Source organism: Streptomyces sp. NBC_00287, assembly GCF_036173105.1.
Classification (GTDB): Bacteria; Actinomycetota; Actinomycetes; order Streptomycetales; family Streptomycetaceae; genus Streptomyces.
In genome coordinates, this window is record NZ_CP108053.1 from 6,433,225 (window position 1) to 6,490,895 (window position 57,671).

A 57,671-nucleotide genomic window follows, 5' to 3' on the forward strand; every position below is an offset into this window, starting at 1 on the left:
CAGGAAATCGCACACGAAGGGCGGCATCCCCGGCAGGCCCGCGGCGCCGTCCTTGCCCGCCGGTACGTCCATGGGGTGCGTGCTGATGACCGCGGACCGCTCGTTCAGCTCCTGGAGCAGCCGGTCGTGCGACGGGTCGCCGAGGAAGACGCCGTCCATGCTCGTGCGCGTGCTCACCCCGATGGCACCGAGCTCGTCGAGGCCGTATTGGACGCTCCACGAGGACAGCTCCAGGTCGTCGAGGAAGACGGGCGTGAAGAACGCGAACCGCGCGGGGTGGGCCTCCACCACGTCGGCCGCCGCCCGCAGGGCGACCCGCGCGCTCTCCTGACGCTCGGCGCGCTCTCGGAGCCGGCCCAGCATCGCGACCGTCATGACGGAGGTGCCGATGCCCGTCTTGTCCATGATCTCCAGCGCCGCCGTCAGGTCCCAGCGGGTCCACCAGGGCAGCTTCTCGCGGTTGACGACACCTCGTTCCTCCGCCCAGTCCAGCCAGGCCGGGGCGGTGAAGTGGTGATGGACGTCGATGCGTCCGGTAAGGGTCATAGGGGCGTCCTCGTCGTTCGGATGGGGGGTGGGACAGCGGCGTTCAGTCGCGGCAGAGCACGCTCTTCAGCACGTTCGTCAGGACGCGGTCGGCGTCCGGCATCGCGGCGTCCGCCCGCCAGGCGACGAAACCGTCCGGGCGTACGAGCACGGCACCGTCCTCGGCGGTGCCGTGCAACTCCGCCCAGTCGGCGTCCCGTTCGGGGGCGAGGTCGTGGTCGGGCCCCGTACCGACGAGGTACGCCTCGACGGGGGCGCCCAGATTCATGGACGCCTTCTCCACCGCGGTCCGCCACTTCTGCCCCCCGGGCCCGGCGAGCAGCACGAAGGAACGCTCGTACAGGTCGAGCGTGGAGATCCTGGTGTCGTCCCGCACGACCCACATATGGGGTGCCCGGCTCCCCGGCTCGCCGCCCAGGTGGAAGGTGTCGGGGACGACCGGCCGCTCCGGCGGGGCGCCCACCACGGCGTTGGAGGCGTACCGATAGCACAGGGCGACGGTCATCAGGTCCGCCGGGTCGTTGTTGCGTCCGGCCGCGGAGCTGAACCCCGGGTGCTGTTCGTCGGCCGCCTGCACGCACGCGCGCGTGCCGGTGGCGAGGGCGACGGGCCGGCGTTCCAGCTCGTAGCTGTCGAGCAGCGACGGGCAGGCCCAGCCGCGCAGCACCGCCGCCAGCTTCCAGGCGAGGTTGTGGGCGTCCTGGATGCCGGTGTTGGAGCCGAACGCCCCGGTGGGCGGCATCTCGTGGGCCGAGTCGCCGGCCAGGAAGACCCGGCCCGCGCCGTAGCTGTTGGCGACCCGCTTCGAGGCGTGCCAGGGCGCCTTGCCGGTGATCTCAACGTCGATCTCGGGCACGCCGACGGCGGCGCGGATGTGCGTGGCCAGCCGCTGGTCGGTGAAGTCCGCCAACTCCTCACGCCGGTCGGGGTACCAGGGAACGTGGATCACCCAGCGCTCCTTGTTGTCCACCGGCAGCAGGGCGCCTTCGCCCTCGGGGTCGGTGACGTAGCAGACGACGAATCGTTCCTCTCCGACGTGGTTCTGCAGGGTCTTGCTGCGGAACGTGACGCTGACGTTGTGGAACAGCTCGCCGGGCCCCGACTGACCGATCCCCAGGTGGTTGCGGATGGGACTGCGGGGCCCGTCGGCGGCGACCAGGAAGCCGGCGTTCACGGTGTGGGTCTCGCCGGTGTCCCGGTTCCTGACCCGGGCCGTCACGCCGTCCGCGTGCTCCGTGAAGGAGAGCAGCTCCGAGCTGAAGCGGATGTCGGCGCCCTGCTCGCGGGCGTACTCCAGCAGCACCGGCTCGAGGTCGTTCTGGCTGCACAGGCACCAGTCCGAGGAACTCACCCGGGAGATGTCCATGCCGCCGGAGATGTCCCCGATGATCCAGCGGCGCTGCTGTCCGGTGAGGGTGTCCACCTGGAGAATGCCGCCGTTCCCGGCGAGCACGCTGGCCGCGTCACGGATGCGTGACTCCAGCCCGGCGGTCCGGTAGATCTCCATGGTGCGCACGTTGTTGCCGCGGCCGCGCGGGTGCGTCGATGTCGCGGCATGCCGCTCCACGAGCATGTGCTCGATTCCCAGGCGCCCCAGGAAAACCGAAGTGGAAAGACCCACCAGGGATCCGCCGACGATGAGAACTGGTACAGATTCCGCTTCGTGTCCGCTCACGTCGTCGATGTTTACCAAGTCCGACTGCCACACACACGTCGTACGGCGAGCTGACCCATATGGCGCAGCGCCGTTTGCGACGCGGTACCGCCCGGGAAACGGTGGCTCGTACCACGGAAATTCACGCCGACCCTGGGACCAGTCATGACGCAAGCGTTCGCATCCGAGGAATCCGAGGCACTGTCGCCCGAAGAAGCCGCGGCCGCGGCCTCGTCGTGCAGCCGGGAGTTCCGCGCCAACCCGCACCCCGTCTACGCCGCGCTCCGGGAGAAGGCGCCCGTGTGCCCGCTCTCGCCGCCGCACGGCGTCGAGACGTACCTGATCACGCGTTATGACGACGCCCGCGCGGCCCTGGCCGACCCCCGGCTGAGCAAGGACATGTACGGGGCCATCGACGCCTACCACCGCATCTTCGGTGACTCGTCGATCGCGCTGGACGACAACATGCTCTTCTCGGACCCGCCGAAGCACACCAGGCTCCGCCGGATCGTCGGCAGCACCTTCACTCCGAAAAGGGTGGAATCGCAGCGCTCGCGCGTCCAGCAGATCACCGAGGAACTCCTCGACCAGTGCCCGACGTCCGGGCCGGTGAATCTGCTCCCGGAATTCTGTTTCCCGCTGCCGCTCCACGTCATCTGTGAACTCCTGGGCGTCCCGGAGAACGAGCGCAAGCAGGCCCAGGATTGGTCCGCCACGGTCGCCCAGACCGGTTTCGGACCGGAGGCGAGAAAGAAACTGGAGATCGCCGAGGGCAATCTGCGCGACTATCTGGTCGACCTGTGCGCGCGAAAGCGCAGGGAGCCGGACTCGGGTCTGCTCAGCGCCCTCGTCACGGCCAAGGACGAGGAGGGCGCGCTCACCGACGGCGAACTCGTCTCGACCGCGTGGGTGCTGCTGTTCGCGGGCCACAAGTCGACGGCGTACCAGATCGGGAACGCGGTCTATCACCTGCTCAGCCGGCCGGAGCAGAAGGCGCTGGCCCTGCGGGACGCGAGCTCCATGTCCGCGGCCATCGAGGAGATCTTCCGGTTCGAGAGCTCCGTGGAGAACTCCACGTTCCGCTACGCCAAGGAAGACATCGTGCTGCGGGACACACTCATCCCCAAGGGCGCGCTCGTCCAGATCTCGATCACCGGCGCCAACCGCGACCCGGAGATGTTCGCCGAGCCGGGCGAGCTCGACGTCCAGCGCCCGAACGTCCAGGCCACGCATCTCGCCTTCGGCTCTGGACCGCACTACTGCGTCGGCGCCCCGCTGGCCCGCATGGAGATGCAGATCGCCCTGGGCACGCTCTTCGGACGCTTCCCCCGCATGGCACTCGCCGAGGCCCCCGAGGACGCGCGCTGGATGACCGTACCGTTCCCCGCCTTCCGAGGACTGGCCGAGCTTCCCGTCGTCCTCGACCCGTCGTGACCGCCCCCGCCGCCGCCCCGGCGCGGGTGCGGGTGATCCGGCTGCTGCGGGTGCGCGAGGGGATGGACGAGGAGTTCGTACGATCGTACGGAGACGTCCGCGCCGAAGCGGAGCTGTTCCCCGGGCACCTCGGCGAACAGCTGTGCTGCTCCCTGGACGACCCCGCCCAGTGGCTGCTCACCAGCGAGTGGGCCGACGCCGAGGCCATCCGGCGCTGGCGCACCGACTCCGCACACCGGGTCCTGGTCGAGCCGATGAACGCCTGTCTGCACGACGATCGGTGGACAGGGGTCTTCCACATCAGGGAGTCGACGGAGCGCGATTAGCGCGAGTGGACCGATGGGCGAGATGGGGCTGACCAGCATGTGACCGGCCGGTAAGGTCGGCTCCGTGCCGAAGCCGCTCAGTCTTCCCTTCGACCCCATCGCCCGCGCCGACGAACTCTGGAAGCAGCGCTGGGGAAACGTGCCGTCCATGGCCGCGATCACCTCGATCATGCGCGCCCAGCAGATCCTGCTCGCCGAGGTCGACGCGGTGGTCAAGCCGTACGGGCTGACCTTCGCGCGCTACGAGGCACTGGTGCTGCTCAACTTCTCCAAGGCCGGCGAGCTGCCGATGTCCAAGATCGGCGAGCGGCTGATGGTCCACCCCACGTCGGTGACGAACACCGTCGACCGGCTGGTCAGATCGGGCCTGGTGGACAAGCGGCCCAACCCCAACGACGGGCGCGGCACGCTCGCCTCCATCACCGACAAGGGGCGCGATGTGGTCGAGGCGGCCACCCGTGACCTGATGGCGATGGACTTCGGGCTAGGGGTCTACGACGCGGAGGAGTGCGCGGAGATCTTCGCGATGCTGCGGCCGCTGCGCATTGCAGCGCATGACTTCGAGGAGCAGTAGGGGCCGGTGGGGGTGGCGAAAGATCGCCCGGAACGTGCCGTTACGCTCGACGGCATGAAATCCAGCGTGCTGACCCGCTACCGCGTCATGGCGTACGTGACCGCCGTCATGCTGCTCGTGCTGTGTACCTGCATGGTGTTCAAGTACGGGTTCGACATGGGTGAGGATGTGACCCTCGCGGTCTCCCAGGTCCACGGCGTGCTCTACATCATCTACCTGGTCTTCGCCTTCGATCTGGGTTCCAAGGCGAGGTGGCCGTTCGGCAAGCTGCTGTGGGTGCTGCTGTCGGGGACGATCCCGTTCGCCGCGTTCTTCGTCGAGCGCAGGATTGCCCGCGAGACGCTGCCTTTGGTCAACGGCGTTCCGGGCGCTCCCGTCAAGGCGTAATCGCACACCGTCGTGAGTGACTGCTCACGGCGGTTTCCCATCGACATTTACTAGGACGTCCTAGTAAATTGAAGGTATGGACGCTGACGCCATCGAGGAGGGCCGCCGTCGCTGGCAGGCCCGGTACGACGCCGCGCGCAAGCGCGATGCTGACTTCACCACGCTCTCCGGGGACCCCGTGGAGCCGGTGTACGGCCCCCGCCCCGGGGACACCTATGACGGCTTCGAGCGGATCGGCTGGCCCGGGGAGTACCCCTACACGCGCGGGCTGTACCCGACCGGCTACCGCGGGCGTACCTGGACCATCCGCCAGTTCGCCGGGTTCGGCAATGCCGAGCAGACCAACGAGCGCTACAAGATGATCCTGGCCAACGGTGGCGGGGGCCTGTCCGTGGCCTTCGACATGCCGACGCTGATGGGCCGCGACTCCGACGACCCGCGCTCGCTCGGCGAGGTCGGCCACTGCGGGGTGGCGATCGACTCTGCGGCCGACATGGAGGTCCTGTTCAAGGGCATCCCGCTGGGCGATGTCACGACGTCGATGACGATCAGCGGTCCGGCCGTGCCGGTCTTCTGTATGTACCTGGTGGCGGCCGAGCGGCAGGGCGTGGACCCGTCCGTCCTCAACGGCACGCTCCAGACGGACATCTTCAAGGAGTACATCGCCCAGAAGGAGTGGCTCTTCCAGCCCGAGCCGCACCTTCGCCTCATCGGCGACCTCATGGAGTACTGCGCGGCCGGCATCCCCGCCTACAAGCCGCTGTCGGTCTCCGGCTACCACATCCGCGAGGCCGGGTCGACGGCCGCGCAGGAGCTGGCGTACACGCTGGCGGACGGCTTCGGATACGTAGAGCTGGGCCTGTCCCGTGGCCTGGACGTGGACGTCTTCGCCCCCGGCCTGTCGTTCTTCTTCGACGCGCACGTCGACTTCTTCGAGGAGATCGCCAAGTTCCGTGCGGCGCGGCGCATTTGGGCCCGGTGGATGCGGGACGTGTACGGCGCGAAGTCGGAGAAGGCGCAGTGGCTGCGCTTCCACACGCAGACGGCGGGTGTCTCGCTGACGGCGCAGCAGCCGTACAACAACGTGGTGCGTACGGCGGTGGAGGCGCTGGCGGCGGTGCTGGGCGGCACGAACTCGCTGCACACGAACGCGCTGGACGAGACGCTGGCGTTGCCGAGTGAGCAGGCGGCGGAGATCGCTCTGCGGACGCAGCAGGTGCTGATGGAGGAGACCGGCGTCGGCAACGTCGCGGATCCGCTGGGCGGTTCGTGGTACGTCGAGCAGTTGACGGACCGGATCGAGGCGGACGCGGAGAAGATCTTCGAGCAGATCAAGGAGCGGGGCCTGCGGGCGCACCCGGACGGGCGGCACCCGATCGGTCCGATCACCTCCGGCATCCTGCGGGGGATCGAGGACGGCTGGTTCACGGGCGAGATCGCCGAGTCCGCGTTCCAGTACCAGCGGGCGTTGGAGAAGGGCGACAAGCGGGTCGTCGGTGTGAACGTCCACCACGGGTCCGTCACCGGGGATCTGGAGATCCTGCGGGTGAGTCATGAGGTGGAGCGGGAGCAGGTGCGGGTGCTGGGCGGGCGTAAGTCGGCCCGGGACGAGGGCGCGGTGCGCTCGGCGCTTGACGCGATGCTTGCCGCTGCGCGGGACGGGTCCAACATGATCGAGCCGATGCTGGACGCGGTGCGGGCGGAGGCGACGCTGGGGGAGATCTGCGGGGTGCTGCGGGAGGAGTGGGGCGTCTATACCGAGCCTGCGGGGTTCTGAGCTGTGCATCGCTCACCCGCGCTGGCGGGGTGCCGCTCTCTTTGGCAGCGGGTGCCGCCCCAGCGGCACGACTGCCTGCAGCTAGGCGGGTATTACAGGCCCAGCGGCTGCTGCGGCTTTGGTGGCGGGCGGGGGCCGGTCCCACCTAGGGGCGCGGGGAACTGCGCGACCAGCCCCCACTCGCCCGCAGCCCGCGCCCCGTCCCAACTCGCCCGCAGCCCGCGACCCGCGCTCACCCCGCAGACGCTGTCGCCGCCAACCCGGCCACCAGCACCCTCGTAAAGCTGCGTACCCACTCCTCATCCGCCGGTTCCGCGCTCACCAGGCAGCGGTGGACCACCGCGCCCGCGACCACGTCGAAGATGAGGTCGACCGTGCGGGACGCTTCCACGGGGTCTGACTCCGGAGGGAGTTCGCCGCGGGCCTGGGCTCGGGATCTGCCCTCCAGGACCAGGCGTTTCTGGCGGTCGACGATGGAGGCGCGGATGCGCTCGCGCAGGGCATCGTCGCGGGTGGACTCCGCCACCACCGCCATCAGGCCGCTCTTCGCCTCCGGGCGGGCCAGGATCGCCGCGAACTGGAGGACCACGCCCTCGATGTCCGCGCCCAGCGTGCCGCGGTCCGGGAGTTCCAACTCGTCGAAGAGTTCCGCCACCGCGTCGACGACCAGCTCGTTCTTGCCCGACCACCGGCGGTACAGCGTCGTCTTCGCGACCCCGGCCCGAACCGCCACGTCGGACAGCGTGAGCCCGGACCAGCCCAGCTCCACCAGCGCCTCCCGCGTCGCCGCGAGGATCGCGGCGTCCGCCGCTGCGCTGCGGGGGCGCCCAGTGGCGCGTGGGGCGGGAGTGCTGCTCTGCATCCCCAGACCATAACCACCGGCGGTTCCCGTTGACGCCGTGAGGGAGATCACCGGGGCGGGGTGTTCCGAAGGCACTCGGTGCCATTACGCTACGACTCGTAGCGAAACCACTGGCGTGGGGTGGGGACCCCCGGCAACCGAAAGCACGACCGGCTTTCTCATCGCTTTTCACTCGCGCGCGAAGACGGGGGAGGATAGACGCATGCAGCCACGGAACATGTCCATGAGCGGAGTCGTCGACCTCGCCGCGGTGAAGGCGGCCCAGGAGGCCAAGGCGAAGGCGGAGCAGGCGCGCGCCGAAGCGGCCCGGCAGGGCGGCGGGGGAGGAGCCGTCTCGCCCGCCGATCTCGTCATCGATGTCGATGAAGCCGGTTTTGAGCGGGATGTACTTCAGCGGTCCACCGAGGTCCCGGTCGTCATCGACTTCTGGGCCGAGTGGTGCGAGCCCTGCAAGCAGCTGAGCCCGGTCCTTGAGCGGCTCGCCGTCGAGTACAACGGCCGCTTCGTCCTCGCCAAGATCGACGTCGACGCCAACCAGATGCTGATGCAGCAGTTCGGGGTGCAAGGCATCCCGGCCGTCTTCGCGGTCGTCGCCGGCCAGGCGCTCCCGCTCTTCCAGGGTGCCGCCGGTGAGGCGCAGATCCGGCAGACCCTCGACCAGCTGGTGACCGTGGCCGAGCAGCGCTTCGGGCTCACCGGTCTTGCGGTCGACCCGGAGGCCGAGCCCGGCGGCGAGCCCCAGGCGGCGCCCGCGGCGCCGGCCGGTCCTTATGACGCGCTGCTGGAGGCCGCCGTACAGGCCCTCGACGCGGGCGATTTGGGCGGGGCGGTCCAGGCGTACAAGAACGTGCTGAGCGACGACCCCGGCAACACCGAGGCCAAACTCGGGCTCGCGCAGGCCGAGTTGCTGCAGCGGGTGCAGAGCGCCGATCCGCAGCAGGTGCGCAAGGACGCCGCCGACAAGCCGGCCGACGCACAGGCCCAGATCGCCGCCGCTGACCTGGACTTGGTGGGCGGTCATGTGGAGGACGCCTTCGGGCGGCTCATCGACACGGTGCAGCGCACCGCGGGCGACGAGCGGGAGGCCGTACGACTGCGGCTGCTCGAACTGTTCGAGGTGGTCGGGGCCGATGACCCGAGAGTGACGGCGGCGCGCAGGGCTCTTGCGCGCGCTCTCTTCTGATCGGGTCGGCAGCCCCGTTCTGACCAGTCACTAAACGCGAGGGCATGTGTTGCCCGAGTGAAAGAACTGCCGACGGAGTGTCATTGCGGCCGCGCTTTACCAAATCTTGGTAATCGCGGCCGCTGTTACTGGCAGTAAGTCGAGGGCGTTGTTCTGTCGGTTTCTGTCCGGCGATTCCTGGATATGTCCGCCCCCCTCACGCCACCCTGCGTCGCCGTCCGAGACCGACGGGTCGTTGTTCGGTTATCCGGCCGTTACTAGCGAGTAACGAACCCCCTTGTGCGGGCGGCGAGAATGCACCACGATCGGCGACGCTCGGTCCATTCCCGTACTACCCGACAGCCGGTCGGGGCCACGGGATTCAAGGGTCCCCACCGAGCAGAGCCGGCGGCAGTGGCGCCGGCTCTTGGGCAGGGGGGTCTTCGCCAACAGGCGAAGCCTGTCCAGCAAGGTTGTGCGTGATGCGTGTCAGGCGCGACCAGTGGTTGTCGCTCGGGGGTGATCGCCGGTGATTCGGGCGCGGTTCGCGCCGCCGAGCGCGGGCGCTCTCCTTCCCGAGGACGTAGCACTTCTCCCATCCCTGCCCGGCTGAGCCGTCGACTTCGACGGGAGCAGTCAGGGCCAGGAGATGTACGTCCGAGAAGGAGGAAATATGGAGTCCCAGGTGCGTGGCGGGACCAGATGGAAGCGGTTCGCCGTCGTGATGGTGCCCAGTGTGGCCGCCACGGCAGCGATAGGTGTCGCCCTCGCGCAGGGCGCTCTCGCCGCGTCGTTCAGCGTGTCGGGCCAGTCGTTCAAGGTGACGACCGAGCAGCTCGACGGTACGGGCTTCAGCCAGTACGGCGCCCTTGACGAGGGCTACACGCTCAGCGGCAAGAAGACGGTTCACCCCGTCGCGGTCTCGGCCTTCAAGTCCGCGACCATCAAGAACATGTGTCAGTCGGTTGTCACCCCTGACATCCCGCTGCTTGGCAGCGTCAGCCTGATCCTGCGGGCCGGCGAGGACCCGGACAAGCCGGTCAAGGCCGAGAACCTGTACATCGACGTCGCCGAGCTCGAGGCCGATGCCACGTTCAAGGGCATCGACATCGGTGTGGCCGCCAAGGACGCCACCAAGGGTCCGGGCATGAAGGGCGGCAAGGAGCAGGCCAACCCGTTCGGGTTCGCTCAGCAGGCCGACTCGGTCGTGCTGAAGGACGTGAAGCAGACGGCGTGGGCGACCACCGCCGGAACCTTCAAGCTCAGCGGTCTGAAGATGTCGCTGTCGACGGGTGTCAAGGAGTGCTACTAAGCACTCACTGACGGGCGGGGGAGCCGGTGGCGCCCCCGCCCGTCCACACTCCGGCCGTGTCTTCACACGTCCGGCCCCAGCTTCACAACTCACCACCACAGCAACGCCGTAGCAGGGAGCTGTTTTCCATGAGCGCCGAGACTCCTGCCGTACCCGGCCGCGACGAGCACTACCTCCGGGTCTTCAGGCGGCACTTCCGCACCTGGCGGGGCGAGAGGCCGTTCTGGGCCGGTCTGTTCGTGATCCTCGGCGGACTCCCCATCGCCTACTTCCCGTACGCGAATCTTCAGATCGGTCACCTGACGCTGGCGATGGCCACCACCGCGGGTGCCGGGTCACTGATCATCGGCGTGCTGCTCGTCGTCCTCGGCATCAGCCTCTGGTTCCAGAAGCACGTCCGTACCTTCGCGGGTGTCGCGGCGATTCTGCTGGCGCTGGTGTCCATCCCCGTGTCGAACCTCGGCGGCTTCCTGATCGGCTTCCTGTTCGCCCTTGTCGGCGGCGCGATGGCCGTGTCGTGGGCGCCGGGTGCGCCGCCGGAGGCGCAGCCGGCCAAGGAGGCCACGAGTAAGCAGGGTGACGCTCCAGAGGGCGCGGTCCCGGCACCGCCGGTCACCACGTTCGAGAAGAGTGATGCCTCCGAGGGCGGGATCCCCGCTCCGCGGGACGCGGTGGACGAGCCGAACGATCTGTCAGGAACGAGCCCGGCGAACGGGGCGAACGGGAGGCACAGTGCCGGCTGACGAGGTGACCCACGGGACTGACGTGGAAGCGTCCCGTGCGAGAACCGGGCCGCGGCACGCGGCTCCCAAGAAGCCGCTGTTCACCAGGTTCCACATGCCGGCCGGCAAGGCGATAGCCCTGGCGGCGATGCCGACCGCCGTCCTCATGGGGATGGGGTTCACGCCGACGCTCGCCAACGCGGAGGACCAGCCGGCCTCCAGGAGCCTGACGGCCGACGAGTACAAGGACTGTGTGGCCGCCCTGGAGGGCGAGTCCGCGTCCCCCTCGCCGTCCGTGAGCGAGAGTGCGAGCGAGTCCCCCGCCGAGGACGACACGGCGGAGCCGACACCCACCCCGTCGGCCTCCACGGGCGATGACTCTTCGTCGGATTCAGGTTCCGACGACGAGACCGAGCCCTCGCCGTCCCCGTCCGAGAGCAAGACCACCGAGCCGCAGTCCGGCGCCGGCGACACCGCCACGGCGTCCCCCTCGCCTTCGCCCTCCGAGTCGGACGGCAATGTGCTGGAGGACATCGGCGACGCCATCGAGGGCATCTTCACCGGCGGCCAGGACGAAACGGCGAGCGCGAGCCCGTCGCCGTCGGCCACCCCGTCGGCCTCCGAGTCGCCGAGTGCCGAAGAGTCCGACCCGGTGCAGGAGACCACTGACGAGGTCACCGACACGGTCGAGGACGCGGTCAAGGACACCACCGACACGGCGTCCCAGGCGGCCGAGGACACCGGCAAGGCGGTCGAGGAAGCGGCCGAGGGGGTCACCGCGACCCCGAGCCCGTCGGCGAGCGAAACCACCGACGCCGAGGACTGCCCGGTCGCCACGGACGACAAGGGCGGTGTCGACAACTCCGTCCCGCTGCCCGACGACCCGTGGCAGCTGGACGCCAGCTCGCTGCTGCTCAAGGGCGCCGACTACCAGGGCATCGTCAAGGTGAAGACCGCCAACGGCTCCACCAAGGACGTCCTGAAGTACGTCATCTCCGACGGCACCGACATCGGCGATCTGCACCAGACGGTGCAGGACCCGCAGTCGGGCAAGACGTACCACGTGCAGGCGGCCGAGGGTTCGACGTCGACGATCCGCGACGGCAAGACGATCATGTACACCGAGTCCATCTCCGGCAATCTGCTGGGGCTGATACCGGTGACGTTCAGCCCGGAGAACCCGCCGCCGCTGAACATCCCGCTGATCTACTTCACCAAGGTGAAGGTCGTGCAGGCCGGTCAGTTCGGCGGAACGCTGCACGTGCCCGGGCTGCATCAGTTCACCACCGGCTGAGCGCCCCCACAGGCCCGTTCGGGAGCCGCACAACGCCTGAGGGCGCCCCCTGATCCAGGGGGCGCCCTCAGCGCCGTACAAGACCCTTTGCGGGTACGTCAGTTGGCTTCCGCTCCGCCCAGGTGGTGGACGCGGACCATGTTGGTGGTGCCGGGGACGCCGGGGGGTGAGCCGGCCGTGATGATGAGGACGTCGCCCTCGTTGAAGCGGCCGAGCTTCAGCACTTCGCCGTCGACCAGGTCGACCATCTCGTCGGTGCTGTTCACGAACGGGACGACGTGCGACTCCACGCCCCAGCTGAGGGTGAGCTGGTTGCGGGTGGACTCGTCGGTGGTGAAGGCCAGGATCGGCTGGGCGGCGCGGTAGCGGCACAGCCGGCGGGCGGTGTCACCGGACTTGGTGAAGGCGACCAGGCCCTTGCCGCCGAGGAAGTCGGCGATCTCGCAGGCGGCGCGGGCGACCGAACCGCCCTGCGTGCGCGGCTTCTTGCCGGGGACCAGCGGCTGCAGGCCCTTGGCGAGCAGCTCCTGCTCGGCCGCCTGGACGATCTTCGACATCGTCTTGACGGTCTCGATCGGGTAGGCGCCCACGCTCGACTCGGCGGAGAGCATGACCGCGTCGGCGCCGTCCAGGATCGCGTTGGCCACGTCGGAGGCCTCGGCGCGGGTCGGACGGGAGTTGGTGATCATCGACTCCATCATCTGGGTCGCCACGATCACCGGCTTGGCGTTGCGGCGGCACAGCTCGATGAGCCGCTTCTGCACCATGGGGACCTTCTCGAGCGGGTACTCGACGGCCAGGTCACCACGGGCGACCATGACCGCGTCGAACGCCGCGACGACGTCCTCCATGTTCGCCACCGCCTGCGGCTTCTCCACCTTGGCGATGACCGGGACGCGGCGGCCGACCTCGTCCATGACCTTGTGCACGTCCTGGATGTCGCCCGCGTCCCGCACGAAGGACAGCGCGACCATGTCGCAGCCCATGCGCAGCGCGAACCGCAGGTCCTCGACGTCCTTCTCGGACAGCGCCGGGACGTTCACGGCCGCGCCCGGCAGGTTGATGCCCTTGTGGTCGGAGACGACACCGCCCTCGATGACGATCGTCTTGACCCGGGAGCCCTCGACATCCAGGACCTTCAGCTCGACGTTGCCGTCGTTGATGAGGATCTGGTCGCCGCGCGAGACATCGCCCGGCAGGCCCTTGTAAGTGGTTCCGCAGATGTGCTTGTCACCCGGGACGTCCTCGGTGGTGATGACGAACTCGTCACCGCGCTCCAGCTCCACCGGGCCCTCGGCGAAGGTCTCCAGACGGATCTTGGGGCCCTGAAGGTCGGCGAGGACGCCGATCGCACGGCCGGTCTCCTGGGCGGCGGCCCGGACGCGGTCGTAACGCCCCTGGTGCTCTTCGTGAGTGCCGTGGCTGAAGTTGAAGCGGGCCACGTTCATGCCGGCCTCGATCAGCGACACGAGCTGTTCGTGGGAGTCGACCGCGGGGCCGAGAGTACAGACGATTTTCGAACGGCGCATGGGGGCGATCCTATCGGTTTGTTTCGCTGCGGAATATTCCGTCTGGCGGAAAATACAAAGGGGCGGGATGCCGCTCAGGTGAGATTCCGGGAGCCATTTACAAGCGCGTACGTCTGAGTCGCAATCTCCAGTTCCTCGTCGGTCGGCACCACGGCCACGGCCACCCGTGCGGACTCCGGCGAGATCAGCCGCGGCGCATCGCTCCGTACGGCGTTCAGCTCGCCGTCCACCACCAGCCCGAGCTCCTCCAGGCCGGCGACCGCAGCTTCTCGCACGGGACTCGCGTTTTCCCCGACTCCCGCTGTGAAGGCGACCGCGTCCACCCGTCCGAGTACGGCGTAATAGGCGCCGATGTACTTCTTGAGGCGGTGAATGTAGATGTCGAAGGCGAGTTGCGCCTCTTGATCACCCTCGTCGATCCTGCGCCGGATCTCGCGCATGTCGTTGTCACCGCACAGGCCGATCAGACCGCTCTTCTTGTTGAGAAGAGTGTCGATCTCATCAGTGGACATTCCGGCAACACGCATCAAATGGAAGATGACGGCCGGGTCCATGTCTCCCGAGCGCGTACCCATCACCAGCCCCTCCAAGGGCGTGAGCCCCATGGAGGTGTCCACGCACAGCCCGCCCCTGACCGCGGAGGCGGACGCTCCGTTGCCGAGGTGCAGCACGATCACGTTCACCTCTTCCGGCGACTTGCCCAGCAGCTTCGCGGTCGCCCGGGAGACGTACGCGTGCGAGGTGCCGTGGAAGCCGTAGCGCCGGATGCGGTGCTCGTCGGCGGTCTTGACGTCGATCGCGTAGCGGGCCGCCGACTCCGGCATCGTCGTGTGGAACGCGGTGTCGAACACGGCGACCTGCGGCAGATCCGGCCGCAGCGCCTGGGCCGTACGGATGCCGGTGAGGTTGGCCGGGTTGTGCAGCGGGGCGACCGGGATCAGCCGCTCGATCTCGGCGAGCACCGCGTCGTCGATGACGGTCGGCTCGGTGAAGCTCTGCCCGCCGTGCACCACCCGGTGCCCGATCGCGGCCAGCTCGGGAGAGTCGAGCCCCAGACCGTCCTTGGCGAGTTCCTCCGATACGGCCTTCAGGGCGGCCTCATGATCGGCGATGGGCCCGGTCCACTCCCGGGACTCGGCGCCCATCGGGGTGTGCTTGAGCCGGGAGGTGTCCTCGCCGATGCGCTCGACGAGGCCCAACGCGAGCCGGCTGCCGTCACTCATGTCGAGCAGCTGGTACTTCACCGACGAGGAGCCGGAGTTCAGGACGAGGACGCGGGTGCCACGGGACGAGCTCACTGCTGGGACGCCTTCTCGAGGGGGGACTGGGCCTGGATCGCCGTGATGGCGACGGTGTTGACGATGTCCTGCACGAGTGCGCCGCGGGACAGGTCGTTGACGGGCTTGCGCAGACCCTGCAGGACCGGGCCGACGGCGATGGCGCCGGCCGAGCGCTGCACGGCCTTGTAGGTGTTGTTGCCTGTATTGAGGTCCGGAAAGATCAGAACCGTTGCCTGGCCCGCGACTTCGGATTCCGGCAGCTTGGTCGCGGCGACCGACGGCTCGACGGCGGCGTCGTACTGGATCGGACCCTCGATCCTCAGATCGGGCCTGCGCAGCCGCACCAGCTCCGTCGCCTCGCGCACCTTGTCGACGTCGGCGCCCGAACCGGACGTACCGGTGGAGTACGACAGCATCGCGATCCGCGGCTCCACACCGAACTGCTCGGCGGTGGCCGCCGACTGGATGGCGATGTCGGCCAGCTGCTCGGCGTTCGGGTCGGGGTTGACCGCGCAGTCGCCGTAGACGAGGACCTTGTCGGCGAGGCACATGAAGAACACCGACGACACGATCGAGGCGTCCGGCTTGGTCTTGATGATCTCGAAGCCGGGCCGGATGGTGGCCGCCGTGGAGTGCACCGAACCGGACACCATGCCGTCGGCGAGGCCCTCCTGGACCATCAGGGTGCCGAAGTAGTTCACGTCCGAGACGACGTCGTAGGCCAGCTCCACGGTCACGCCCTTGTGGGCGCGCAGGGCGGCGTACTTCTCGGCGAAGGCGTCGCGCAGCTCGGAGGTGGCCGGGTCGATCAGCTGGGATTCGCCCAGGTCGATGCCGAGGTCGGCGGCCTTCTTGCGGATCTGGTCGACCGGGCCGAGGAGGGTGAGGTCGCAGACGCCACGGCGCAGCAGTACCTCGGCGGCGTGCAGGACGCGGGGCTCGGTGCCCTCCGGGAGGACGACCCGGCGCATGTCCGAGCGGGCCTGTTCGAGGAGCTTGTGCTCGAACATCATCGGTGTGACCCGGTCACTGCTGGGGGCGCTCACGCGCTTGAGCAGGTCGCCGGTGTCGGCGTACCGCTCGAAGAGCCCGAGGGCGGTCTCCGCCTTGCGCGGGGTGGCCGCGTTGAGCTTGCCCTCCAGGGAGAAGAGTTGCTCGGCGGTCGGGAAGCTGTTGCCGGGCACCGAGATGACCGGGGTGCCCGGGGCGAGACGGGCGGCGAGGGTGAGGACGTCGTCGCTGGGGACCTCGTTGAGGGTGAGCAGCACACCGGCGATCGGCGGGGTGCCGGCGCTGTGCGCGGCTAGCGAACCGACGACCAGATCGGCCCGGTCGCCCGGGGTCACGACCAGGCAGCCCGGGGTCAGGGCGCCCAGGAAGTTCGGCAGCATGGCACCGCCGAAGACGAAGCCGAGCGCGTCCCGGGCGAGCCCCGAGTCGTCGCCGAGGAGCGTCTTCGCGCCGAGGGTGTGGGCGATCTGCGCGACCGTGGGCGCGGACAGGGCGGGCTCGTCGGGCAGGACGTAACAGGGGACGGGCAGCCGGTTGGCGAGCCGCTCGGCGATCTCGTCGCGGTCGCCCCGCGCGACCCGGTTGGTCACCATGGCGAGGACGTCGCAGCCGAGGCCGTCGTAGGCGCGGTAGGCGTTGCGGGTCTCGGCGAGCACCGACTCGGCGGTCTGCTTGCGGCCGCCGACGACGGGTATGACGGAGGCTCCGAACTCATTGGCGAGCCGGGCGTTCAGGGAGAGCTCGTCCGGGAACTGGGTGTCGGCGTAGTCGGTGCCCAGGACGAGAACGACGTCGTAGTCCCGGGCGACCAGGTGGAAACGGTCGACGAGGGTGGAGACCAGTTCGTCGGCGCCCCGCTCGGCCTGGAGCGTGGACGCCTCGTGGTAGTCCATGCCGTACACGGTCGCCGGGTCCTGTGCCAGCCGGTAGCGGGCGCGCAACAGCTCGAAGAGCCGGTCGGGCCCGTCATGGACGAGGGGCCGGAAGACACCCACCCGGTCGACCTGCCGGGTCAGGAGTTCCATGACCCCCAGTTCGACGACCTGGCGTCCGTCGCCGCGGTCGATACCGGTCACGTACACGCTGCGCGTCACGCGTGGTCTCCCCTTCGTCTGTATGTGCGTATGTGCAAAGGTCGGCTGGTCAATGTCATAAAAATCGCCCACCGAGGTGAGCAGAACCCTCTTGACAATACCTCTGTCGCTAGATAAGGCGCCCGTCCGCTTCGGGGAAACGACATCGTCCTCGGGGACGTGAAACAATCGGACTGGCTCAGTGGTGTCAACAGCGAGCAGGAGACACAGCACGATGCGTATCGGAGTTCTCACCGCAGGCGGCGACTGCCCCGGCCTGAACGCCGTGATCCGGTCGGTCGTGCACCGCGCCGTCACCCAGTACGGCGACGAGGTCATCGGCTTTGAAGACGGCTACGCCGGTCTGCTCGACGGCCACTACCGCACCCTCGACCTCGACGCGGTGAGCGGCATCCTGGCCCGCGGCGGCACCATCCTCGGCTCCTCCCGCCTTCAGCGCGACCGGCTGCGCGAGGCCTGCGACAACGCACCCGACATCGCCCGCGAGTTCGGCATCGACGCGCTGATCCCGATCGGCGGCGAAGGCACGCTGACGGCCGCCCGCATGCTGTACGACGCGGGCCTGTCCGTGGTGGGCGTCCCCAAGACGATCGACAACGACATCTCCTCGACCGACCGCACCTTCGGCTTCGACACGGCGGTCGGCGTCGCGACGGAGGCGATGGACCGCCTGAAGACGACGGCCGAGTCCCACCAGCGCGTGATGGTGGTCGAGGTCATGGGCCGCCACGCGGGCTGGATCGCGCTCGAATCCGGCATGGCGGCCGGCGCCCACGGCATCTGCCTGCCCGAGCGCCCCTTCGACCCGGCCGACCTGGTGAAGATGGTCGAGGAGCGCTTCGCGCGCGGCAAGAAGTTCGCCGTCATCTGCGTGGCCGAGGGCGCCCACCCCGCCGAGGGCTCCATGGACTACGGCAAGGGCGCGATCGACCAGTTCGGCCACGAGCGCTTCCAGGGCATCGGTACGGCACTGGCGTTCGAGCTGGAGCGCCGGCTCGGCAAGGAGGCCAAGCCGGTCATCCTCGGCCACGTCCAGCGCGGTGGCGTACCGACGGCGTACGACCGTGTCCTCGCCACCCGCTTCGGCTGGCACGCCGTGGAGGCGGCGCACCGGGGTGAGTTCGGCCGGATGACGGCGCTGCGCGGGACGGACATCGTGACGGTGCCGCTGGCGGAGGCCGTGACCGAGCTGAAGACGGTGCCGAAGGACCGGATGGACGAGGCGGAGTCGGTCTTCTAGATCCTGGTCCAGGAGGCCTCTGGCTCACCGGCCGGGGTCGCTGATCCTGGTCCAGAAGTGGTCCACGATCCGATCCATGAACTCCCGCCCGGACGCGCTGGACCCACCGTGCTCGGCGCCGCCCCAGCTCAGGGTGGCGACCATCTGTCCCTGATACTCCCGGTGCAGCTCCTGGAGGGCGTCCTCCAGGAGCCGCCGGTCGAGGGGGACGAGCTTCCCGACCGGGCGGACGTACGCCTGCCAGCGTGTGGTCACCGCGCTGCGCAGCAGATCGCCGAGTTTGGTGTCGCGCCCCGTGACGGTGACGAAGTCGGCCAGGGAGAGCCCGAGAAGGTCGGCGAGGGCGGAGGACTGCCGCTCGGTGCCACGCCAGTCGTCGCTCTCCTCCATCCGGAGATAGGCGTGCAGATCGTGTCCGACGGCACGGGCGACGTCCTCCGGGGCGAGCCCCCGGGTCATACGGTGCTCACGCAGGCTCCGCGGGCGGCCGAGCAGCTCACCGGGGGAGCACCACAACACGCCCGCGAGAGCGGTGAGTTCGGGGTTGGAGGGGGAGGCGACCCCGCGTTCCCAGGCGACCACGAGGTCCGGGGTGACGTACGGGAGACCGTACGAGACACGCATTCCGTAGGCGACATGCTCGGGGCCCATGTTCAGGGCGGCGCGGAGTCTGCGGGCGGCGGGGGCGTTGAAGGGCGGGCTCGGTGGGACGGGGGGCTGGTTCGGTTGAGCTGGGGGTCGGCGCACGGTGGCAAAGCTATGGGTGGCGGGGAGCGGTGACTACGGTCTGTTCGGCCAGGATTACGGATTGTAGGAACGTACGGTTCCGGCCGCGGGGGGCGGGTGGCTGAAGATCGTCGGTTAGTGGGGGCGGGGGCGGGTGAGGATCACGCCGGGGCGCTCGCGCGGGCGCTCCGGGAAGGTGGTCTCTCGATGAACGGCAAGCTCAGCGGGCATATTCGCGAGCGTCTCCTGGCCCCGAACTTCTGGCACCTCGCGACGGTCGGCCCCGACGGCGCGCCCCACGTTTCGCCCATGTGGGCGGACATCGAAGATGAGTACGTCATGGTCAACACGTCGATCGGGCGCGTGAAGGTGGACAACCTGCGGCGCAATCCATTCGTTTCCCTGTCCCACATCGACCCTGAGAACCCTTACGACCGGGCGGAGATCCGGGGGCGGGTGGTGCGGTTCGTGGAGGGGGAGGTGGCGGAGCGGGCGATGGATCGGCTGGCGATGAAGTACATCGGGGAGGAGCGGTATCCGTGGCTGTTGGCGGGGGAGCGGCGGGTGATGGTGTTGATCGAGGCTGAGCGGGTGCGGAGGGTTGTGGGGGTGGAGGCGTTTCGGGCGGGGGTGCTGCCGGAGGGGTAGGGGCATCATTCCAGGGCTTCGGCTTGGGATCGGGCTTCGGCGGCTTCGGTGCGGGCGTCGGCTTGGGTGTAGGCAGCTGCGGACTGGAGGTAGTGGGTGCGGGCTTCGGCCGGGTGGTCGGCAGCCTCGTGGGCGAGGGCCAGGTTGTAGAGGGTCTGGCCTGCTCCGTACCAGTCCTCGTACTCGCGGGAGATCTCCAAAGCCGTGCCGTACGCCTCGATCGCTTCGTGCACCCGGCCCATCCTCCGCAGGGCGATCCCGAGGTTGTTCCACGCCGTGCCCTCGCGGTGGCGGTCCTCGACGGCCTGGTACAGGTCGCGGGCACGGGTGTGGGCGTCGATCGCTTCCTTAACCCGGCCCACCCCCCTCAGGGCGAGGCCGAGGTTGTTCCACGCCATGGCCTCACCCTGGCGGTCCCCGACGGCCTGGTACAGGTCGCGGGCACGGGTGTGGGCGTCGATTGCCTCCTTAACCCGGCCCGCCTCCCTCAGGGCGAGGCCGAGGTTGTTCCACGCCATGGCCTCGCGGTGGCGGTCCTCGACGGCCTGGTACAGGTCGCGGGCACGGGTGTGGGCGTCGATTGCCTCCTCTGTCTGGCCCGCCTCGTCCAGGGCGTTGCCGAGGTCGCACGACGCGCCGGCCTCGGTGGCGCTGTCTCCCACGCGGTGGGCGGCCTCCCGTGCGGCACCCGCCACAGTGATCCCGTCATCGAAATACCGCCGCCAGAGCAGGTACTCCCCCAGACAAAGAGCCAGCCGCGTCGCCGCCCGCGCATGCCGCTCCTCGAAGGCCCACTGCGCCGCGGCCACCAGCCCCGCCCGCTCACCGTCCAGCCATGCCAGCGCCTGCGCCCGGTTCGCGAACCGCTCCGGTTCCGGCCTCCCCGGCAGCCACCGCAACCGGGCATCCGCTGCCCTCGCCCACCGCCCATAAAACACCAGCAACCGCTCCCGAGCCTCCTCTCTCTTCTCCCCCGCACGCCCCACCGCGAACGCCCGCACCAGGTCATGCAACCGCCACCGCACATCCCTACCCGACGGCACCGGCGTCACAAGGCCGGCGGCAGCCAAGTCGTCCAACAGTCCTGTGGCGACATCCGCATCCAGGGCGGTCAACGCCGCCACAGCCTCGGTACTCGTATCGGCCCCGGGAGCGAGCGCCAGCAGCCGCAGCACCCGGGCCTGGGCGGGCGGCAGCCGGCGGTACGACGTCTCCAGGACCGGCCGGAGAGCGAGGGAACGTCCGTACTGGTCTGTCCCCCGGCTGCCGTTGTCGAGGACCACCGTCGGGTCTCCGGCCTTCTTGATCTCGGCCACCAGCAAGGCGATGCCCCGATGCCGGCGTCGACGCAGCATCGCGGCGGCGATCTGGAGGGCGAGCGGCAAGTGGCCGCAGAGGGCGGTCAGTTCGCGGAGGGCGTCCGGTTCGCGGGAAGGGCGAGGGTCGTTGCTGAGGGCTGTGGTCACCAGTGCGGCGGCGTCGGCCTCGGACAGGGTCTCCAGGTCCACGATGTGCAACGGAAGCGCGTCCGGCCGGTCGCGGGACGTGATCAGTACGCGATGGTCCCCGGTGCCAGGAAGGAGCGGCAGGAACTGGGACGGGTCCGAGGCGTTGTCGAGGATCAGTAGGGTCCGGGGCTGGTGTTGGGAGAGCCGTTCCCGGTACTCGTCGTACTGACGTGCCGAAGTCTTCGGCAGATCCGTGCCACGTACGCCTAGCGCATCCAGCAGCGCCAGTACCGCCTGATCGGCGGTGACCGGGTTGTCGTCGTAGCCGCGCAGGTCGACGAAGAGCGTGCCGCCGGGGAACCAGCCCTGGGAGCGTGCCCGGTGAGCGGCCTCGATCGCCAGTGCCGTCTTGCCGATGCCGCCCATGCCGGTGACGGCGGAGATGAGGAGGGCGGGGGCGGGCGTGCCGTCGGGTGTGGGGGCGAGGTGGGTGAGCAGGTGGGACAGGGCTGCCGATCGTCCGGTGAAGCCGAGCGGGCGGGGCGGGAGAGTGGCGGAGGCGGTGGGGACCGGGCCGTGGTGGGGTGCCGGGTGCGGCTTGTCCTTCGGCTCCAACTCCTGGAGTACGGCTACGGCCGCCTCCGCCGCTCGTGCCGCAGCGTGCGGCTGGGAACCCTCCGTATCCGCCTGCGCCTTCCCCACGTCCGCCTTGTCGCTGATCCCCCGGATGATCAACGCCCCCGCGCCACCCGCAAGATGCGCCGCATGGGCCACGCCGGAGGCCTCCATCTCAATCGCCACGGCGTCGTTGAAGCGCTGTCGGAGGCGGTGGGCGAGAGGGGAGTCGGCGTCGGCCAGGAGGACTTCGCCGGCGGCGATGGGCTTGAAGCGGACGTGGGGTTCGCCGCGCAGGGCGTGACGGGCCGCCGATTCGAGTGCGTGCGGGGCGTGCCAGGTTTCCGTGCGGTCGAGGAAGCCGTCGGCGGATTCCTTGCCGCCGTGGATGGCGTACACCTTGGTGGCGATGACGACGTCGCCGATGTCGATGTCGTCCTTGAGGCCGCCCGCCACGCCTACGAAGAGCACCGCCTGCGGGGCCAGCCAGGTCATCACCCGCTCGGTGAGCGCGGCCGCGCCGCGTGTTCCCTCGCCCATCTCCAGGACGGCGACCTGCCAGGAGGTCCCAGGGAGTCGGCCCACCTCGGCCCGGGTGCCGTAATCCGGATGCACGCGCTTCTCGATGTCCGTGAGGTGGGCGCGGACCGCCAGGTATTCGAGGCGGAGGGCGGTGAGTAAGGCGGCGATGGGCACGTGTTCACGGTACTGCGAAGTTCCCTGACCAGAGGGGGTGTTGGGGCGTACCTTGTTGGGACGTGGGGGCTGGGAGCGGGGCTATGAGCGACGAGTACGGCGAGGATCACCTCGACTTTCGGGGCGGGGCGTTCAAGGGGCCCGTCGTCGGTAAGGGGAACTTCTATCAGCAGGCGGCTGCGCCTACGGCCTTGAGCGCCTTGCCCGCGAGGGCTGCGGGGTTCACCGGGCGGGGTGACGAACTCGGCGAGCTGCTGCGGTCCCTCGATCCGGCGGGCGAGGGAGAGGCGGTACTCGTCGCGGCCGTGTCCGGGCTCGGGGGCATCGGCAAGACCGCGCTGGCGGTCGAGGCCGCTCACGAGGCTTGCGGGAAGGGCTGGTTCCCGGGCGGGGTGCTCTTCCTCGATCTCCATGGGTACGACGATGACCCCGTCACGGGGGAACAGGCGCTGGAGGCGCTGCTGCGGGCGCTCGGTGTGGAGCCGGAGCACATCCCGGTGCGGGCCGATGAGCGGGCGGCGCTGTATCGGTCGATGCTCGCGGAGCGGGGCGCGGTGCTGGTGCTGGCCGACAATGCGTCGTCGTCGGATCAGGTGCGGAGGCTGCTGCCGGGGGACCGGCGGCAGCGGCTGCTCGTGACCTCGCGGACGAAGTTGCCTCAACTCGGGGCGCGGCTACTGCCGTTGGGTGAGCTCTCGCCGCAGGAGGCGTACGACCTTCTCGACCGTGCCCTGCGCGTCGCCGACCCGGCGGACAGCCGCGCGGCACAGGAGGCGGAGGCGGTGCAGGAGGTGGCCGAGCGGTGTGGGCATCTGCCGCTCGCCTTGCAGATCGCGGCGGCGCTGCTGGTGCTGGACCCGGAGAAGCCGGTCGCTGAACTGGCCGAGGAATTGGGCGGGTTGCGGGATCGGCTTGCCTATCTCGATGACGGTGAGCGGAGTGTGCGAGCCGCTTTTGAGTTGTCGTATCGGCGGCTCACGGAGGAGCAGGCGCGGCTGTTGCGGCTCATGGCTGTGGCGCCGGGGGCTGATGTGAGTACGGAAATGGCGGCGGTTCTGGTGGGGACGGAGAGTCCGCCGGTTCGTGAGTTCAACGCCCTTGCGCATGCGCATCTCATTGAGCGGGGGAGCGCGCGGGGGCGGTGGGGGATGCATGACCTGGTGCGGGCGTTCGGCGTGGGGCTCGCGGGAGAGGAGGGGGAGGCGGCGCGGGAGCGGCTGCTGGAGTTCTACCGGCAGTGGGCCGAAGCGGCGGACGACTGGTTGCGGTGGCTCCCGGGAATGCCGGAGCCGGAGCGGTTCGTGGACCGTGCCCAGGCGCTGGCGTGGCTGGACGGGGAGCGGGCCGGGCTGGTGGCGGCGGTCCAGTGGGCGAGTGAGGACCGGCACACACGGGCTGCGGTGTGGCTGGCGCGATGCCTGGCGGAGTACATGCTCTGGCGGCGGTACTTCGGTGACTGGATGACTGTGGCGCGTGCCGCGCAGGAGGCTGCTCACCGTTCCGGGGACCGCGACGCCGAGGCCGGCGCGTGGGGCGATCTCGGCAACGCCCTGGTCGGCTTGGGCAGGACAGGCGAGGCCGTCGACGCCCACATCCGAGCCCGCGATCTGGGCCGGCTCGAGGGGTCCCAACTCGGTGAGGCCGTGGCGTGGAACAACCTGGGTCTCGCCCTGGATGAGGCGGGCCGTACGGAGGAGGCGATCGACGCCCACATCCGAGCCCGCGACCTGTGCCAGCTGGCCGAGGACCGCCACGGCGAGGCGATGGCGTGGAACAACCTCGGTCTCGCCCTGGGGGAGGCGGGCCGTACGGAGGAGGCGATCGACGCCCACATCCGTGCCCGCGGCCTGTACCAGGACCTTGGGGACATCCATCGCGAGGGCACGGCGTGGAACAACCTCGGCCTCGCCCTACGGAAGGAGGGCCAGGTGGAGGAGGCGATCGAGGCGCACGAGAAGGCCCTGGGCATCTACGAGACGATCGAGGCCTGGTACCTGGCAGGCACGGCGTTCCAGAATCTGGCAGTCGCCCACCGGACCTCCGACCGTCCCGCGGAGGCCCACGCCTGCTTCGTTCAGGCCGCCGACGCCTACACCCAGGCGAACGCCCTCACCGAGGCCGCCCACGCCCGCGCCCAAGCCGACGCATTCACCCCTTGACCGCCCCACCCAAGGCGAACCCTCCACCCAACCGCCTCGCCACCACCACATAAAGCAAAATCACCGGCGTGGAATAGATGACCGAGAACGCGGCCAACTGCCCATAAACCACCGTCCCCCGATTTCCGAAGAACTCATTGATGCTCACCGCCGCAGGCATCTGATCCGGCGTGAGCAGCAGCATGAACGGGACGAAGAAGTTCCCCCACATCATCACGAACGAGAACACCGTCACCACCGCCACCCCGGGCCCCATCAGCGGCAGCACGATCCGCAGCAGCGACTGGAACGACGACGCCCCGTCCGTCCAGGCCGCCTCCTCCAGTTCCTTCGGCACACCGTCCATGAAGTTCTTCATCAGCCAGATGGCGAACGGCAATTGAGACGCGGCGAAGAAGAAGATCGTGCCCTGCATCGTGTCGATCAGATTCACCTGGACGAAGAGCGCATACACCGGGACCATCACCGCAGTGATCGGCAGGCACGTCGCGAAGAGGACCGACAGCATGAACGGGCGGTTCAGTCGGGACCGGAAGCGGGAGAGCGGGTACGCCGCCAGCGCCGCGCACACCACCGTCAGAAGCGTGCCGCCCCCGCACAGCAGCAGACTGTTCAGCAGCGGTGTGAAGGTGATGTCCTCCGTCAGCACCGCGTCGAAGTTGTCCCACGTCACGCCGTCCGGGACCTTCACCGTGAGGTCCGCGTCCCGGTCCAGGGAGGACAGGATCACCCAGGCCAGCGGGAGTGCGAAGGCAGCCGCCACAGCCAACAGACCCGCGTCGGCGGCCAGGCGGCGAGTCGTTCTGCGGGATCGCAAGGGCCTTACACCTCCGTCCGTAGCAGCCGCAGATACACCGCCGAGAACAGTGAACCCACCACCAACAACAGCAGCGCCACCGCCGTGCCGTAGCCGATCATGCTCTTCTGGAATGCCTCCTCGTACATGAAGAGGGGGAGGGTCTGGCTCTTCCCACCCGGGCCGCCTCTCGTCATCACCCAGATCAGGCCGAAGACGGACAGGGTCTGGAGGGTGATCAGCATCAGGTTCGTGCCGATGGAGCGGCGGATCATCGGGAGCGTGATGTGCCACATACGGCGCCAGCCGCCCGCGCCGTCCACTTCCGCCGCCTCCGTGATTTCCTTCGGGATTTCATTCAGGGCCGCCGAATACACCAGCATCGAGAAGGCCGTACCCCGCCACACATTCGCGAACGACACCGCCAGGATCGGGAGCGTGAACAACCAGTTCTGGGACGGGAGATGGAGCCAGTCCAGAATGGCGTTCAGGGTTCCTTCGCGGCGGAAGAAGGCGTAGAGCAGGAAACCCGCCACCACCTCCGGGAGCACCCACGCCGCGATGACGATCCCGCCCGTCAGCGTGCGGACCGGCTTCGACGCTCGTTGCATCAGGGCCGCGAGCGCCAGGCCCAGAGTGTTCTGGCCGATCAGGGCCGATACGACCGTGAAGACGAGCGTCAGCCATACGGCGTTCAGGAACGCCTCGTCCCCGAACGCCGTACGGAAGTTCTCGAAGCCGATGAACGACTCCTCGGCCTGGCCGGTGAGTTGGAGGTCGGTGAAGGCGATATAGGCGCAGTAGGCGATCGGTCCTGCGAGGAAGAGCAGCAGGAGGACGACGGCCGGGGTGACGGGGAGGACGCGGATGATCGTCCTCATGCGCGGGGGCTCACTTCTCGATCACCTGGTCGTCGGTCGCGGTCTTCAGCTCCTCGTCGTAGTTCTTCGCCGCCTCCTCCACCGACGCGTCGCCCGTCGTCACGCCCTCCATCGCCTCCTGGATGGCCGTGGAGACCTTCGGGTACGCCGGGTACGCGGGCCGGTAGTGCGTGCTCGCGACCAGGTCCGTGAAGAACTTGATGCCGGGCTGGGCCTCGGCGTACGCGGGGTCGTTCGCGACGTCCTCGCGGACCGCGATGCCGGAGTTGGCGACGTACCACTTCTGGGCGTTCGCCTTGGTCTGCATCGTCTTGATGAAGTCGAAGGCCAGGTCGGGGTTGGCCGCCTTGTCGGGGATCGCCCACGTCCAGCCGCCGGACATGCTCACCTTGCCGGGGGCCTGGCCGTGCTGGGTCGGCATGGCGGCGAGGCCGAGCTTCTGCGACCACTGAGGCCATTCGTGGCCGCTGCCCTCCAGCCAGTCCTGCGGGAGCCAGGAGCCGTCGAGGTCGATACCGAGCTTGCCCTGGGGGAGGAGTTCGCCCCGGACCCGGGTGCCGAAGTTGGGGTCGAGGGCGTCGGAGACGTCGGGGCCGAGCTTCTCCTTGTAGACCGTCTCCACGAAGGTGAGGGCGTCCCTGAAGCCCTGGCTTCCGGCGATCCACTTCTTCGACGAGGAGTCGTAGAGCGGGTCCGTCTTGCCGTCGTTGGTGCCGTACAGGAGCATTTCGAAGCCCTGCATGGTGGCCGCCTCGCCCGCGGGCTTGCCCGTGTAGACGTTCAGGGGCGTGACGTCCGGCACCTTCTCCTTGATCGTGCGGGCCGCGTCCAGGACGTCGTCCCAGGTCTTCGGCTGCCAAGTGGCGGGGAGGCCGGCCTTCTTGAAGATGGCCTTGTCGTACCAGAGACCGCGGGTGTCGGTGCCGTCCGGGACGCCGTACGTCTTGCCGTTCTCGCCCTTCGCCGCCTCCTTCGCCGTGTCGATGAACTGATTCCAGTCCGGCCAGTTGGCGAGGTAGTCGTCGAGGGGCTTCAAGTAGCCGCTGGTGATGTCGGAGTTGATGAGGAAGGTGTCCTCGTAGACCAGGTCCGGGGCGGTCTTGGGGGAGCGGAGCATCTGCTGGAGCTTGGTGTAGTACTCCGAGTCCGGGGCCTTGATCGGGATGAACTCGACCTTCTTGCCGGGGTACTTCTTCTCGAACTCCTCCTTGATGTCCGCGAGGAAGTTGTCCATCACCTTGATGTTGTTGTCCGTGGACTGCTTGAAGGAGACCTTCACGGTGTCCGGGTCGTCTCCGGAGCCTGATCCGCAGGCGGTGAGGGCCGTTGCGGCGGCGAGGGTGAGGACGATGGTTATTCGGGCGGCGGTGGGGCGCACGGGCATGACGGCATGACCTCCTGCGGGCTCACGACGTTGTGGCGCGGGGGTTGCTGCCCGGTGAACGTAGGTGGAGTGGTCTAGTCAGGTCAATGTGTCTGCGGCGGATTGGGCGTTGGCGGCTTCGGTGGGGGCGTTGGCTCGGGTGAAGGCTTCGGCGGCTTGGAGGTAGCGAGCGCGGGCTTCGGGGAGGCGGTCGCTGGAGTAGTGGACCGACGCCAGGCCTACGAAAGCGTGGCCTGCCCAGAACCAGTCCTCGAACTCCTGATAGATCTCGAGCGCCTTGGCGTATGCCTCGATCGCCTCCGCCGCCCGGTCGGAGGCCCGTAGGGAGGCACCCAGGTTGTGCCACGCCTTTCCCTCGCCATGACGGTCCCCGGTGGCCTGGCACATGTCACGGTCGCGGATGTGGGCGTCGATTGCCTCCTCCACCCGGCCGGCCTCCCGCAGGGCGATGCCGAGGTTGTTCCACGCCGCTCCCTCGCGGTGGTGGAGCCCAGCAGCCTGGTACAGGTCGCGGGCGCGGGTGTGGGCGTCGATCGCCTCCTCCACCTGGCCCGCCTTCCGCAGCGCGATGCCGAGGTTGTTCCATGCCATGGCCGTGTCATAGCGGTCCCCAGCGGTCTGGTGCAGGTCGCGGGCGCGGATGTAGGCGTCGAGCGCCTCCTCGACTCGGCCGGCATCGTCCAGGGCGCTGCCGAGGCAGGTCCACGCGGCGGCCTCGGCTTGGGGGTCCTGCGCGCGGTGGGCGGCGTCCCGCGCGGTGCGCGCGACGGTCACAGCGTCGTCGAAGTACCGACGCCAGCGCAGGTACTCATCCAGGTGCAGGGCCAACCACACCGCCCTCTGCCTGTACCGCTCGTCGCTCGCCCATTGCACCGCCGCCACCAGGCCTGCCCGCTCCCTGTCCAGCCACGCCAGCGCCTGTGCCCGGTCGGCGAACCGCTCCGGCTCCGCCATTCCCGGCAGCCACCGCAACCGGTCATCCGCCGCATCGGCCCACCGCCAGTAGAACCAGAGCAGTCGCTCCTGGGCAGCCGCTCCTTCCTCCCGCGAAACCGCATCCCCGGCCACCACGCCCACCCCGAACGCCCGCACCAGGTCGTGCAACCGCCACCGGACTTCCCCACCTGCCGACACCGGCGTCACCAGACTGGCGGCGGCGAGATCCTCCAGCAGCACCATGGCGGCATCCACGCCCAGGTCGGTCAGCGCGGCCACGGCCTCCGTGCTCGTGTCGGCCCCGGGAGCGAGGGCCAGCAGTCGCAGCAACCGAGCCTGGTCCGACGGCAGTCGGTGGTACGAGGTCTGCAGGACCGGACGAAGGGTGAGGGAACGTCCGTACTGGTCCGTGCCTCTGCTGCCTTTGTCGAGCACGACAGTCGGATCGCCGGCCTCCTTGATCTCGTTCACCAGCGAGGCGATCTCACGGGGCCGACGCCTGCTCAGCATCGCGGCGGCGATCCGCAGGGCGAGCGGCAAGTGCCCGCAAAGAAAGGCGAGTTCGCGTATCGCGTCGGCTTCCCGTGCCGGGCGATCGTCACGCTCGTCGGTATCACGGAGGGCGCGGGTCACGAGAGCGACGGAGTCCTCCGGTGTCAGCGTCTCAAGGTCGATCAGACGTACCGGAAGCGCGTCCGGCCGATCCCGCGAAGTGATCAGCACCCGATGCCGGTCCGACCCCGGCAACAGATCCAGGAACTGCCCCGGATCCGAGGCGTTGTCAAGGATCAGCAGCGTCCGTTCCTGCCGCCCGGCGAGGATGCCACGGTAGGCGTCGTACTGCCGCGCCACCGTCGACGGCAGGTCAGGCCCCCGCACCCCCAACGCATCCAGCAACGCCAACACAGCCTGATCCGCCGTGACCGGATTCTCGTCGTACCCCCGAAGATCCACGAACAGCGTCCCGCCGGGGAACCATCCCTCCCCGCAAGCCCGATGCGCCGCCTCCACAGCCAGCGCCGTCTTCCCGATCCCGCCCATGCCGGTCACGGCGAAGATGAGCACCGCCATGCCATCGGCCCCCGGCGCAAGCTGCGTCAGCAACCGCTCCAGTTCGGAAGCCCGCCCCGTGAACCCCAACGGCCGCGGCGGCAAAGTCGCCGTAGCCCGAGGCACCGGCCCATGGACCGTCCCCCTACCGCTCCCGGTCGACCCGCTTGCCGATAACGGGCCCGTTGAAGACCCCGCCCCGGAAGTCGATGTGATCGCCGCCGTATTGGGGCCCCTCCTTGGAGCCGGAGGGCGACTCGGAGGAACGGGTGCCCCGCGGCCGATGCTTCCGCAGCAGCGCCATCGCCACCAGCGCCGCCTGCTCGGCCGCCCGCTGCTGGGAGCCGCCCGCATCCGCCTTCGACTTGTCGGCGTTCGCCCGATCGCTGATCCCACGGATCACCAACGCGTCCAACTGCCCACTCAGATGCGCCGCGTGGGCCGCTCCGGAGCCCTCCATCTCGATGGCGTTCGCGTCGTTGAAGTGCTGCCTGATGTATGCGGCGAAGGCCGACCCGTCGTCGGTCAGGACGACGTCCCCACAGGCGATGGGCTTGAGGTGCCCCCGCACCCCGTTCAGGCCCCGGAGTGCGGAACCCGCCGCCTGTATCAGCCGGTGCGAGCCGGGCCAGACCTGGGGCCGACCCTGGAAGCCCTGGTCGGTCACCTTGCCGCCCTGGACGGCGTACACCTTGGTTCCGACGACCACGTCACCGAGCTGCACGTCCTTCTTCAGACTGCCGGCGACGCCGACGAACAGCAGTGCCTCCGGACGGAGCCAGGAGACGATCTGCATCGTGAGCGCGGAGGCGTTCAGCGCGCCCTCGCCCAGCCAGGCGACAGCCACTGTCCAGTCCGTGTCAGCGAGGCGACCGCATTCGACGCGCGTCCCGTCCTCATGGACCAACTCCTCAACATCCTCGCCGAGATGGGCGCGCACGGCGTCGTACTCGACAGCCAGCGCGGTAAGGACGACAACAGTCGGTGAAGTCTGCGGCACGCATTTAAGGTACTGCCAAGCACCATCACCGGGGGAAGGAACGTCCGTGGCGGAATCAGACGTCACCATCGGCCAACTGCTCCTCGCCGAGTACCAGACCGTCAAGGACGAGCAGAAGACCCGGATCGGCTTCCGCGACAACCTGCTCTACGTCACCCTCACCGTGGTCGCCGCAGTCATCGCCGCCGCCGCGCAGGCCGAGCAGTCCGCCATGCTGCTGGCCATCCCGCCCGTCTGTGTGGTCCTCGGCTGGACCTACCTCGTCAACGACGAGAAGATCTCCGCGATCGGGAAGTACATACGCGAGGACCTCGGGCCGCGCCTTGCTCAACTCGCCGAGGCCGAGCGGGCGTTCGGCTGGGAGACCGCCCATCGCACCGACGCCCGCCGCCGCATCCGCAAAGCCGTCCAGTGCGCCATCGACCTGCTGGCCTTCGCTGTCGTGCCGCTCGCCGGGCTAGTCGTGTATTGGGGTGCCGGACAGACCTCCACCGGACTGCTCGTCGTCTCCGTCTTCGAAGCCATCGGCCTCATCGGGCTCGCGGCCCAAGTCATCGTCTACGCAAGGCCATTCAGCTAGGGGACCCGCTCACCCACCGATACTGCAACTCCGGCCGCCCCACCGTCCCGTACTGCGGACTGCGCGCCGCCCGCCCCGCAACCACCAGATGTTCCAGATACCGCCGCGCCGTGATCCGCGAGATCCCCACCGCCTCCGCCACGCCCGTCGCGGTCAGTCCCTCCGCGCAGTCCCGCAGCGCCACCGTCACCCGCTCCAGCGTCGGCGCGCTCAACCCCTTCGGCAGCGCCGCCGGACCCGGCGCCCGTAGCGTCGCCAGCGCCCGGTCGACCTCGTCCTGACCGCTCGCCTCGCCCGCCGCCGCGTGGAACTCGGCGTACCGCACGAGCCGGTCCCGCAGGGTCGCGAAGGTGAACGGCTTCAGGACGTACTGGACCACACCCAGCGACACACCCTCCCGCACCACTGCCAGATCCCGCGCCGACGTCACCGCGATCACATCCGCGTGATGGCCCAATGCGCGAAGAGAGCGGGCGAGTTGCAGGCCGTGGACGTCCGGGAGGTGGAGGTCCAGCAGGAGCAGGTCCACCGGCGTACGGTCCAGCGCGCGGCGCGCCTCCGCACCCGTGTGCGCCTTGCCGACCGCCGTGAAACCGGGGACCCGGTTGACGTACATGACATGCGCGTCCGCGGCGACGGGATCGTCCTCCACGACCAGGACACGGATCGGCTGTTCGGTGGTCATACGTCGCCTCCAGAGACTGAGCCCCCAGAAACTACGCCCTCAGAAACCACGCCCTCAGAAATCACGCCCTCACGCGGCACGGAACCCCTCAGCGGCAACCGCACCTCGAACTCCGCCCCACCCCCGGCCGCCCCGGTCACCGTCAGCGTCCCCTCATGCCGACTCACCGCCTGCCGCGCCAGCGCCAGCCCCAGCCCCCGCCCCCCTGGCCCCGCCGGCTTCGTCGAGAAGCCCCGCTCGAACACCACCTCGGCATGCGCGGGATCCACGCCCGCCCCCGTGTCCGACACCCTCAGCACCAGATCCGACGCCTGCGTGTACGCCGTCACCGTCACCCGCGCCCGCACACTGCCCTGCGCCGCGTCCACCGCGTTGTCGATCAGGTTGCCGAGGATGGTCACCAGGTCCCGGGCGGGCAGGGAGGACGGCAGCAGCCCGTCGTCCAGCCGGCTGTCCTCCGACACCACCAGCTCCACACCCCGCTCGTTCGCCTGCGCCGTCTTCCCCAGCAGCAGGGCGGCCAGCACCGGCTCGCTCACCGCAGCCACCACCTGATCGGTCAGCGCCTGCGCCAGCTCGAGCTCGGCCGTGGCGAACTCCACCGCCTCCTCGGCCCGCCCCAGCTCGATCAGCGACACGACCGTATGCAATCGATTGGCCGCCTCGTGCGCCTGCGAGCGCAGCGCCTGTGTGAAGCCCCGCTCGGAATCCAACTCGCCCATCAGGGACTGGAGTTCGGTGACGTCACGCAGGGTGACGACCGTGCCCCGGCGCTCCCCGCCCGACACCGGGGAGGTGTTGACCACCAGCACCCGGTCCGCCGTCAGCTGCACCTCGTCCACCCTCGGCTCCGACGCCAGCAGCGCACCCGTCAGTGACGGCGGCAGCCGGAGGTCGGCGACCGAGGTGCCGACCGCCTCCTCCGACACGCCCAGCAGCTCCCGGCCGCCGTCGTTGATCAGCGCCACCCGGAACTGGCCGTCGAGCATCAGCAGGCCCTCGCGCACGGCGTGCAGCGCGGCCTGGTGGTAGTCGTGCATACGGCTGAGCTCGGCCGCGTTCATGCCATGGGTGTGCCGGCGCAGGCGGGCGTTGATGACGTACGTCCCCACCGCCCCGAGCGCGAGCGCCCCGCCCGCCACGCCGATCAGCGCCGTGAGCTGGTCCTGGACCCGCTTGCTGATCTCCTCGACCTTGATGCCCGCGCTGACCAGGCCGACGATCCTCCCGCCGTCCCAGATGGGTGTGACCGCGCGGACGGAGGGACCGAGGGTGCCGGTGTACGTCTCGGTGAAGGAGCCGCCCTTCAGCGCGTCCTCGATATGGCCGATGAAGCGCTGGCCGATCTCGTCGGGGTTGGGGTGGGTCCAGCGGATGCCCTTCGTGTCCATGATCGTGACGAAGTCGACCCCGGTGTCCTGCTGGACATGGAGGGCGTACGGCTGGAGGGAGGAGGACGGGTCGTCGGTGCGGATCGCCTCGCGTACCGAGGGGGAGTCGGCGACCGAGCGGGCCACGGCCAGCGCCTGTCGGCCGGCCGCGTCCTCGGCCTGGCTGCGGTCGCTGACGTAGCTGAACAGCGCGTACCCGGCGACGAGCACCGCTATCAGCACGGCCTGCATGGCGAAGAGCTGGCCGGCCAGGCTGCGGGGTCGGGGGACGGGGAAGCGCATGTCGTCAGTGTGCCTCCCCGGTTAAGCGTGAACTAAATGAACGGAAGGGTGACCGCCCTCACAGGGCGGGAGATAGTCACGGCATTCCTCAAATCCCCCGGACGTGAGCCGCACGCCGGTGATGCCGACGAAGACGTCAAGGAGGGCAGCCGTGGCCGCCAGTACCCCCGATACGGCCCCCGCAGTCAAGCGGGACCGCACGCACTATCTCTATATCGCGGTGATCGTCGCGGTCGCCCTGGGCATCACCGTCGGTCTGGTCGCACCCGACTTCGCGGTGGAGCTGAAGCCGATCGGCACCGGGTTCGTGAACCTGATCAAGATGATGATCTCGCCGATCATCTTCTGCACGATCGTTCTCGGCATCGGCTCGGTCCGCAAGGCCGCGAAGGTCGGCGCCGTCGGCGGTATCGCGCTGGTCTACTTCACGATCATGTCGCTGGTCGCGCTGGGCATCGGCCTGGTCGTCGGCAACATCCTGGAGCCGGGCACCGGCCTCGCGGTGACCGACGCGGTCAAGGACGCGGGCCACGCCCAGGTCGACGCCGAGGCGAAGGACACCACCGAGTTCCTGCTCGGCATCATCCCGACCACGATCGTCTCCGCCTTCACCGGCGGCGAGGTCCTCCAGACCCTGCTGGTCGCGCTGCTCGCCGGGTTCGCGCTGCAGGCGATGGGCCCGGCCGGACAGCCGATCCTGCGCGGGGTCGAGCACATCCAGCGGCTGGTCTTCCGCATCCTCGCGATGGTCATGTGGGCCGCGCCGATCGGTGCCTTCGGTGCCATCGCGGCGGTCACCGGTTCGGCGGGCGTCGACGCCCTGAAGAGCCTGGCCGTGCTGATGCTCGGCTTCTACACCACCTGCTTCCTCTTCGTCTTCATCGTGCTCGCCGCCCTGCTGCGGGTCGTCGCGGGGATGAACATCTTCACGCTCTTCAAGTACCTGGGCCGTGAATTCCTGCTGATCCTGTCGACGTCCTCGTCCGAGTCCGCGCTGCCGCGGCTCATCGCGAAGATGGAGCACCTCGGGGTCAGCAAGCCGGTGGTCGGCATCACGGTGCCGACGGGGTACTCCTTCAACCTCGACGGCACGATGATCTACATGACCATGGCGTCTCTGTTCATCGCCGATGCCATGGGTACGCCGATGTCTATCGGTGAGCAGATCCCGCTGCTGCTGTTCCTGCTGGTCGCCTCGAAGGGCGCGGCGGGTGTCACCGGTGCGGGCCTTGCCACCCTCGCGGGCGGCCTCCAGTCGCACAAGCCCGCCCTGGTGGACGGCATCGGCCTCATCGTCGGCATCGACCGCTTCATGAGCGAGGCCCGCGCCCTGACGAACTTCGCGGGCAACGCGGTGGCGACGGTCCTGATCGGCACATGGACGAAGGAGATCGACCGCGGCCGGGTCGACCAGGTGCTGGCCGGCCAGATCCCCTTCGACGAGAAGACCCTGCTCGACGACGGCCCCGCGGACGAGACGCCCGTCGAGGTCCCCGAACAGGGCGGCGAAAAGGAACTGGCGAAGGCATAGCACCACTTCCCCCAGAACCCCGAGCGGTCAGGCACTCCCCCCGTTGGCCTGACCGCTCGGCTTCTTTGCTTCTTCCGGGGCCCACGGGTCGGTGATCTCCCGGAGGAGCGTGAGCGCCTCGCGCAGCTGCTTCATCCGCCGCTTGCCGAGGTGCTCCTCCCATTCCCGCTCCACTTCGGCTACGACGGCGTCGGCGACCTCCTTGGCCGCCCAGGCCTTCTCCGCGCCGAGCACCAGCCGGGCCCGCTTGTCAGTGGGGTCCGGCACGCGCGTGACATACCCGGCCTTCTCCAGCTGATCGACGAGAAACCCCGCCGTCTGCTTGGTGATCTGCGCCTGTTCCGCGAGCTCGGTGAGCCGCGTGCCATCGGGTCCGATGCGCTGCATGACACGGGCCTGGGCCGGCGTGAAGTCGTCGAAACCGGCCTCGGCGAGGGCGGCGAAGACGCGGTTCTCCAGGGCGCGGTAAGGGAGGAACAGCAGTACGCCGGTGTTGAGCTCACTGTCCACGACGCCTCCTGGGTTCCACCTTGACACTAGTCAGGCTCTCTGACTAATTTAGTCAGAGAAGCTTACCACTTGAGTGGGCGGTGATTCCCGTGGGTGTGGTGCTGGGGACCGACGAGCGCTGGCGGATCGTCGACGAGGAACGGGCGAGCCTGGCGGACCTCCTGGAGAGTCTGACCCCGGAGCAGTGGGAAACCCCGACGGCCTGCGGCGACTGGCGGGTACGCGATGTGGCGGCCCATCTGACCCTGGCGCCCCGCTTCTCGTACGGCGACCTGGTGCGCGACTGGATCCGGGCGAGGGGCGACATGAACCGCCTGATCCACGACACGGCGGTACGCGAAGCGCGGTTGCCCACGGCCGGGATCGTGAAGAACCTCCGAGCCATCATCGGCAACCGCCGCCTGGCCCCCACGACCACACCCCGAGAACCCCTCCTCGACATCCTGGTCCACGGCCAGGACATCGCCCTGGCCCTGGGCCACCGACGCGAGATGCCGGTGGCGGCGGCCCGGGACGCGGCGGACAGGGTCTGGACGATGCGCTTCCCGCCACGTCCGTGGCCGCTTCCGCAGGCGAGGCTGGTGGCGACGGACATCGAGTGGACGAGGGGGAACGGCGAGGAGGTCCGGGCGCCGATGGCGGACTTGCTGATGCTGCTGACGGGCCGCCAAGACCGCCCGGCTCGCGGGGGAATGTGAGGCGTTCCGGCCCATCCGGCGTTAGGAGGTCCAGACTGTCCGGCGTTTGAGGACGAGGCCCGTTCAGGGCCGACAGCGGGGGTCTGGGGGCGCAGCCCCCAGTGGGGGTCCCCCCTCTGGGGGAGGGACGGGTAGGGGCGGCGGGGGCGAAGGAAATCCTTTGACCGCCGCCGGAGTCGAGCCCCACCCTGAACACCTCCGCACAATTCGGCCCATCCGCCGGAGGCACCCGCATGAGCGAGTCGGAACAGCCCATCGACCTCGACCGAGTCAGCGAACTGTTCTACGACTTCCTCACCGCCGTGGCCCACCCCGGCCGCCAAGACCCCCACGACCCGTCCCGCAACCTCAGCAAGCGCCTCCGCGAACACCTCGGCGCCACCCCCACGGACCGCCCCGTGGTCAAGGCCGCCTACGCCCCGTACGACCTCCCCAACGTCCACCTCGCCCTGGAACGCTGGTTCGCCCAAGACGGCCGCACCCACGACCTCATCGGCCTCAGGGGCTCACAGCACCACGGCGACCTCACCCTCGGCGACATCCTCGAAGCAGCCGACCGCTACGACCGCTTCACCATCGGCGCGGTCGCCTACGCCAGCCTCCCCGTCTCCGCCGACGAGGAACTCGCCTGCGTCTCCTGTGGCTTCTACCTCGGCACCGACAAGGAAGACCGCTTCGCCGTCCTCCTGCGCGGCCCCCAGGACGAGTACGGCCGCAACAAGGTCGAACTCGAAGTCCTCGCCGCCGACACCGCCTTCGCCGACCGCTTCCTCGCCGACATCGACCGCCTGGTACACGAACACAACATCTTCCGCGGCCAGGTCCTCTCCTTCGAGGGCTCGGAGTTCCACCACGGCCTGGGCCCCTTCCGTTTCCACCGCCGCCCCGCCCTCACCCGCGACGACATCGTGCTCCCCACCGGCCTCCTGGACCGCGTCGAGCGCCAGGTCGTGGGCGTGGCCCGCCGCCGCGACCAACTCCGCGCCGCCGGCCAGCACCTGCGCCGCGGACTCCTCCTCTACGGCCCGCCCGGCACCGGCAAGACCCACACGATCCGCTATCTCCTCTCCCACCTCCCGCAGTTCACGGTCGTGGTCCTCGCCGGCACCAGCATCTCGGCGATCGGCCCGGCCTGCTCGCTGGCGCGGATGCTCCAGCCCGCACTGGTCGTCCTGGAGGACTGCGACCTGATCGCCGAGGCCCGCGACTACGCAGGCGGCGACCAGCCCCTGCTCTTCCAGGTCCTCAACGAGATGGACGGCCTGGGCGACGACGCCGACGTCGCCTTCCTGCTCACCACCAATCGCGCCGACCTCCTCGAACCGGCCCTGGTCCAGCGCCCCGGCCGTGTGGACCTGGCGGTCGAGATCCCCCTCCCGGACGCGGAGGGCCGCGCCCGCCTCCTCGGCCTGTACGGTGCCGCACTCGGCCTCGGCGAGGACATCACCGAGGAGGTGGTGACCCGTACCGAAGGCACGACCGCCTCCTTCACCAAGGAGCTGGTCCGCCGAGCCGTACTGATCGCGGCGGAGAGCGAATCCGACCGCACCCGCCCGTCCGACATCCGCGCCGCCCTGGACGAACTCCTCTCGGACCGGGATGCACTGACCCGCAAGCTCCTCGGGGTGCAGGGTGAGGAGGAGGACGAGGAGCGGGACTCGGAGTTCCGCACGGTGTCGGCCCTCCCCGGCCCCCTCCACCCGGACTACCGCGGCCCGGGCCCGACGCCCGGCCTGGCGCCGTAGCACCCTCCCGCCGACAGCGGTGATAGCGTCTAACGAACCCTTGACGCTATATCCCCACCGGCAGGAGGCACCCATGCCCCCCCAGACCCCCCGCGAGCGCTACCGCGCCCAGGTCCGGGACGAGATCAAGACCCGCGCCTGGGAGCAGATCGCCGGTGCCGGGGCCTCCGCCCTGTCGCTCAATGCCATCGCCAAGCAGATGGGCATGAGCGGCCCCGCCCTGTACCGGTACTTCGCCAACCGCGACGAGCTGATCACCGAGCTCATCAGGGACGCGTACCGCAGCCTCGCCGACCGTTTCCAGACCGCCGCCAAGGCCGGGGCGAGCCTCGGTGACCTCGCCCGGACCATGCGCCGCTGGGCCCTCGACGACCCCCAGCGGTACTTCCTCGTGTTCGGCACCCCCGTCCCCGGCTATCAGGCGCCGCCCGACACCACCCTGATCGCCTCCGAGGTCATGGCCGTACTCCTCGACGCCTGCGAAGCCGCGGGAGCCGCAGAGACAGCGGACCCCTTCCGGGCCCATATCGCCGAGCACCGCCTCTGGGCGGGCGACCACTCGGCCCCGCCCGCGGCCCTCCACCACGCCCTCGTCTTCTGGACCCGTCTGCACGGCGTCCTGTCCCTCGAACTCGCCGGCCACTTCACCGGCATGGGCTTCGACCCGGCCGAGCTGTACGCCGCCGAGACCCGAGCCCTCACCGGCTCCTGACGGCGTCGTCCAGCCGGGCCCGCTCCTCCCCGCTCAGCACCAGATCCGCCGCCCCGGCCGAGTCCCGGATCGTCTCCGGACGGCTCGCCCCGGGGATCGGGATCACGGTCGGCGACAAGCCCAACAGCCAGGCCAGACATATCCGTTGAGCACTCATGCCCCGCTCCCGCGCCACCGCGTGAAACGCCTCCAGCGGACCTGCCCCGCCGCCCTTGATCCTCGACGGCCCGTCCAGTGAGCTGCGCGAGATCCCGCCGAGCGGGCTCCACGGCAGAAACCCCAGCCCCAGGTCCGCGCAGAGCCTCAGCTCGGCCTCACTGTCCCGGACGGCCGGCGAGTACCGGTTCTGCACCGAGACCAGCCGGTCGCCGAGAATCTCGTGGGCCACCCAGATCTGGCGGACATCCGTATTGGAGACCCCGACCAGCCGGATCTTCCCCTCGTCGGCCAGCTCGCGCAACGCGCCCACCGACTCCTCGAAGGGGATCGAAGGGTCGGGCTTGTGAAGCTGGTACAGGCCGATCGCCTCCACTCCCAGCCGCTTCAGCGAGGCCTCCGCCGCCGCCTTCAGCCATCGAGGGTCGCCGTTCACCGTCCAACCCCCGTCGGAGGGGCGCCCCCTGCCACCCTTCGTTGCCACCAGCACATCCCCCGTGCCACCGCCGTAGGTGGCGAGCGCCCGGGCGACCAGGAGTTCGTTGTGGCCGGGCGGCTCGCCGGGCAAGTGGTAGGAGTCCGCCGTGTCCAGCAGGGTCACGCCCGCGTCGAGCGCCGCGTGCACGGTGGCCAGGGCCCGCGCTTCGTCCGGTCGGCCCTCGATGGACAGCGGCATCGCGCCGAGCCCGACCGCGCTCACCCGCACTTGGCCAAGATTGCGGTACCGCATATCAGTCCCCCAAGGTCTCGGCGACCGCCTTCGGCAGCCACTGCCGTACGTCGCCGAAGGTGAAGCCGAGCCGGGTGGCCCGGGAGTTGTCCATGCCGTAGGAGCGGGTGAAGGAGAGCGGCGAGACCTCGCCGACCTCGACGGCCCTCAGCGCCACGCTGCCGCCGGGGATCTGCGCGGCCACCGCCTCGCAGAGTTCGTCGGTGCTCAGCAGGCCGTCGGAGGCCGCGTTCACCGGCCCGGTGAAGTCCTCGCCCACGGCCCAGGCCAGGAAGTCGGCGATCTCCTCGACGTGGATGTAGGTGGCGGGCCGGTTCGCCGCCGGGACGGCGATCGGTGTGCCCGAGCGGATCCGCTCGGCGTAATGAGCGAGCCGTCCCGTGAAGTCGTCGTCCCCGCCCAGCACATGGGCGACGCGCACGGCGACGTACGGGAAGTCGGAGCCCGCCGCGAACACGGCCTCCGCCTGCCGCTTGCCCTCGCCGTAGTGCGACGACAGGAACTCCTGGTCGTGCCAGGGGAGTTCGGGATCGACCGCGACCGTGCGCGGGTCCACGGCGGACTCCGCGACCGGGGTGGGGGAGTCCTCGTACTCGTACACCTCGACCGTCGACGTCATCACATAGCGCCGCGTCCGGCCCTCGAACACCCGCCGCGCCAGCGCCGCTTGGCGTGGGGTGTAGCAGACCTGGTCGACAACGACGTCGAACACCCGCGCACCGAGCGCCTTCCGCAGGGAGTTCTCGTCGTCGCGGTCGGCGACGAGGTGGAGGGCGCCGGCGGGCGGTGCGGCGGAGCCGCGATTGAGGACCGTGACCCGGTCACCGGCCGCCAGCAGCCGCCGGATCAGCCGCTTGCCGAAATAGCGGTTGCCCCCGATGACCAGTACGTCTCGTGCCTTTTCCATGACCATAATTCTCTTCGCGCACCACCACGTTCTGAAGGGGGAACCATGGGAGTTCAGGCGGCCTCGCCAAAAGAACCACGGCGTCCGCGCGCCGTCGCCGAGGAAACTTCGGTGGCCTTCGATGCGCTCGACCGGCAGATCCTCGATCTCCTCCAGACGGACGGCCGGATCAAGCTCAGCGAGCTGGGGCGCCGGGTGCGGCTGAGCCCGGCGGCGGTCACCGAGCGGGTGCGCAGACTGGAGTCGGCGGGCGTGATCAGCGGCTACGGCGCCCGGGTCGTCCCGGCCCGGCTCGGCTACGGCATCCAGGCCTTCATCCGGGTCAATCCGCACGGCGGCTACAACCTGAAGCACCCGAGGACCCTGGAGCTCATGGAGCGCCCCGAGATCACCGAGGTGCACCATGTGGTCGGCGAGGACTGCTGGATCCTCAAGGTCGCCGTCCAGGACACGGTCCATCTGGAGGAGGTCCTCGAAGAGGTCTCCGCGCTCGGCCGTACGACGACGTCGATCGTGCTCACCTCCCCTGTGGAGCACAAACCGCTGTTGCCTTGACGTCGGGGTCAAGGCTTACGTTCGTATCCATGCGAATCGGCGAGCTGGCCGAGCGGGCCGGGACGACGACCCGGACGCTTCGGTACTACGAGTCGCGCGGACTGCTGCCCGCGCGGCGGGACGCGAACGGCTATCGGGAGTACGACGAGCGGGACCTGAGGCTGCTGCGGCAGATCAGGACGCTCCAGGACTTCGGGTTCGACCTGGAGGAGACCCGGCCGTTCGTGGAGTGTCTGCGCGCCGGGCACCCCGAGGGCGACCTGTGCCCGGCCTCGCTCGCGGTCTACCGGCGCAAGCTGGACGAACTCGACGCGCTGATCGGCGAGTTGCAGGCCGTGCGGGCGAAGATCGGGGTGCGGCTCGCACTCGCCGAGGATCCGATGTGCGAACTGGGAGGGTAGCCGTGGTGAGTGAAGTGACCGACGCCGACTTCGAGGCGGAAGTCATCGGGTCGGAGCTGCCGGTGCTGGTGGAGTTCACCGCGGACTGGTGCCCGCCGTGCCGGCAGATGGCGCCGGTGCTGCGTGCGCTGGCGGCGGAGGAGGGGGAGCGGCTGAAGGTGGTCCAGCTGGATGTGGACACCAACCCGGAGACGACGAACGCGTACAAGGTGCTGTCGATGCCGACCTTCATGGTCTTCCAGGGCGGTGAGCCGGTGAAGGCGATGGTCGGGGCGCGGGCCAAGCGGCGGCTTCTGGAGGAGCTCTCCGACGTGCTGTGAACCTGAGCGGACGTAAAGAAAATCCCCCGAGTAATTGCGCTCGGGGGATTTCTCTGCGTATATTTAATGGTTCGCGACTTCAAGAGAATTGAATCGCGAAGAAGCTGAGTAAGCGCAGTATATCCGGGCGGGAGTGGAATTGTCAAACAGCGAATTTCCGGACGATGAAATGCGCGGCGAGCAGGAATTCATCGACGGCCTGTACACGCGCGTGGACGCGCTGCGCGGTGACACCGAGACCTCCGTCCAGGACGCGCTCGCCCAGGGCAACACGCCCATGCAGGCACGCCTGGAGCGGGACATCCTCGTCGCCGAACGCTCGGGGCTGCTCGCCGCGCTGAACGCGGTCGACGGCTCGCTCTGCTTCGGCCGGATCGACCTCGCCTCCGGCGTCAGCCACCACATCGGCCGGATCGGACTGCGCACCGAGGACGCGGCCCGCACCCCGATCCTCATCGACTGGCGGGCCGAGGTCGCCCGCCCCTTCTATCTGGCCACCGGACACACCCCGATGGGCCTGCGCCGGCGTCGGCACATCAGCACCAGCGGACGTACGGTGACCGCGCTGCACGACGAGATCCTCGACCTCGGGGACCAGCAGCGCACCGGACACGAGGACCCGAGCGGCGACGCCGTGCTGCTCGCCGCCCTCAACTCCGCGCGCACCGGCCGCATGGGCGACATCGTGCAGACCATCCAGGCCGAACAGGACGAGATCATCCGCGCCCCGCACCGCGGAGTCCTGGTGGTCGAGGGCGGCCCCGGCACCGGCAAGACGGCGGTGGCCCTGCACCGCGCCGCGTACTTGCTGTACGAACACCGGGAACTGCTCGCCAAGCGGGCCGTGTTGATCGTCGGCCCCAACCCCGCCTTCCTCGGCTACATCGGCGAGGTGCTGCCCTCCCTCGGCGAGACGGGCGTCCTGCTGGCGACGGTCGGCGAGCTGTTCCCCGGCGTACGGGCGAAGGCCACGGACACCCCGGAGGCGGCCGCGGTGAAGGGCCGCGCGGACATGGCGGAGGTGCTCGCCGCCGTCGTACGCGACCGGCAGGCGCTGCCCGATCCCGTGATCGCGATCGAACACGACCGCGAGATCCTGATGCTCGACGACGGCCTGGTGAGCGTCGCCCGCGAACGCACCCGCTCGGCGCGGCTGCCGCACAACGCGGCGCGGGAGTACTTCGAGGGCCACATCCTCAACACCCTCACCGACATGGTCGCCGAACGCATCGGCACCGACCCCTACGACGGTTCGAACATGCTCGACCCGAGCGACATCACCCAGATCCGTGACGAGCTCGCCGAGAACCCCGAAGTCCGCTCTGCCATCGAGCAGTTGTGGCCGGTGCTGACCCCGCAGCGGCTGGTCGCCGACTTCCTCGCCGAGCCGGAGGGGTACGTCTCCGAGGCCGACGCGGCCGCCATCCGCCGCCCGGTGACCCGGACCTGGACCGTGGCGGACGTACCGCTGCTCGACGAGGCGGCCGAACTGCTCGGTGACGACGACCGGGCGGCCCGGCTGCGGGCGGAGCGCGAGCGGGAGAACCAGATCGCCTACGCGCAGGGCGTGCTGGATGTCTCGTACGCCTCGCGCACCTATGAGTTCGACGACAAAGAGGACGAGGACTCGGAGATTCTCTCCGCGCACGACATCATCGACGCCGAGCGGTTCGCCGAGCGGCAGGAGGAGGACGACCACCGCAGCGCCGCCGAGCGCGCGGCGGCCGACCGCACCTGGGCGTTCGGGCACATCATCGTCGACGAGGCGCAGGAGCTGTCGCCGATGGCGTGGCGCCTGCTGATGCGCCGCAGCCCGACCCGCTCGATGACCCTGGTGGGCGACCCGGCCCAGACGGCGGAGGCGGCGGGCGTCGGCTCATGGGAGGGGATCCTCGCGCCGTACGTGGAGGACCGCTGGGAGCACACCCGCCTGGGCGTCAACTACCGCACCCCGGCCGAGATCATGGACCTCGCGGCGGCGGTCGTCCGCGCCGAGAACCCCACCTTCGAACCGCCGAGCTCGGTGCGCTCGACGGGCGTGCGCCCATGGATCCGCGCGACGGACGACCTCCCGGGAGCGGTGGCCAAGGCAGCCGCGGAACTGACCCCGACAGAGGGCCGCCTGGCGATCATCGCCCCCCGCGACCTCCACCGCCGCCTCGCCGCCCACCTGGACGGAGTGACGGCGGGAGCGGACCCGGACCTCACCCGGACGGTGGTCCTCCTGGACCCACGGCAGGCCAAGGGCCTGGAGTTCGACTCGGTACTGGTCGTGGAACCCGGCCGCTACGGCACCAGCGACCTCTACGTCGCCCTGACCCGGGCGACGCAGAGGCTGGGGGTGCTGCACACGGGCCCGCTGCCGAAGGGGCTGGGCTAGGCGGGGCGCAGCCAGACCGTGGCCAGGGGCGGCAGGGTGAGGCGGACGCTGGCCGGCCGCCCGTGCCGTCCCTGGGGTTCCGGCTTGAGCGGGTCGGGGTTGGTGACGTCGCTGCCGCCGTACTTGGCGCCGTCCGTGTTCAGCGTCTCGTGCCAGGCCGGGATGTCCTCGGGCACGCCCAGGCGGTAGTCGTGCCGTACCACCGGGGAGAAGTTGGACACCGACAGCAGGGGGACACCGTCCGTGTCGTAGCGGAGGAAGGCGAAGACGTTGTCCTCCGCCGCGTCACCGACCACCCACTGGAAGCCTTCCGGGTCGGTGTCCCGCTGCCACAGGGCCGGTGTGTGTCGGTACACGACGTTCAGGTCCCGGACCAGGTCCCGGACACCCCGATGGTCGGCCTCCGCCCCGTACGCCGGATCCAGCAGCCACCAGTCCGGGCCGTGCGCCTCCGACCACTCCGCCCCCTGGGCGAACTCCTGCCCCATAAAGAGGAGTTGCTTGCCTGGATGGGCCCACATGAAGCCCAGGTACGCCCGGTGGTTCGCGCGCTGCTGCCACCAGTCGCCCGGCATCTTCGACACCAGCGATCCCTTGCCGTGCACGACCTCGTCGTGGGAGATCGGCAGGACGTAGTTCTCGCTGTAGGCGTACACCATCGAGAAGGTCATCTCGTGGTGGTGGTACTTGCGATGGATCGGCTCATGGGACACATAGCCCAGCGAGTCGTGCATCCAGCCCATGTTCCACTTCAGGCCGAAACCCAGGCCTCCGAAGCCGCCGGGGCCCATGTGGTGGGTGGCGCGCGTGACGCCGTCCCAGGCGGTGGACTCCTCCGCGATCGTCACCACACCCGGCACCCGCCGGTACACCGTGGCGTTCATCTCCTGGAGAAACGCCACCGCGTCCAGGTTCTCCCGGCCGCCGTGCACATTCGGGATCCACTGCCCCGGCTCACGCGAGTAGTCCAGGTACAGCATCGAGGCGACCGCGTCGACCCGCAGCCCGTCGATATGGAACTCCTCGCACCAGTACACGGCGTTCGCGACAAGGAAGTTCCGCACCTCGCGCCGCCCGAAGTCGAACTCCAGCGTGCCCCAGTCGGGATGCGCCGAGCGCAGCGGGTCCTCGTGCTCGTAGAGCGGACGCCCGTCGAACTCCGCCAACGCCCAGTCGTCGCGCGGGAAGTGCGCCGGCACCCAGTCCATCAGCACGCCGATGCCCGCCTGGTGCAGGGCGTCCACCAGGAACTTGAAGTCGTCTGGCGTGCCGAGTCGGGCCGTGGGTGCGTAGAAACCCGTGACCTGATAGCCCCAGGAACCACCGAAGGGATGCTCGGCGACCGGCATCAGCTCCACATGCGTGAAGCCCAGGTCCTTGACGTAGGCAGGGAGTTGCTCGGCCAGCTGGCGGTACGTCAGTCCCGGGCGCCAGGACGGCAGATGGACCTCGTAGACGGAGAAGGCCCCCTCGTGTGCCGGTACCCGCCCGCGCCGCTCCAGCCACTCCTCGTCGTGCCACTCGTGGTGCGAGGCATGCACGATCGACGAGGTGTTGGGCGGTTCCTCGGTACGGCGGGCCAGCGGGTCGGCGCGCAGGGTGCGGGAACCGTCGGGCCGGGTGATCTCGAACTTGTACAGCTCGCCCTCGCCTATGGCCGGGACGAACAGCTCCCACACCCCGGTCCCCCCCAGTGACCGCATCGGATATCCGGTGCCGTCCCAGAAGTTGAAGGTCCCTGCCAGACGCACCCCGCGCGCGTTCGGCGCCCACACCGTGAACCGGGTGCCGGCCACGCCCTGGTGGGTCATCGGCTCGGCACCGAGCGCCGTCCACAACTGCTCATGCCGGCCCTCGCCGAGCAGATGCAGATCCAGATCGCCCAGCGCGGGCAGGAAGCGGTACGGGTCCTCGGTCTCCAGCTCCGCACCCTCGTACGCCACGAGAATCCGGTACTCCGGCACGTCCCGCAGCGGCAGCAGCCCCGAGAAGAAGCCCTCACCGTCGTCGTGCAGCTCGGCCCGCAGCTCTCCGGCGAGCACGGTCACGGAAAGGGCGTACGGCCGGAAGGTCCGGAAGGCCACACCGCCGGGCACGGGATGCGCGCCGAGCACGGAGTGCGGGTCGTGGTGGGTGCCGGCGAGGAGACGGGCGCGGTCGTCCGCGTCCACGGCGGGGGAGACGGCGATCTCCACGGGCGCCGGGGGCGGTGACTTCACGGTCTTCTTGGCGGTGGTCTTCTTGGCAGTGGTGGCCTTCTTGGCCGAAGCCGGGGCCTTCTTTGCGGCGGCCTTCTTCGCAGCGACTTTCTTGCCGGTCGCCTTCTTGGCCACGGCCTTCGTCGCCACCGCCTTCTTCGCCACCGCCTTCTTCGCCACCGCCTTCTTGGCGGAAGTCTTCTTCGTGGCGGCCTTCTTCACCGCTTCCTTGGTCACCTTTTTCGGCGCCTTCTTCGCGACGCTCTTCTCCTCGGCCGTCTGCTCGGCCGACTGTTGCGGATCCGGACCGGAGGACGGGGGGCGGGGGGTCACGGGTGGAGCCTCCTCGGCGGGGGTGACGGGGAAAGAGAGGGGGAGGTGTCGCCGTCCACGGCCAGCCGGCGCACGGCGGACAGCGGGACCGGCAGCCAGTCGGGGCGGTGGCGGGCCTCGTAGACGACCTCGTAGATCGCTTTGTCGGTCTCGCACGCCCGCAACAGCACGGGGTCGGTACGGGGATCGACGCCGGAGACCTCGGCGTATCCGGAGCAGTACGCGGCCCGGCAGGTCTCGGCCCAGCCCGGTATCGGCGGTTCGGCCGAGTGTGCCGCGTAGTCGAAGGAGCGCAGCATCCCGGCGATGTCCCGCAACAACGGCTGCGGCATCCGCCGTTCGGCCAGCGGCTTCGCCGGTTCGCCCTCGAAGTCGATCAGCCACCACTGACCGGCGGGCGAGCGCAGGCACTGGCCCAGATGGAGATCGCCGTGGACGCGTTGGGCGGTCCAGGTGCGGCCCTCGGCCGCCAGCGTGCCCAGCGCCTCGAAGGCGGACCGCAGCCCGGGCGCGTACGGCCTGAGCGCGGGCACCGACTGCGTGGCGGCATCGAGCCGCTCCACCATGCCGCCGACCATCAGCTCCAGCTGGGCATGGCCGAGGGTGACCGTCGGCAGTGCGCGGGCCAGCGCGGTGTGCACCTCGGCGGTGGCCCGCCCGAGCGCCCTTGCCTCCATGGCGAAGTCCTCGCCCTTGGCCAGCTCGCTCAGTGCCAGCTCCCAGCCGTCCGAGGCGCCCTGCACAAAGGGCTGGAGCACCCCGAGGACATACGGCTCCCCGGCCTGCTCGGCGCGGATCCACGCCGTCGGCGCCGGTACCCGCGGGCAGCCCTCGCGGGCCAGCGCCAGCGGCAGCTCCAGGTCGGGATTGACGCCGGGCACGACCCGGCGCAACAGCTTCAGGATGAACGTATCGCCGTAGACAATCGACGAGTTGGACTGCTCGGCGGTCATCACCCGGGGTACCAGGCCCGAGCGGATCTCCTGGTCGGGCTCCCGTTCGAAGCGCAGCCCGCCGATGCGGGCCCGGGTGCGCAGCGCCTCCAGGAGCAGTTCGGCGGGCCGGAGGTCGTACAGGGCCTCGTACACCGTGCGTCCGGTGAGCGGGCCCTGGTCCACGTGTCCGATCAGCGCGGGCGCGAGCCGGGGCGGCAGCGCCTCGCGCACGCCTATGAGGAGCTGGTAGCAGTCGCCGGGCAGGGGGGACTGATGAGCACGGACGAGCAGGTGGTAGAGGCCCAACTTGCCCTCGACGGGAAGGAGTTCAGTGGCGGCGACCAGTGAGAATCCGGTGACCGGACGGCCTTTCCCGGCGAACCATCGCTGCCGCGGCAGCCACTCCCGCAACAGGGGATCCAGGGACGCCAGGAAACCCGGGGTTGAAGTGAGGGTACGGGTGACGGCTTCCGACATGACGTCGCGTCCTTTCCCCGGGGTGGTCGGGGTGTTAGTGATGCGTGCCCCGGGCGGGGCGGCGGAAACCGCCCCGCCGGGCTTCTAGGAGTTCTCCTTGCGCAGCCGGAACCAGTAGAAGCCGTGTCCCGCCAGCGTCAGCAAGTACGGCAGCTCACCGATGGCCGGGAATCGCACCCCGCCGAACAGCTCCACCGGATGCCGTCCGTTGAACCTCCGCAGATCCAGCTCGGTCGGCTGCGCGAACCGGGAGAAGTTGTGCACGCACAGGACGAGATCGTCCTCGTACTCCCGAAGGAACGCGATCACGGCCGGGTTGGACGACTGGAGTTCGGTGTACGAGCCGAGCCCGAAGGCCAGGTTCTGCTTACGGATCTCGATCATGCGCCGGGTCCAGTGCAGCAGGGACGACGGGGAGGACATCGACGCCTCGACGTTGGTCACCTGGTAGCCGTAGACCGGGTCCATGATCGTGGGCAGATACAGCCGGCCCGGATCGCAGGACGAGAAGCCCGCGTTCCTGTCCGGCGTCCACTGCATGGGCGTGCGGACGGCGTCGCGGTCGCCGAGCCAGATGTTGTCGCCCATGCCGATCTCGTCGCCGTAGTAGAGGATCGGCGAGCCCGGGAGCGAGAGCAGCAGGGCAGTGAAGAGTTCGATCTGGTTGCGGTCGTTGTCCAGCAGGGGTGCCAGTCGACGCCGGATGCCGATGTTGGCGCGCATGCGGGGGTCCTTCGCGTACTCCGCCCACATGTAGTCGCGTTCCTCGTCGGTGACCATTTCCAGGGTCAGCTCGTCGTGGTTGCGCAGGAAGATGCCCCACTGGCAGCCGGACGGGATGGCCGGGGTCTTCGCGAGGATTTCCGAGACCGGGTAGCGAGACTCCCTGCGCACGGCCATGAAGATGCGTGGCATGACGGGGAAGTGGAACGCCATGTGGCACTCGTCGCCACCACTTTGGAAGTCGCCGAAGTAGTCGACGACGTCCTCCGGCCACTGGTTGGCCTCCGCCAGCAGCACCGTGTCCGGATAGTGGGCGTCGATCTCCTTGCGCACCCGCTTGAGGAACTCATGGGCCGCCGGAAGGTTTTCGCAGTTGGTCCCTTCCTGGGCGTAGAGGTACGGCACCGCGTCCAGCCGGAAGCCGTCGATACCCAGGTCCAGCCAGAACCGCAGCGCGGAGATCATCTCCTCCTGCACGGCCGGGTTCTCGTAGTTGAGGTCCGGCTGGTGGGAGAAGAACCGGTGGAAGAAGTACTGCTTGCGGACCGGGTCGAAGGTCCAGTTGGAGGCCTCGGTGTCGACGAAGATGATCCGCGCGTCGGCGTACTGCTTGTCGTCGTCGGCCCACATGTAATAGTCGCCGTAGGGGCCCTCGGGGTCCCTTCTCGACTCCTGGAACCACGGGTGCTGATCGCTGGTGTGGTTCATGACGAAGTCGATGATGACCCGCATACCGCGCTGGTGGGCGGCGTCGACGAACTCGACGAAGTCGGCGAGGTCACCGAATTCGGGGAGTACGGCGGTGTAGTCGGAGACGTCGTAGCCGCCGTCCCGCAGCGGGGACTTGAAGAACGGGGGCAGCCACAGGCAGTCCACGCCGAGCCACTGGAGATAGTCGAGCTTGGCGGTCAGGCCTTTGAGGTCACCGACGCCGTCGCCGTTGCTGTCCTGGAAGGAGCGGACGAGCACCTCGTAGAAGACTGCACGTTTGAACCAGTCGGGGTCCCGGTCGCCCGCTGGGGTGTCCTCGAAGGTGTCCGGGACGGGCTCGTTGACGATCATGGTGTGGGTGACCCTCCGATCTGCGGGGTGGACGGTCGCAGAACCGAGAAGACGTGCGCGGGCCGGCGGCCCGGTACGAGGCGCACATAATTGGCCCTGCCCCAGTGGTAGGTCTCGCCGGTGAGCTCGTCGCGCACCGGTACCGACTCGTGCCAGTCCAGGCCGAGTTGCGGCATGTCCAACGAGACCGTGGCCTCCTGGGTGTGGTGGGGGTCGAGGTTGACGACCACCAGAACCGTGTTCGACCCCGACCGCTTCGAGTAGACGATCACCTGTTCCTTGTCGGCATGGTGGAAGTGGAGACTACGCAACTGCCGTAGGGCGGGACTCGTGCGCCGGACGGCGTTCAGCTTGGTGATGAGTGGAGCGATGGTTTCCGCCGTTTCCCAGTCACGCGGACGCAACTGGTACTTCTCCGAGTCCAGGTACTCTTCGCTGCCCTCCCGCGCAGGGGTGTTCTCGCACAGCTCGTAGCCGCTGTAGATGCCCCAGGTCGGGGAGAGGGTGGCGGCCAGGATCGCGCGCAGTTCGAAGGCGGAGCGTCCGCCCTGCTGGAGGAAGGCGTGCAGGATGTCGGGGGTGTTGGCGAAGAAGTTCGGCCGCATATAGGCCGCCGCCTCACCGGACAGCTCGCTCAGGTACTCGGTCAGCTCCTGCTTGGTGTTGCGCCAGGTGAAGTACGTGTACGACTGCTGGAAACCGATCTGCGCCAGGGTGTGCATCATCGCCGGGCGGGTGAACGCCTCGGCCAGGAAGATCACATCCGGGTCGGTGCGGTTGATCTCCGCGATCACCCGCTCCCAGAACAGCACCGGCTTGGTGTGCGGATTGTCCACCCTGAAGATCCGCACCCCGCAGGCCATCCAGTGCCGCAGCACCCGCAGCGTCTCCGCGATGAGCCCGTCCAGGTCCGCGTCGAACGCGATGGGGTAGATGTCCTGGTACTTCTTCGGCGGATTCTCCGCGTAGGCGATGGTGCCGTCCGGGCGGTGGTGGAACCACTCCGGATGCTTGGCCACCCAGGGATGGTCCGGCGAGCACTGCAGGGCGAAGTCGAGGGCCACCTCCAGGCCCTGCGCGCGGGCCTGCTCGACGAACCAGGTGAAGTCCTCCAGGGTACCCAGGGCGGGGTGGACGGCATCATGCCCGCCCTCGGGGGAGCCGATCGCCCAGGGCACGCCGACATCGTCAAGGGTGGGGTCGAGGGTGTTGTTGCGGCCCTTGCGGAACGTCGTGCCGATCGGATGGATCGGCGGCAGGTACACGACGTCGAAGCCCATCGCGGCGATCGCGGGCAGCCGGCGCGCGGCCGTCCGGAAGGTGCCGTGCGGCACCTGCGCGGTGCCCTCGGAGCGGGGGAAGAACTCGTACCACGAGCCGTACAGCGCCCGTTCCCGCTCCACCAGCAGCGGCAGCGGCTCGGAAGCGGTCACGAACTCCCGCAGCGGATACCGGGACAGCACCGCGTCCACCTGGGGAGTCAGGGCCGCGGCCAGGCGTGCGGTCGCCGGGCGGGTCTCGTCCCTGAGGTGTTCGGCCGCGAGGAGCAGGATCTGCCGCTGCTCGGAGGGGACTTCGGTGGCCGCCCGTTCATGGAGCCGGGCGCCCTCCTCCAGGACCAGGTCCGTGTCCATCCCCGCGGGGATCTTGATCTGGGCGTGGTGGCGCCAGGTGGAGACCGGATCGCCCCACGCCTCCACGGTGTACGTCCACAGGCCTTCGGCGGTGGGGGTGACCTCGGCGCCCCAGCGGTCGGTGCCCGGCGCCAGTTCGCGCATCGGCGTCCACGGGCCGGGGCGGCCCTCGGGATCCCGCAGCACGACATTGGCGGCCACGGCATCGTGCCCCTCGCGGAACACGGTCGCCGAGACCTCGAACGTCTCGCCGGTCACTGCCTTGGCGGGCTTGCGGCCGCGCTGTACGAACGGACGGACATCGAGGACTGGTATGCGGCCGACACCGGTGGCGCCGTCCGTGGAGGGTGGCTCCGCGGCGGGCGGTCCGGCGGCGGCCGGGCGGCGTACGGGAGGTGCTTCGGGCTTGCGCGTCGGGGGTGCTGACGAGTGGTGCGTGGCGGGCATGACCGCTCCTGTCCGCGTCAACGTGGGTGGGCGGATGGCTGTGGGGAGGTGGGTCCTGCGGGGTGCTGCTGTGGCGTGCCTGTGAGGTGTACCGGAGGAGCCTTCCCACCCTATTCGGGTGGGCAATCCGGCACTTTGCTAACTACTCACGCGTATGTCAGCACACAAGACCGGCCCCGTCCGAGACGGACGGGGCCGATCCTTCCGTAACGCCCTCAACAGGCCGCGAACAGGCCACTACGAACCCGGTACCTGCAGCAGTTTGTTCGGTGAGCCGAGCTCGCGCCCGGAGACCTTTCCGCTAGCCGCCTGCGCGACGAGCGCCTTGGACACCTGTGCGGGTGAGGCCTTGCGATGGTCGGCCAGATAGAGCGCGGCCGCGCCCGCCACGTGCGGCGCCGCCATCGACGTACCGGAGTAGGTCGCCTTGGCGGTGTTGCTCGCGTACGACGCCGAGGTGATCGCGACACCCGGGGCGAACAGGTCCAGGGCCGAGCCGAAGTTCGAGAAGCTCGCCCTCGCGTCCTTGCGGTCGGTGGCGCCGACCGTGATGGCTGAACCCACACTGGCCGGCGAGTACAGGCCGGCCGGGAGACCGTCGTTGCCCGCGGCGACCGTGTATGTGACGCCGGAGGCGACGGAGTTGCGTACGGCGGCATTCAGCTGGGCGTTGTAGGTGCCGCCCAGGCTGACGTTGGCGACCGCGGGCTTCTTTGCGTTCCTGGTCACCCAGTCGATGCCCGCGATGACCTGGGCCGTGGTGCCCGCGCCCGCGTTGTCGAGGACCCGGACGGAGACCACCTTCGCCTTCTTGGCGACGCCGTACTTGGACCCGGCGACCGTGCCCGCGACATGCGTGCCGTGGCCGTTTCCGTCGCCCGCCGACTTGTCGCCGCCGACGAAGTCCCAGCCGTAGCTCGCCCGGCCGCCGAAGTCCTTGTGCGAGATGCGGATGCCGGTGTCGATCACGTACACCGTCACTCCGGAGCCCGCGGACTCGGGCCAGGTGTAGCTGTTGTTCAGCGGCAGATTCCGCTGGTCGATGCGGTCGAGACCCCAGGACGGGGGGTTCTTCTGGGTGTGGTCCAGGGTGACCCTGGTGTCCTGGACGACCGAGGCGACGCGTGGGTCGGCCGCGAGTTGGCGGGCCTGTCTTTCGCTCGCCCTGATCGCGTAGCCGTTGAGCACCGTGCCGTAGGTGTGGCTGATTTTCGCCCCGTACTTCTCGGCGAGGCCTTTTCCGGCCGCCGACGGAGCCTGTGTTCCCCCCTCGAGTGTCACCAGGTAGCTGCCGCTGACGGAGCCGGGCTGACCGGCGCCGAGTATCCGCCCTTCCGGTGCGGCGTGCGCGGGCGGGCTGATGGCCGAAAGTGCCGCGGCACAGGTCACCGCGGTCAGGCCCCCCGCCCAGCGCAGACGCCGTATGCGCGTCCGTGCCATGCTTCGGTTCCCCCTCCTCAACTCGGCGTCCGGCGGCCGTTGTTCGCCAGCTGCATCCGGCACGGGCCGGTACGCCTCAAGCAGCCTCTCGTGGTGGGCGAAGTCGCCACAAGGACGCCTACAGGGGCGGAATCGGCCATATCGCCGATGGCGGACGGGTGAAGGTTGCGGCGCTTTTCGGGCGGAGTGTGCGTCCACTGCGGGTCGAAGAGCGCTCCAGCTTCGGTGGACGCGCGGGGAAAGGCGCCGTGGTGAGAGGAGACTGGTACCGATACCGTCGTGGGTGACAGGGCGCACATCGGCGTGCGCCCTGAATCTCACCACATGCCTGCCGAGGTGGAATTTGAACCCTCCCACTCGAAAACGAGGGGATTCCTGGCTCACGCCGCCCGGCCGCTCAGTGAGCGATCGAGTCTTACGCGATCAGCACCAGCCGGGTCGGAACCTGCCCGGTTGACGTCAACGTCAAGGAGTTAGCGCGTGCTTGGTTCTCGCAACGCACTGCAGGCATCTTACCCGATCACGCGAGGCACCCTCGGAGGCATCAGGTGAAGGCGATCCGTCGATTCACCGTCCGTCCCGTTCTCCCCGAACCCCTCCGGCCGCTCAGCGACCTGGCGCGCAATCTGCGCTGGTCCTGGCATGCGGAGACCCGCGACCTCTTCCAGTCCGTCGATCCCGAACGCTGGGCCTCCTCGGACGGTGATCCCGTACGGCTCCTGGGCAGTGTGCCGCCCGGCAGGCTGGCCGAGCTGGCCGAGGACCGCCGCTTCCTGCGCCGGCTGACCGCGGTCGCCGACGATCTGGCCGACTATGTCTCCGGTGACCGCTGGTACCAGGGCCAGTCCTCCGAACTCCCCGCCGCCGTCGCCTATTTCTCCCCCGAGTTCGGCATCACCGCCGCCCTGCCGCAGTACTCCGGCGGCCTCGGCATCCTGGCCGGCGACCATCTGAAGGCGGCCAGCGATCTCGGGGTGCCGCTCATCGGAGTGGGGCTGCTGTACCGGCACGGCTACTTCCGGCAGACCCTTTCGAGGGACGGCTGGCAGCAGGAGCACTACCCGGTGCTCGACCCCAACGAGCTGCCCGTCGGGTTGCTCAGGGAGACCGACGGCACCCCCACCCAGGTCTCCCTCGCCCTGCCCGGCGGCCGCTCCCTGCACGCCCGGGTCTGGCTGGCCCAGGTCGGCAGGGTCCCGCTGCTGCTCCTCGACTCCGACGTGGAGGAGAACGACCTCGGCGAACGCGGGGTGACCGACCGGCTCTACGGCGGCGGCAGCGAACACCGGCTGCTCCAGGAGATGCTGCTCGGCATAGGAGGTGTTCGGGCGGTACGGACGTACTGCCGGCTGACGGGCCATGCGGAGCCCGAGGTCTTCCACACCAACGAGGGGCACGCGGGCTTCCTCGGCCTGGAGCGGATCGCCGAACTCTGCGACCGGGGGCTGGACTTCGACTCCGGTCTGGAGGCGGTGCGCGCCGGGACCGTCTTCACCACCCACACACCTGTCCCCGCCGGCATCGACCGCTTCGACCGTGAGCTGGTCGCCCGCCACTTCGGCCCCGACGCCGAACTCCCGCGCATCGATGTCGAGCGGATCCTCCAGCTCGGCATGGAGACCTACGCCGGAGGCGAGCCGAACCTCTTCAACATGGCGGTGATGGGCCTGCGCCTGGGCCAGCGCGCCAACGGTGTCTCGCTGCTGCACGGGAACGTCAGCCGGGAGATGTTCTCCGGTCTGTGGCCGGGATTCGACGCGGACGAGGTGCCGATCACCTCGGTCACCAACGGCGTCCACGCCCCGACCTGGGTCGCCCCCGAGGTGTTCCGGCTGGGCGCCAAGCAGATCGGCGCCCAGCGCACCGAGGACGCGCTCACCGTCGGCGGCTCGGACCGCTGGGACGCGGTGGCGGACATCCCCGACCAGGAGATCTGGGAGCTGCGCCGGGTGCTGCGTGAGCAGCTGGTGGTGGAGGTGCGCGAGCGGCTGCGGGCGTCGTGGCGGCAACGCGGCGCGGGCAGCGCGGAGTTGGGGTGGATCGACGGGGTGCTCGACCCCGATGTCCTCACCATCGGCTTTGCCCGCCGCGTCCCGTCGTACAAGCGCCTCACCCTGATGCTGCGCGACCGTGACCGGCTGATGGATCTGCTGCTGCACCCCGAGCACCCGATCCAGATCGTGGTGGCGGGCAAGGCGCACCCGGCGGACGACGGGGGCAAGCGGCTCATCCAGGATCTGGTGCGGTTCGCGGACGATCCGCGGGTGCGCCACCGGATCGTCTTCCTGCCGGACTACGGCATGGCGATGGCGCAGAAGCTGTACCCGGGCTGCGACATCTGGCTGAACAATCCGCTCCGCCCGCTGGAGGCGTGCGGGACGAGCGGGATGAAGGCCGCCCTCAACGGCTGTCTCAATCTGTCGGTCATGGACGGCTGGTGGGACGAGTGGTTCCAGCCGGACTTCGGCTGGGCGATCCCCACGGCGGACGGCTCGGCGACGGACGTGGACCGCCGGGACGACATCGAGGCGGCGGCGCTGTACGACCTGCTGGAACAGCGGGTGACCCCGCGGTTCTACGAGCAGGGGCAGGGCGGGCTGCCCGACCGCTGGATCGAGATGGTCCGCCAGACCCTCACCCTGCTCGGCCCGAAGGTGCTGGCCGGACGGATGGTCCGGGAGTACGTCGAGCGTCTCTACACCCCGGCCGCGCTGGCCCATCGCTCGATGGACGCGGAGTCCGCGAGTGAACTGGCGACGTGGAAGGCGAAGGTGCGGGGTGCCTGGCACGGGGTGTCGGTCGACCATGTGGAGACCTCGGTCGCCACGACGACGGCGGAACTGGGCACGACCCTGAGCCTCAGGGTCCGCGTCGGCCTCGGCGATCTCGTCCCCGACGACGTGGAGGTCCAGGCGGTCTCGGGGCGGGTCGACGCCGAGGACCGCATCACGGACGCGGCGACGGTCCCGCTCAAGCCGACGGGCGGGCCCGACCTGGACGGACGGTGGGTGTACGAGGGCCCGCTGTCCCTGGACCGGACAGGTCCGTACGGCTATACGGTACGGATCCTTCCGGCGCACCGGCTGCTGGCGTCCAGCGCGGAGCTGGGTCTTGTGACCGCGCCTTCGCAGGATGTGGTGGAGGGCGCCGGGGTCCTCATGCGCTGAGGCACTGCCGCGGGGGCGTCACTCGGTGTCGCCCCCGCACATCCTCCGCAGCACGACCCCGCACCGCCGCGCGTACGCGTTCTGCAGCCCCCGTGTCGCGGGCCCGCCCGCCTTCGCGTACCACTTCGCGCCCCGACTGAAGGCGTGCACCGTCAGCCACACGGTGCCGTCCCCGGTGCGGTCCACGATGAACGACTCCTCGCCGCACTCCGGGTGGCCGGTCAGCGTGCCGTACGCCCAGCCCGCGCGGCGGTGTTCCTCCACCGTCCAGACCACCCGGCACGGTGCCTTGATGACGCCGGCCAAGGTGACCGTGACGTCCACGCCGGGCGCCGCCCGTTCCGCCGAGGCGTCGATGCCGACGCCCATCGCCCGGTGCATGTCCCAGGTCAGCACGGCCTCGGCCGCGCTGCGGAAGACCTCGTGGCCCTCTCCGATGCGGGTGCGTACATGCAGCTGGTGGAAGCCGGGCGGGCAGAAGTCGGTTTCCCGCGTGGCGCCGACGTCGTCGTACGTGAAGACCGTGGAGGACATAGCTCCCAAGCGTAGGGCGGCACCCGGGAATGCCTTCGCCCCGGGTGCCGCCCGTCAATGCTGTGTCGGTCAGCTGACGTTGACGGCCGTCCAGGCCGCGGCCACCGCGTTGTACTCGGTGCTGCCCGAGCCGTACAGGGCCGAGGCCGCGCTCAGGGTCGCGGTGCGGGCACCCTTGTAGTTGGTGGTCGAGGTCATGTACTCGGTCAGCGCCTTGTACCAGATCTTGACCGCCTTGTCGCGGCCGATGCCGGTGACCGTGGAGCCGTTGTACGTGGGCGAGTTGTAGCTGACGCCGTTGATCGTCTTGGCGCCGCTGCCCTCGGACAGGATGAAGAAGAAGTGGTTCGCCGGGCCGGACGAGTAGTGCACGTCCAGGCCCGCCAGCGAGGACGACCAGTAGTTCGCGGACGAGCCGTCCTTGCTGGGCTGGTCCATGTAGCGCAGCGGGGTGCCGTCGCCGTTGATGTCGATCTTCTCGCCGATGAGGTAGTCGCCGACGTCCTTGGTGTTGGCGGCGTAGAACTCCACCGCCGTGCCGAAGATGTCCGAGGTTGCCTCGTTCAGGCCACCCGACTCACCCGAGTAGTTGAGC

47 protein-coding genes (2 of these 47 only partly in view) are annotated in these 57,671 nt (G+C 69.4%); 22 read left to right on the top strand and 25 right to left on the bottom strand.

Annotation, left to right across the window (positions count from 1 at the left end):
- Both OHT76_RS29530 and OHT76_RS29535 read right to left on the bottom strand, forming a co-directional pair.
- On the bottom strand, positions 1–546 hold the 5' portion of the coding sequence (locus OHT76_RS29530) for an amidohydrolase family protein (RefSeq protein ID WP_328873890.1). Its footprint begins 420 nt before the window's first position; the window shows 546 of its 966 coding nt (coding positions 1–546); its start codon is at positions 544–546; its stop codon lies beyond the left edge, outside the window.
- 43 nt (positions 547–589) lie between these two features.
- Positions 590–2,254: an FAD-dependent oxidoreductase gene (locus tag OHT76_RS29535; protein WP_443049848.1), complete on the bottom strand. Its 1,665-nt coding sequence runs from the start codon at positions 2,252–2,254 to the stop codon at positions 590–592.
- A 111-nt stretch (positions 2,255–2,365) separates the two neighbouring features.
- On the opposite strand from OHT76_RS29535, the gene OHT76_RS29540 reads away from it, so the two are divergent.
- From OHT76_RS29540 to OHT76_RS29560, 5 genes are all read left to right on the top strand, one after another.
- Complete coding sequence (locus OHT76_RS29540) at positions 2,366–3,634, top strand: cytochrome P450 family protein (RefSeq protein WP_328873892.1); 1,269 nt, start codon at positions 2,366–2,368, stop codon at positions 3,632–3,634.
- Positions 3,631–3,960, top strand: coding sequence for an antibiotic biosynthesis monooxygenase family protein (locus OHT76_RS29545; RefSeq protein WP_328873893.1), 330 nt, complete (start codon positions 3,631–3,633; stop codon positions 3,958–3,960). Before OHT76_RS29540 ends, OHT76_RS29545 begins: the two co-directional genes overlap by 4 nt.
- A gap of 64 nt (positions 3,961–4,024) precedes the next feature.
- The gene (locus tag OHT76_RS29550) at positions 4,025–4,534 is read left to right on the top strand and encodes a MarR family winged helix-turn-helix transcriptional regulator (RefSeq protein WP_328873894.1); all 510 of its coding nucleotides are present in this window, start codon (positions 4,025–4,027) and stop codon (positions 4,532–4,534) included.
- A gap of 54 nt (positions 4,535–4,588) precedes the next feature.
- Positions 4,589–4,921 (top strand): DUF3817 domain-containing protein, encoded by a 333-nt coding sequence (locus OHT76_RS29555; RefSeq protein WP_328873895.1) that lies wholly within the window; start codon positions 4,589–4,591, stop codon positions 4,919–4,921.
- Positions 4,922–4,997: 76 nt separating this feature from the next.
- Positions 4,998–6,698 (top strand): acyl-CoA mutase large subunit family protein, encoded by a 1,701-nt coding sequence (locus tag OHT76_RS29560; protein WP_328873896.1) that lies wholly within the window; start codon positions 4,998–5,000, stop codon positions 6,696–6,698.
- Positions 6,699–6,930: 232 nt separating this feature from the next.
- On the opposite strand, the gene OHT76_RS29565 is transcribed toward OHT76_RS29560, so the two are convergent.
- Entirely contained in the window at positions 6,931–7,560 is a 630-nt protein-coding gene (locus OHT76_RS29565) for a TetR/AcrR family transcriptional regulator (RefSeq protein ID WP_328873897.1), read from the bottom strand.
- Between the two features lie 202 nt (positions 7,561–7,762).
- On the opposite strand from OHT76_RS29565, the gene OHT76_RS29570 reads away from it, so the two are divergent.
- From OHT76_RS29570 to OHT76_RS29585, 4 genes are all read left to right on the top strand, one after another.
- Positions 7,763–8,743: a tetratricopeptide repeat protein gene (locus OHT76_RS29570; protein ID WP_328873898.1), complete on the top strand. Its 981-nt coding sequence runs from the start codon at positions 7,763–7,765 to the stop codon at positions 8,741–8,743.
- 652 nt (positions 8,744–9,395) lie between these two features.
- A complete protein-coding gene (locus tag OHT76_RS29575; RefSeq protein ID WP_328873899.1) occupies positions 9,396–10,034 on the top strand; it encodes a DUF6230 family protein in 639 nt (212 codons plus the stop codon).
- Positions 10,035–10,162: 128 nt separating this feature from the next.
- Complete coding sequence (locus OHT76_RS29580) at positions 10,163–10,777, top strand: DUF6114 domain-containing protein (RefSeq protein ID WP_328873900.1); 615 nt, start codon at positions 10,163–10,165, stop codon at positions 10,775–10,777.
- Entirely contained in the window at positions 10,767–12,050 is a 1,284-nt protein-coding gene (locus OHT76_RS29585; protein WP_328873901.1) for a hypothetical protein, read from the top strand. The genes OHT76_RS29580 and OHT76_RS29585 overlap by 11 nt, the downstream gene beginning before the upstream one ends.
- A gap of 98 nt (positions 12,051–12,148) precedes the next feature.
- On the opposite strand, the gene pyk is transcribed toward OHT76_RS29585, so the two are convergent.
- From pyk to pta, 3 genes are all read right to left on the bottom strand, one after another.
- Positions 12,149–13,579 (bottom strand): pyruvate kinase, encoded by a 1,431-nt coding sequence (gene pyk / locus OHT76_RS29590; RefSeq protein WP_328873902.1) that lies wholly within the window; start codon positions 13,577–13,579, stop codon positions 12,149–12,151.
- A 74-nt stretch (positions 13,580–13,653) separates the two neighbouring features.
- Positions 13,654–14,877, bottom strand: a complete 1,224-nt coding sequence (locus OHT76_RS29595; RefSeq protein ID WP_328873903.1) for an acetate kinase — start codon at positions 14,875–14,877, stop codon at positions 13,654–13,656.
- Positions 14,874–16,964 (bottom strand): phosphate acetyltransferase, encoded by a 2,091-nt coding sequence (gene pta, locus OHT76_RS29600; RefSeq protein WP_328873904.1) that lies wholly within the window; start codon positions 16,962–16,964, stop codon positions 14,874–14,876. The genes OHT76_RS29595 and pta overlap by 4 nt, the downstream gene beginning before the upstream one ends.
- Before the next feature lie 214 nt (positions 16,965–17,178).
- On the opposite strand from pta, the gene OHT76_RS29605 reads away from it, so the two are divergent.
- Positions 17,179–18,204, top strand: coding sequence for an ATP-dependent 6-phosphofructokinase (locus OHT76_RS29605; RefSeq protein ID WP_328873905.1), 1,026 nt, complete (start codon positions 17,179–17,181; stop codon positions 18,202–18,204).
- Positions 18,205–18,228: 24 nt separating this feature from the next.
- On the opposite strand, the gene OHT76_RS29610 is transcribed toward OHT76_RS29605, so the two are convergent.
- Complete coding sequence (locus OHT76_RS29610; protein WP_443049849.1) at positions 18,229–18,951, bottom strand: helix-turn-helix domain-containing protein; 723 nt, start codon at positions 18,949–18,951, stop codon at positions 18,229–18,231.
- Between the two features lie 186 nt (positions 18,952–19,137).
- Between OHT76_RS29610 and OHT76_RS29615 the strand changes: the two genes are divergently transcribed.
- Positions 19,138–19,578 (top strand): PPOX class F420-dependent oxidoreductase, encoded by a 441-nt coding sequence (locus OHT76_RS29615; RefSeq protein ID WP_328873906.1) that lies wholly within the window; start codon positions 19,138–19,140, stop codon positions 19,576–19,578.
- Between the two features lie 5 nt (positions 19,579–19,583).
- Here OHT76_RS29615 and OHT76_RS29620 read toward each other — a convergent pair whose 3' ends face one another.
- Positions 19,584–22,337 carry a tetratricopeptide repeat protein gene (locus OHT76_RS29620; RefSeq protein ID WP_443049850.1) on the bottom strand — a complete coding sequence of 918 codons (2,754 nt, stop codon included), beginning with the start codon at positions 22,335–22,337 and terminating at the stop codon, positions 19,584–19,586.
- An 83-nt stretch (positions 22,338–22,420) separates the two neighbouring features.
- On the opposite strand from OHT76_RS29620, the gene OHT76_RS29630 reads away from it, so the two are divergent.
- A complete protein-coding gene (locus OHT76_RS29630; protein ID WP_328873907.1) occupies positions 22,421–24,496 on the top strand; it encodes an ATP-binding protein in 2,076 nt (691 codons plus the stop codon).
- Here OHT76_RS29630 and OHT76_RS29635 read toward each other — a convergent pair.
- From OHT76_RS29635 to OHT76_RS29655, 5 genes are all read right to left on the bottom strand, one after another.
- Positions 24,486–25,313 (bottom strand): carbohydrate ABC transporter permease, encoded by an 828-nt coding sequence (locus tag OHT76_RS29635; RefSeq protein ID WP_328873908.1) that lies wholly within the window; start codon positions 25,311–25,313, stop codon positions 24,486–24,488. The two genes, OHT76_RS29630 and OHT76_RS29635, sit on opposite strands and share 11 nt — an antisense overlap.
- 5 nt (positions 25,314–25,318) lie before the next feature.
- Positions 25,319–26,173, bottom strand: coding sequence for a carbohydrate ABC transporter permease (locus OHT76_RS29640; protein WP_328873909.1), 855 nt, complete (start codon positions 26,171–26,173; stop codon positions 25,319–25,321).
- Between the two features lie 10 nt (positions 26,174–26,183).
- Positions 26,184–27,557 carry an extracellular solute-binding protein gene (locus OHT76_RS29645; RefSeq protein WP_328873910.1) on the bottom strand — a complete coding sequence of 458 codons (1,374 nt, stop codon included), beginning with the start codon at positions 27,555–27,557 and terminating at the stop codon, positions 26,184–26,186.
- 78 nt (positions 27,558–27,635) lie between these two features.
- Positions 27,636–29,564 carry an ATP-binding protein gene (locus OHT76_RS29650; RefSeq protein WP_328873911.1) on the bottom strand — a complete coding sequence of 643 codons (1,929 nt, stop codon included), beginning with the start codon at positions 29,562–29,564 and terminating at the stop codon, positions 27,636–27,638.
- A 124-nt stretch (positions 29,565–29,688) separates the two neighbouring features.
- Positions 29,689–30,543: a 5'-methylthioadenosine/S-adenosylhomocysteine nucleosidase family protein gene (locus tag OHT76_RS29655; RefSeq protein ID WP_328873912.1), complete on the bottom strand. Its 855-nt coding sequence runs from the start codon at positions 30,541–30,543 to the stop codon at positions 29,689–29,691.
- Between the two features lie 46 nt (positions 30,544–30,589).
- Between OHT76_RS29655 and OHT76_RS29660 the strand changes: the two genes are divergently transcribed.
- Entirely contained in the window at positions 30,590–31,123 is a 534-nt protein-coding gene (locus tag OHT76_RS29660) for a hypothetical protein (protein ID WP_328873913.1), read from the top strand.
- Here the strand turns inward: OHT76_RS29660 and OHT76_RS29665 are convergent.
- Both OHT76_RS29665 and OHT76_RS29670 read right to left on the bottom strand, forming a co-directional pair.
- On the bottom strand, positions 31,116–31,808 hold the full coding sequence (locus tag OHT76_RS29665) for a response regulator (RefSeq protein WP_328873914.1): 693 nt from the start codon (positions 31,806–31,808) through the stop codon (positions 31,116–31,118). The two genes, OHT76_RS29660 and OHT76_RS29665, sit on opposite strands and share 8 nt — an antisense overlap.
- Complete coding sequence (locus tag OHT76_RS29670) at positions 31,805–33,481, bottom strand: sensor histidine kinase (protein ID WP_328873915.1); 1,677 nt, start codon at positions 33,479–33,481, stop codon at positions 31,805–31,807. Before OHT76_RS29670 ends, OHT76_RS29665 begins: the two co-directional genes overlap by 4 nt.
- Positions 33,482–33,602: 121 nt before the next feature.
- Between OHT76_RS29670 and OHT76_RS29675 the strand changes: the two genes are divergently transcribed.
- On the top strand, positions 33,603–35,012 hold the full coding sequence (locus tag OHT76_RS29675; protein ID WP_328876652.1) for a cation:dicarboxylate symporter family transporter: 1,410 nt from the start codon (positions 33,603–33,605) through the stop codon (positions 35,010–35,012).
- A 27-nt stretch (positions 35,013–35,039) separates the two neighbouring features.
- Here OHT76_RS29675 and OHT76_RS29680 read toward each other — a convergent pair whose 3' ends face one another.
- The gene (locus tag OHT76_RS29680) at positions 35,040–35,522 is read right to left on the bottom strand and encodes a MarR family winged helix-turn-helix transcriptional regulator (RefSeq protein WP_328873916.1); all 483 of its coding nucleotides are present in this window, start codon (positions 35,520–35,522) and stop codon (positions 35,040–35,042) included.
- Positions 35,523–35,602: 80 nt separating this feature from the next.
- Here OHT76_RS29680 and OHT76_RS29685 point away from each other — a divergent pair, with 80 nt between their 5' ends.
- The 3 genes from OHT76_RS29685 (at position 35,603) to OHT76_RS29695 (ending at position 38,677) form a co-directional block, all read left to right on the top strand.
- Positions 35,603–36,220, top strand: coding sequence for a maleylpyruvate isomerase family mycothiol-dependent enzyme (locus tag OHT76_RS29685; protein WP_328873917.1), 618 nt, complete (start codon positions 35,603–35,605; stop codon positions 36,218–36,220).
- Between the two features lie 233 nt (positions 36,221–36,453).
- Positions 36,454–37,965 (top strand): ATP-binding protein, encoded by a 1,512-nt coding sequence (locus tag OHT76_RS29690; RefSeq protein ID WP_328873918.1) that lies wholly within the window; start codon positions 36,454–36,456, stop codon positions 37,963–37,965.
- A 73-nt stretch (positions 37,966–38,038) separates the two neighbouring features.
- Positions 38,039–38,677, top strand: coding sequence for a TetR/AcrR family transcriptional regulator (locus OHT76_RS29695; protein WP_328873919.1), 639 nt, complete (start codon positions 38,039–38,041; stop codon positions 38,675–38,677).
- Here OHT76_RS29695 and OHT76_RS29700 read toward each other — a convergent pair.
- Both OHT76_RS29700 and OHT76_RS29705 read right to left on the bottom strand, forming a co-directional pair.
- Positions 38,664–39,563 (bottom strand): aldo/keto reductase, encoded by a 900-nt coding sequence (locus tag OHT76_RS29700; RefSeq protein ID WP_328873920.1) that lies wholly within the window; start codon positions 39,561–39,563, stop codon positions 38,664–38,666. The two genes, OHT76_RS29695 and OHT76_RS29700, sit on opposite strands and share 14 nt — an antisense overlap.
- 1 nt (position 39,564) lies before the next feature.
- Complete coding sequence (locus OHT76_RS29705) at positions 39,565–40,470, bottom strand: NAD-dependent epimerase/dehydratase family protein (protein WP_443049851.1); 906 nt, start codon at positions 40,468–40,470, stop codon at positions 39,565–39,567.
- 45 nt (positions 40,471–40,515) lie between these two features.
- Between OHT76_RS29705 and OHT76_RS29710 the strand changes: the two genes are divergently transcribed.
- The 4 genes from OHT76_RS29710 (at position 40,516) to OHT76_RS29725 (ending at position 44,126) form a co-directional block, all read left to right on the top strand.
- The gene (locus OHT76_RS29710) at positions 40,516–41,025 is read left to right on the top strand and encodes an Lrp/AsnC family transcriptional regulator (RefSeq protein WP_328873922.1); all 510 of its coding nucleotides are present in this window, start codon (positions 40,516–40,518) and stop codon (positions 41,023–41,025) included.
- Between the two features lie 29 nt (positions 41,026–41,054).
- A complete protein-coding gene (locus OHT76_RS29715; protein WP_328873923.1) occupies positions 41,055–41,426 on the top strand; it encodes a MerR family transcriptional regulator in 372 nt (123 codons plus the stop codon).
- Positions 41,427–41,431: 5 nt separating this feature from the next.
- Positions 41,432–41,746: a thioredoxin family protein gene (locus OHT76_RS29720; protein WP_328873924.1), complete on the top strand. Its 315-nt coding sequence runs from the start codon at positions 41,432–41,434 to the stop codon at positions 41,744–41,746.
- 169 nt (positions 41,747–41,915) lie between these two features.
- Complete coding sequence (locus tag OHT76_RS29725; RefSeq protein ID WP_328873925.1) at positions 41,916–44,126, top strand: HelD family protein; 2,211 nt, start codon at positions 41,916–41,918, stop codon at positions 44,124–44,126.
- Here the strand turns inward: OHT76_RS29725 and glgB are convergent.
- The 5 genes from glgB to OHT76_RS29750 form a co-directional block, all read right to left on the bottom strand.
- Positions 44,123–46,657 (bottom strand): 1,4-alpha-glucan branching enzyme, encoded by a 2,535-nt coding sequence (gene glgB, locus OHT76_RS29730; protein ID WP_328873926.1) that lies wholly within the window; start codon positions 46,655–46,657, stop codon positions 44,123–44,125. The genes OHT76_RS29725 and glgB overlap by 4 nt on opposite strands.
- Complete coding sequence (locus OHT76_RS29735) at positions 46,654–48,069, bottom strand: maltokinase N-terminal cap-like domain-containing protein (RefSeq protein WP_328873927.1); 1,416 nt, start codon at positions 48,067–48,069, stop codon at positions 46,654–46,656. The genes glgB and OHT76_RS29735 overlap by 4 nt, the downstream gene beginning before the upstream one ends.
- 84 nt (positions 48,070–48,153) lie before the next feature.
- Positions 48,154–49,854: a maltose alpha-D-glucosyltransferase gene (gene treS / locus OHT76_RS29740; protein WP_328873928.1), complete on the bottom strand. Its 1,701-nt coding sequence runs from the start codon at positions 49,852–49,854 to the stop codon at positions 48,154–48,156.
- The gene (locus OHT76_RS29745) at positions 49,851–51,935 is read right to left on the bottom strand and encodes an alpha-1,4-glucan--maltose-1-phosphate maltosyltransferase (protein ID WP_328873929.1); all 2,085 of its coding nucleotides are present in this window, start codon (positions 51,933–51,935) and stop codon (positions 49,851–49,853) included. The genes treS and OHT76_RS29745 overlap by 4 nt, the downstream gene beginning before the upstream one ends.
- A 237-nt stretch (positions 51,936–52,172) precedes the next feature.
- Positions 52,173–53,375, bottom strand: coding sequence for a S8 family peptidase (locus tag OHT76_RS29750; RefSeq protein WP_328873930.1), 1,203 nt, complete (start codon positions 53,373–53,375; stop codon positions 52,173–52,175).
- Between the two features lie 548 nt (positions 53,376–53,923).
- Between OHT76_RS29750 and OHT76_RS29755 the strand changes: the two genes are divergently transcribed.
- Entirely contained in the window at positions 53,924–56,542 is a 2,619-nt protein-coding gene (locus tag OHT76_RS29755) for a glycosyltransferase family 1 protein (RefSeq protein ID WP_328873931.1), read from the top strand.
- Positions 56,543–56,560: 18 nt separating this feature from the next.
- Here the strand turns inward: OHT76_RS29755 and OHT76_RS29760 are convergent, their stop codons facing one another.
- Positions 56,561–57,076, bottom strand: coding sequence for a DUF1990 domain-containing protein (locus OHT76_RS29760; protein WP_328873932.1), 516 nt, complete (start codon positions 57,074–57,076; stop codon positions 56,561–56,563).
- A gap of 69 nt (positions 57,077–57,145) precedes the next feature.
- Positions 57,146–57,671, bottom strand: partial view of a M4 family metallopeptidase gene (locus OHT76_RS29765; protein ID WP_328873933.1) — the final stretch only. 1,115 nt of this gene lie beyond the right edge of the window; the window shows 526 of its 1,641 coding nt (coding positions 1,116–1,641); the start codon falls outside the window, past its right edge; the stop codon is at positions 57,146–57,148.

Bases quoted from the DNA above. Each gene is read 5' to 3' on its own strand.
- OHT76_RS29540 (WP_328873892.1), top strand. From the start codon at position 2,366: ATGACGCAAGCGTTCGCATCCGAGGAATCCGAGGCACTGTCGCCCGAA.
- OHT76_RS29555 (WP_328873895.1), top strand. From the start codon at position 4,589: ATGAAATCCAGCGTGCTGACCCGCTACCGCGTCATGGCGTACGTGACC.
- OHT76_RS29560 (WP_328873896.1), top strand. From the start codon at position 4,998: ATGGACGCTGACGCCATCGAGGAGGGCCGCCGTCGCTGGCAGGCCCGG.
- OHT76_RS29565 (WP_328873897.1), bottom strand. From the start codon at position 7,560: ATGCAGAGCAGCACTCCCGCCCCACGCGCCACTGGGCGCCCCCGCAGC.
- OHT76_RS29570 (WP_328873898.1), top strand. From the start codon at position 7,763: ATGCAGCCACGGAACATGTCCATGAGCGGAGTCGTCGACCTCGCCGCG.
- OHT76_RS29575 (WP_328873899.1), top strand. From the start codon at position 9,396: ATGGAGTCCCAGGTGCGTGGCGGGACCAGATGGAAGCGGTTCGCCGTC.
- OHT76_RS29580 (WP_328873900.1), top strand. From the start codon at position 10,163: ATGAGCGCCGAGACTCCTGCCGTACCCGGCCGCGACGAGCACTACCTC.
- pyk (WP_328873902.1), bottom strand. From the start codon at position 13,579: ATGCGCCGTTCGAAAATCGTCTGTACTCTCGGCCCCGCGGTCGACTCC.
- OHT76_RS29605 (WP_328873905.1), top strand. From the start codon at position 17,179: ATGCGTATCGGAGTTCTCACCGCAGGCGGCGACTGCCCCGGCCTGAAC.
- OHT76_RS29615 (WP_328873906.1), top strand. From the start codon at position 19,138: ATGAACGGCAAGCTCAGCGGGCATATTCGCGAGCGTCTCCTGGCCCCG.
- OHT76_RS29630 (WP_328873907.1), top strand. From the start codon at position 22,421: ATGAGCGACGAGTACGGCGAGGATCACCTCGACTTTCGGGGCGGGGCG.
- OHT76_RS29640 (WP_328873909.1), bottom strand. From the start codon at position 26,173: ATGAGGACGATCATCCGCGTCCTCCCCGTCACCCCGGCCGTCGTCCTC.
- OHT76_RS29645 (WP_328873910.1), bottom strand. From the start codon at position 27,557: ATGCCCGTGCGCCCCACCGCCGCCCGAATAACCATCGTCCTCACCCTC.
- OHT76_RS29650 (WP_328873911.1), bottom strand. From the start codon at position 29,564: ATGGCGGTGCTCATCTTCGCCGTGACCGGCATGGGCGGGATCGGGAAG.
- OHT76_RS29665 (WP_328873914.1), bottom strand. From the start codon at position 31,808: ATGACCACCGAACAGCCGATCCGTGTCCTGGTCGTGGAGGACGATCCC.
- OHT76_RS29670 (WP_328873915.1), bottom strand. From the start codon at position 33,481: ATGCGCTTCCCCGTCCCCCGACCCCGCAGCCTGGCCGGCCAGCTCTTC.
- OHT76_RS29675 (WP_328876652.1), top strand. From the start codon at position 33,603: ATGCCGACGAAGACGTCAAGGAGGGCAGCCGTGGCCGCCAGTACCCCC.
- OHT76_RS29690 (WP_328873918.1), top strand. From the start codon at position 36,454: ATGAGCGAGTCGGAACAGCCCATCGACCTCGACCGAGTCAGCGAACTG.
- OHT76_RS29695 (WP_328873919.1), top strand. From the start codon at position 38,039: ATGCCCCCCCAGACCCCCCGCGAGCGCTACCGCGCCCAGGTCCGGGAC.
- OHT76_RS29700 (WP_328873920.1), bottom strand. From the start codon at position 39,563: ATGCGGTACCGCAATCTTGGCCAAGTGCGGGTGAGCGCGGTCGGGCTC.
- OHT76_RS29705 (WP_443049851.1), bottom strand. From the start codon at position 40,470: ATGGAAAAGGCACGAGACGTACTGGTCATCGGGGGCAACCGCTATTTC.
- OHT76_RS29710 (WP_328873922.1), top strand. From the start codon at position 40,516: ATGGGAGTTCAGGCGGCCTCGCCAAAAGAACCACGGCGTCCGCGCGCC.
- OHT76_RS29715 (WP_328873923.1), top strand. From the start codon at position 41,055: ATGCGAATCGGCGAGCTGGCCGAGCGGGCCGGGACGACGACCCGGACG.
- OHT76_RS29725 (WP_328873925.1), top strand. From the start codon at position 41,916: ATGCGCGGCGAGCAGGAATTCATCGACGGCCTGTACACGCGCGTGGAC.
- OHT76_RS29735 (WP_328873927.1), bottom strand. From the start codon at position 48,069: ATGTCGGAAGCCGTCACCCGTACCCTCACTTCAACCCCGGGTTTCCTG.
- treS (WP_328873928.1), bottom strand. From the start codon at position 49,854: ATGATCGTCAACGAGCCCGTCCCGGACACCTTCGAGGACACCCCAGCG.
- OHT76_RS29745 (WP_328873929.1), bottom strand. From the start codon at position 51,935: ATGCCCGCCACGCACCACTCGTCAGCACCCCCGACGCGCAAGCCCGAA.
- OHT76_RS29750 (WP_328873930.1), bottom strand. From the start codon at position 53,375: ATGGCACGGACGCGCATACGGCGTCTGCGCTGGGCGGGGGGCCTGACC.
- OHT76_RS29760 (WP_328873932.1), bottom strand. From the start codon at position 57,076: ATGTCCTCCACGGTCTTCACGTACGACGACGTCGGCGCCACGCGGGAA.